The 53,479-nt window shown below is 38.2% G+C and carries 46 protein-coding genes, 1 tRNA gene and 1 pseudogene; 23 read left to right on the top strand and 25 right to left on the bottom strand.

Translation table 11 applies throughout. From position 1 onward, the window contains the following. The coding region (locus FFO06_RS22015; protein WP_268904606.1) for a beta strand repeat-containing protein at positions 1-4,608 on the top strand (4,608 nt) is incomplete at its 5' end. A 775-nt stretch (positions 4,609-5,383) separates the two neighbouring features. Further along, positions 5,384-6,226, top strand: a complete 843-nt coding sequence (locus FFO06_RS13955) for a Cof-type HAD-IIB family hydrolase (RefSeq protein WP_137908570.1) — start codon at positions 5,384-5,386, stop codon at positions 6,224-6,226. Positions 6,227-6,369: 143 nt separating this feature from the next. Here FFO06_RS13955 and FFO06_RS13950 read toward each other — a convergent pair whose 3' ends face one another. Next, on the bottom strand, positions 6,370-7,245 hold the full coding sequence (locus tag FFO06_RS13950; protein WP_137908569.1) for a DALR anticodon-binding domain-containing protein: 876 nt from the start codon (positions 7,243-7,245) through the stop codon (positions 6,370-6,372). Between the two features lie 312 nt (positions 7,246-7,557). Here FFO06_RS13950 and FFO06_RS13945 point away from each other — a divergent pair, with 312 nt between their 5' ends. After that, on the top strand, positions 7,558-8,286 hold the full coding sequence (locus FFO06_RS13945) for a Crp/Fnr family transcriptional regulator (RefSeq protein WP_028082691.1): 729 nt from the start codon (positions 7,558-7,560) through the stop codon (positions 8,284-8,286). A gap of 254 nt (positions 8,287-8,540) precedes the next feature. Here the strand turns inward: FFO06_RS13945 and FFO06_RS13940 are convergent, their stop codons facing one another. The 4 genes from FFO06_RS13940 to FFO06_RS13925 all read right to left on the bottom strand — a co-directional run bounded on the left by FFO06_RS13940 (position 8,541) and on the right by FFO06_RS13925 (position 13,726). Then, on the bottom strand, positions 8,541-9,962 hold the full coding sequence (locus tag FFO06_RS13940) for an ABC transporter substrate-binding protein (RefSeq protein WP_137908568.1): 1,422 nt from the start codon (positions 9,960-9,962) through the stop codon (positions 8,541-8,543). A 181-nt stretch (positions 9,963-10,143) separates the two neighbouring features. Further along, positions 10,144-11,151, bottom strand: coding sequence for a PstS family phosphate ABC transporter substrate-binding protein (locus FFO06_RS13935; RefSeq protein ID WP_137908567.1), 1,008 nt, complete (start codon positions 11,149-11,151; stop codon positions 10,144-10,146). A 33-nt stretch (positions 11,152-11,184) separates the two neighbouring features. Continuing rightward, a complete protein-coding gene (locus FFO06_RS13930; RefSeq protein ID WP_137908566.1) occupies positions 11,185-12,564 on the bottom strand; it encodes a serine/threonine-protein kinase in 1,380 nt (459 codons plus the stop codon). 148 nt (positions 12,565-12,712) lie between these two features. After that, complete coding sequence (locus tag FFO06_RS13925) at positions 12,713-13,726, bottom strand: LysR family transcriptional regulator (RefSeq protein WP_137908565.1); 1,014 nt, start codon at positions 13,724-13,726, stop codon at positions 12,713-12,715. Positions 13,727-13,968: 242 nt separating this feature from the next. Between FFO06_RS13925 and FFO06_RS13920 the strand changes: the two genes are divergently transcribed. From FFO06_RS13920 to FFO06_RS13890, 6 genes are all read left to right on the top strand, one after another. Beyond that, a complete protein-coding gene (locus tag FFO06_RS13920; protein ID WP_190371573.1) occupies positions 13,969-14,685 on the top strand; it encodes an NnrU family protein in 717 nt (238 codons plus the stop codon). Positions 14,686-15,134: 449 nt separating this feature from the next. After that, entirely contained in the window at positions 15,135-15,542 is a 408-nt protein-coding gene (locus FFO06_RS13915; RefSeq protein ID WP_137908563.1) for a thioredoxin family protein, read from the top strand. 282 nt (positions 15,543-15,824) lie between these two features. Further along, positions 15,825-17,906, top strand: a complete 2,082-nt coding sequence (locus tag FFO06_RS13910; RefSeq protein WP_137908562.1) for an NAD(P)H-quinone oxidoreductase subunit 5 — start codon at positions 15,825-15,827, stop codon at positions 17,904-17,906. Between the two features lie 578 nt (positions 17,907-18,484). Then, a complete protein-coding gene (locus FFO06_RS13900; protein ID WP_137908561.1) occupies positions 18,485-18,745 on the top strand; it encodes a ribbon-helix-helix domain-containing protein in 261 nt (86 codons plus the stop codon). Positions 18,746-18,747: 2 nt separating this feature from the next. Further along, positions 18,748-19,038 carry a type II toxin-antitoxin system RelE/ParE family toxin gene (locus tag FFO06_RS13895; protein WP_137908560.1) on the top strand — a complete coding sequence of 97 codons (291 nt, stop codon included), beginning with the start codon at positions 18,748-18,750 and terminating at the stop codon, positions 19,036-19,038. Between the two features lie 337 nt (positions 19,039-19,375). After that, the gene (locus FFO06_RS13890; protein WP_236097148.1) at positions 19,376-20,281 is read left to right on the top strand and encodes a coiled-coil domain-containing protein; all 906 of its coding nucleotides are present in this window, start codon (positions 19,376-19,378) and stop codon (positions 20,279-20,281) included. Here FFO06_RS13890 and FFO06_RS13885 read toward each other — a convergent pair. The 7 genes and pseudogenes from FFO06_RS13885 to FFO06_RS13855 form a co-directional block, all read right to left on the bottom strand. Next, a pseudogene (locus FFO06_RS13885) lies at positions 20,276-20,471 on the bottom strand (element excision factor XisI family protein); the annotation flags it as partial. The gene FFO06_RS13890 and the pseudogene FFO06_RS13885 sit on opposite strands and share 6 nt — an antisense overlap. 308 nt (positions 20,472-20,779) lie before the next feature. Then, entirely contained in the window at positions 20,780-21,043 is a 264-nt protein-coding gene (locus FFO06_RS13880; protein WP_137908558.1) for a type II toxin-antitoxin system RelE family toxin, read from the bottom strand. Positions 21,044-21,114: 71 nt separating this feature from the next. Then, on the bottom strand, positions 21,115-21,345 hold the full coding sequence (locus FFO06_RS13875; RefSeq protein ID WP_137908557.1) for a hypothetical protein: 231 nt from the start codon (positions 21,343-21,345) through the stop codon (positions 21,115-21,117). Between the two features lie 144 nt (positions 21,346-21,489). Next, positions 21,490-21,603 carry an element excision factor XisI family protein gene (locus tag FFO06_RS22595; protein ID WP_162501199.1) on the bottom strand — a complete coding sequence of 38 codons (114 nt, stop codon included), beginning with the start codon at positions 21,601-21,603 and terminating at the stop codon, positions 21,490-21,492. 240 nt (positions 21,604-21,843) lie between these two features. Beyond that, a complete protein-coding gene (locus FFO06_RS13865; protein ID WP_137908556.1) occupies positions 21,844-22,422 on the bottom strand; it encodes a hypothetical protein in 579 nt (192 codons plus the stop codon). Positions 22,423-22,556: 134 nt separating this feature from the next. After that, complete coding sequence (locus FFO06_RS13860; protein WP_201275461.1) at positions 22,557-24,128, bottom strand: family 10 glycosylhydrolase; 1,572 nt, start codon at positions 24,126-24,128, stop codon at positions 22,557-22,559. Between the two features lie 95 nt (positions 24,129-24,223). Further along, positions 24,224-24,421, bottom strand: coding sequence for a hypothetical protein (locus tag FFO06_RS13855; RefSeq protein WP_137908555.1), 198 nt, complete (start codon positions 24,419-24,421; stop codon positions 24,224-24,226). Between the two features lie 186 nt (positions 24,422-24,607). On the opposite strand from FFO06_RS13855, the gene htpG reads away from it, so the two are divergent. Next, complete coding sequence (gene htpG, locus FFO06_RS13850; RefSeq protein ID WP_137908554.1) at positions 24,608-26,563, top strand: molecular chaperone HtpG; 1,956 nt, start codon at positions 24,608-24,610, stop codon at positions 26,561-26,563. A 240-nt stretch (positions 26,564-26,803) separates the two neighbouring features. On the opposite strand, the gene FFO06_RS13845 is transcribed toward htpG, so the two are convergent. The 5 genes from FFO06_RS13845 to FFO06_RS13825 form a co-directional block, all read right to left on the bottom strand. Then, positions 26,804-27,451, bottom strand: coding sequence for a hypothetical protein (locus tag FFO06_RS13845; RefSeq protein ID WP_190371572.1), 648 nt, complete (start codon positions 27,449-27,451; stop codon positions 26,804-26,806). Between the two features lie 196 nt (positions 27,452-27,647). Beyond that, the gene (locus tag FFO06_RS13840; RefSeq protein ID WP_137908552.1) at positions 27,648-29,051 is read right to left on the bottom strand and encodes an HlyD family secretion protein; all 1,404 of its coding nucleotides are present in this window, start codon (positions 29,049-29,051) and stop codon (positions 27,648-27,650) included. Positions 29,052-29,140: 89 nt separating this feature from the next. Continuing rightward, complete coding sequence (locus FFO06_RS13835) at positions 29,141-31,291, bottom strand: peptidase domain-containing ABC transporter (protein WP_137908551.1); 2,151 nt, start codon at positions 31,289-31,291, stop codon at positions 29,141-29,143. 127 nt (positions 31,292-31,418) lie between these two features. Next, a complete protein-coding gene (locus FFO06_RS13830; RefSeq protein ID WP_236097147.1) occupies positions 31,419-31,859 on the bottom strand; it encodes a hypothetical protein in 441 nt (146 codons plus the stop codon). Positions 31,860-31,979: 120 nt separating this feature from the next. After that, complete coding sequence (locus FFO06_RS13825; RefSeq protein ID WP_137908549.1) at positions 31,980-32,234, bottom strand: CTB family bacteriocin; 255 nt, start codon at positions 32,232-32,234, stop codon at positions 31,980-31,982. A 417-nt stretch (positions 32,235-32,651) separates the two neighbouring features. On the opposite strand from FFO06_RS13825, the gene FFO06_RS13820 reads away from it, so the two are divergent. From FFO06_RS13820 to dprA, 6 genes are all read left to right on the top strand, one after another. Next, complete coding sequence (locus FFO06_RS13820; RefSeq protein WP_190371547.1) at positions 32,652-32,966, top strand: hypothetical protein; 315 nt, start codon at positions 32,652-32,654, stop codon at positions 32,964-32,966. After that, the gene (locus FFO06_RS13815; RefSeq protein ID WP_137908548.1) at positions 32,966-34,171 is read left to right on the top strand and encodes an ATP phosphoribosyltransferase regulatory subunit; all 1,206 of its coding nucleotides are present in this window, start codon (positions 32,966-32,968) and stop codon (positions 34,169-34,171) included. Before FFO06_RS13820 ends, FFO06_RS13815 begins: the two co-directional genes overlap by 1 nt. Before the next feature lie 39 nt (positions 34,172-34,210). Continuing rightward, positions 34,211-34,438, top strand: coding sequence for a ferredoxin family protein (locus tag FFO06_RS13810; RefSeq protein WP_137908547.1), 228 nt, complete (start codon positions 34,211-34,213; stop codon positions 34,436-34,438). Positions 34,439-34,536: 98 nt separating this feature from the next. Beyond that, positions 34,537-35,265 carry an ABC transporter ATP-binding protein gene (locus FFO06_RS13805; protein WP_137908546.1) on the top strand — a complete coding sequence of 243 codons (729 nt, stop codon included), beginning with the start codon at positions 34,537-34,539 and terminating at the stop codon, positions 35,263-35,265. An 85-nt stretch (positions 35,266-35,350) separates the two neighbouring features. Next, positions 35,351-36,010, top strand: coding sequence for a DUF2301 domain-containing membrane protein (locus FFO06_RS13800; RefSeq protein ID WP_137908545.1), 660 nt, complete (start codon positions 35,351-35,353; stop codon positions 36,008-36,010). A gap of 283 nt (positions 36,011-36,293) precedes the next feature. Continuing rightward, complete coding sequence (gene dprA / locus FFO06_RS13795; protein ID WP_137908544.1) at positions 36,294-37,418, top strand: DNA-processing protein DprA; 1,125 nt, start codon at positions 36,294-36,296, stop codon at positions 37,416-37,418. Between the two features lie 269 nt (positions 37,419-37,687). Here dprA and FFO06_RS13785 read toward each other — a convergent pair whose 3' ends face one another. The 3 genes from FFO06_RS13785 to FFO06_RS13775 all read right to left on the bottom strand — a co-directional run bounded on the left by FFO06_RS13785 (position 37,688) and on the right by FFO06_RS13775 (position 41,062). Continuing rightward, positions 37,688-39,217 carry a serine hydrolase gene (locus tag FFO06_RS13785; protein WP_137908542.1) on the bottom strand — a complete coding sequence of 510 codons (1,530 nt, stop codon included), beginning with the start codon at positions 39,215-39,217 and terminating at the stop codon, positions 37,688-37,690. Positions 39,218-39,398: 181 nt separating this feature from the next. Next, the gene (locus tag FFO06_RS13780) at positions 39,399-40,151 is read right to left on the bottom strand and encodes an RNA methyltransferase (RefSeq protein ID WP_137908541.1); all 753 of its coding nucleotides are present in this window, start codon (positions 40,149-40,151) and stop codon (positions 39,399-39,401) included. Further along, positions 40,151-41,062, bottom strand: a complete 912-nt coding sequence (locus FFO06_RS13775; RefSeq protein WP_137908540.1) for a tRNA (5-methylaminomethyl-2-thiouridine)(34)-methyltransferase MnmD — start codon at positions 41,060-41,062, stop codon at positions 40,151-40,153. Before FFO06_RS13775 ends, FFO06_RS13780 begins: the two co-directional genes overlap by 1 nt. Before the next feature lie 53 nt (positions 41,063-41,115). On the opposite strand from FFO06_RS13775, the gene FFO06_RS13770 reads away from it, so the two are divergent. Both FFO06_RS13770 and gor read left to right on the top strand, forming a co-directional pair. Beyond that, positions 41,116-41,931, top strand: a complete 816-nt coding sequence (locus FFO06_RS13770) for a sulfurtransferase (protein ID WP_137908539.1) — start codon at positions 41,116-41,118, stop codon at positions 41,929-41,931. Between the two features lie 170 nt (positions 41,932-42,101). Then, positions 42,102-43,478, top strand: coding sequence for a glutathione-disulfide reductase (gor, locus tag FFO06_RS13765; protein ID WP_137908538.1), 1,377 nt, complete (start codon positions 42,102-42,104; stop codon positions 43,476-43,478). A 175-nt stretch (positions 43,479-43,653) separates the two neighbouring features. On the opposite strand, the gene FFO06_RS13760 is transcribed toward gor, so the two are convergent. The 3 genes from FFO06_RS13760 to FFO06_RS13750 all read right to left on the bottom strand — a co-directional run bounded on the left by FFO06_RS13760 (position 43,654) and on the right by FFO06_RS13750 (position 46,741). Continuing rightward, positions 43,654-44,280 (bottom strand): sterol desaturase family protein, encoded by a 627-nt coding sequence (locus FFO06_RS13760; RefSeq protein WP_199290868.1) that lies wholly within the window; start codon positions 44,278-44,280, stop codon positions 43,654-43,656. A 390-nt stretch (positions 44,281-44,670) separates the two neighbouring features. After that, a complete protein-coding gene (locus FFO06_RS13755) occupies positions 44,671-45,606 on the bottom strand; it encodes a hypothetical protein (protein ID WP_137908536.1) in 936 nt (311 codons plus the stop codon). Positions 45,607-45,949: 343 nt separating this feature from the next. Continuing rightward, on the bottom strand, positions 45,950-46,741 hold the full coding sequence (locus tag FFO06_RS13750) for a THxN family PEP-CTERM protein (protein ID WP_137908535.1): 792 nt from the start codon (positions 46,739-46,741) through the stop codon (positions 45,950-45,952). A gap of 239 nt (positions 46,742-46,980) precedes the next feature. Here FFO06_RS13750 and FFO06_RS13745 point away from each other — a divergent pair, with 239 nt between their 5' ends. From FFO06_RS13745 to FFO06_RS13735, 3 genes are read left to right on the top strand one after another with little or no spacing between them, the layout of a single operon-like run. Next, positions 46,981-47,190: a hypothetical protein gene (locus FFO06_RS13745; protein WP_137908534.1), complete on the top strand. Its 210-nt coding sequence runs from the start codon at positions 46,981-46,983 to the stop codon at positions 47,188-47,190. Positions 47,191-47,192: 2 nt separating this feature from the next. Continuing rightward, a complete protein-coding gene (locus FFO06_RS13740; protein WP_137908533.1) occupies positions 47,193-47,825 on the top strand; it encodes a YqiA/YcfP family alpha/beta fold hydrolase in 633 nt (210 codons plus the stop codon). 37 nt (positions 47,826-47,862) lie between these two features. Further along, positions 47,863-49,005: a histidinol-phosphate transaminase gene (locus FFO06_RS13735; protein WP_137908532.1), complete on the top strand. Its 1,143-nt coding sequence runs from the start codon at positions 47,863-47,865 to the stop codon at positions 49,003-49,005. Here the strand turns inward: FFO06_RS13735 and FFO06_RS13730 are convergent. Beyond that, positions 48,997-49,602: a GNAT family N-acetyltransferase gene (locus FFO06_RS13730; RefSeq protein WP_228036606.1), complete on the bottom strand. Its 606-nt coding sequence runs from the start codon at positions 49,600-49,602 to the stop codon at positions 48,997-48,999. The two genes, FFO06_RS13735 and FFO06_RS13730, sit on opposite strands and share 9 nt — an antisense overlap. 90 nt (positions 49,603-49,692) lie before the next feature. On the opposite strand from FFO06_RS13730, the gene FFO06_RS13725 reads away from it, so the two are divergent. Continuing rightward, positions 49,693-50,940 carry a hypothetical protein gene (locus FFO06_RS13725; protein WP_137908531.1) on the top strand — a complete coding sequence of 416 codons (1,248 nt, stop codon included), beginning with the start codon at positions 49,693-49,695 and terminating at the stop codon, positions 50,938-50,940. A 50-nt stretch (positions 50,941-50,990) separates the two neighbouring features. Continuing rightward, a tRNA-Gly gene (locus FFO06_RS13720) sits at positions 50,991-51,061 on the top strand. 395 nt (positions 51,062-51,456) lie between these two features. Here the strand turns inward: FFO06_RS13720 and ribBA are convergent. Beyond that, positions 51,457-53,130, bottom strand: coding sequence for a bifunctional 3,4-dihydroxy-2-butanone-4-phosphate synthase/GTP cyclohydrolase II (gene ribBA, locus FFO06_RS13715; protein ID WP_137908530.1), 1,674 nt, complete (start codon positions 53,128-53,130; stop codon positions 51,457-51,459). Positions 53,131-53,479 lie beyond the last annotated feature (349 nt).

The following is a 53,479-nucleotide window of genomic DNA, read 5'->3' as shown; positions in this document are numbered from 1 at the left end:
CGTTTTGATATCATTGGCACACAATATGATGACGTTTTTGAGGGACGTTCAGGTAATGATACCTTCAATGGTGGTGCGGGTAATGATATTCTCAATGGTGGTGCTGGTAATGACACCCTCAATGGTGGTGCGGGTAATGATACCCTCAATGGTGGTGCGGGTAATGATATTCTCAATGGTGGCGCTGGTGATGATATTCTTAACCCTGGTTATAGCCAGTACTCCACTGATACAGTTGATGGAGGCTCTGGTAATGACCTGCTCCAAGTAGATTACAGTAACAAGACTAGTGCTAGTGTAGGTATTCATTTAGGATTTCAAAACAATAATGTCATCTACCATCGTGCTGGAACTAATGGTGATAATTATGAGTTAGTTAAGTTTTCCGACATTGAACGTTTTGATATCATTGGCACACAATATGATGACGTTTTTGAGGGACGTTCAGGTAATGATACCTTCAATGGTGGTGCGGGTAATGATATTCTCAATGGTGGTGCTGGTAATGACACCCTCAATGGTGAAGATGGTAATGATCTGCTATATGGCGATGTCGCATCTTACGGCGCATCTACCTTATTTAACTACAACGGCAACACATATCTGTTAACCACTGCTGGAACATGGCAACAAACTCAAGCTCAGGCACAGAGTTTAGGCGGAAATCTTGTCACTGTCAATAATCAAGCCGAGCAGGATTGGTTAGTCAGTACCTTTGGTGGTAGTGAATTACTGTGGATTGGGTTTACAGATGAGGTGACAGAAGGCCAGTTCAGGTGGGCCAGCGGTGAAACCTCTACTTATACTAACTGGTCTCCTGGTGAACCAAATGATGCCAATGGGGTAGAAGATTATGCGGGGATGAATTGGAATTCATCTGGTAAATGGAATGATTTTGGTAGTGCCGCAATTCTAAGAGGCATTGTTGAAATCGTAAATGCTAATGACATCCTCAATGGTGGTGCGGGTAATGATACCCTCAATGGTGGTGCGGGTAATGATATTCTCAATGGTAGTGCGGGTAATGATATTTACGTTGTAGATAGCACCATTGACATCATTACCGAAAATGCCAATGAAGGTACAGATACTATTCAATCTAGTGTCACCTTGACTCTTGCTACCAACGTTGAAAACCTGACTCTGACAGGAACAGCAGCAATTAACGGTACTGGTAACGAACTCAATAACATCATCACTGGTAATGCTGGTAATAACACCCTTGATGGTGGTTCTGGCAATGATATTCTCAATGGTGGTGCTGGTAACGACACTCTTAATGGTGGTAGTAGGGATTCTTTACTGTCTTTAGATGGTGTCAATGACTATGTGAATCTCAACAATCCATCTCACCTGAATTTCACAGGAGAGATTACCATAGAAGCTTGGGTGAAAGTAAAAGCTACAGATGGACTGCGGGATATTGTCGCTCACGATGATAGTGTTAATCCTTTGAGTGCAGTATTTCTGAGGCTATGGAATGGTCAATATCAAATTGGCTCCTGGAATGGTACAGATTACATGGCTACCTTTGCCATACCCAGCGCAGATATTGGCAATTGGGTTCATTTGGCTGGAGTATATGATAGTCAGGCTCAGGCATGGAACCTCTACCGCAACGGTGTACTCGTTAATTCTACTGCCTCCAGCGTAGGAGCATTGCAGGTTAATGAGAATTGGACAATTGGTGCGAAGGGAAATGGAGCAGCACGATTCTTCAACGGCGACATTGACGAAGTTCGTATTTGGAATAAAGCCAGGACTCAGCAAGAAATTCAGGCAAACCTGAACCAAACTCTGACTGGAAATGAAGCTAACTTAGCTGGTTACTGGAATTTTGACAACGTTGCTGGCTCGACAATTACCGACTTAGCCAAAGGCAATAATGGTACTTTGACTAATGGAGCATCTATTATTGTAGCCAGTGACATCCTCATAGGCGGTACAGGGGATGATACTTACATCGTAGATAGCACCACTGACACCATTACCGAAAATGTGGGAGAGGGAACAGACATCATTCAATCTAGTGTCACCTTGACTCTTGCTACCAACGTTGAAAACCTGACTCTGACAGGAACAGCAGTAATTAACGGTATTGGTAACGAACTCAATAACGTCATCACTGGTAACAGTGCTAATAATACCCTCAATGGCGGTGCTGGTAATGATACCTTCAATGGTGGTGCGGGTAATGATATTCTCAATGGTGGTGCTGGTAATGACACCCTCAATGGTGAAGATGGTAATGATCTGCTATATGGCGATGTCGCATCTTACGGCGCATCTACCTTATTTAACTACAACGGCAACACATATCTGTTAACCACTGCTGGAACATGGCAACAAACTCAAGCTCAGGCACAGAGTTTAGGCGGAAATCTTGTCACTGTCAATAATCAAGCCGAGCAGGATTGGTTAGTCAGTACCTTTGGTGGTAGTGAATTACTGTGGATTGGGTTTACAGATGAGGTGACAGAAGGCCAGTTCAGGTGGGCAAGCGGTGAAACCTCTACTTATACTAACTGGTCTCCTGGTGAACCAAATGATGCCAATGGGGTAGAAGATTATGTGCATATGTACAGTAATGGTAAATGGAATGATTCTGGTAGTGCCGCAATTCTAAGAGGCATTGTTGAAATCGTAAATGCTAATGACATCCTCAATGGTGGTGCGGGTAATGATACCCTTGATGGTGGTGCTGGTACAGATACCCTAATTGGTGGTTTGGGTGATGATATTTACGTTGTAGATAGCACCACTGACATCATTACCGAAAATGCCAATGAAGGTACAGATACTATACAATCTAGTGTCACCTTAACCCTTGCTACCAACGTCGAAAATCTGACCCTAACGGGAACAGCAGCCATTAACGGTACAGGTAACGCAGGTAATAACGTCATCACTGGTAACGGTGCTAATAACACCCTTGATGGTGGTGCTGGTATAGATACCTTAATTGGTGGTTTAGGGGATGATATTTACGTTGTTGATAGCGCCACTGACACCATTACCGAAAATGTCAACGAGGGTATAGATACTATTCAATCCAGTGTCACCTTAACTCTTGCTACCAACGTCGAAAATCTGACCCTAACGGGAACAGCAGCCATTAACGGTACAGGTAACGCAGGTAATAACGTCATCACTGGTAACGGTGCTAATAACATTCTTAATGGTGGTGCTGGTACAGATACTCTAATTGGTGGTTTAGGGGATGATATTTACGTTGTTGATAGCGCCACTGACACCATTACCGAAAATGTCAACGAGGGTATAGATACTATTCAATCCAGTGTCACCTTAACTCTTGCTACCAACGTGGAAAACCTGACCCTGACAGGAACAGCAGCAAACGGTACAGGTAATGAACTCAATAACGTCATTACAGGTAATGCTGGTAATAACATCCTTGATGGTGGTGCGGGTAATGACACCCTTGATGGTGGTGCGGGTACAGATATCCTAATTGGTGGTTTAGGTAATGATATCTACATTGTAGATAGCACTACTGACATCATTACGGAACTTGCTAATGGAGGTACAGACACCATTCAATCTAGTGTTACTTACACTATTGCGGCTCTTGCTAACGTTGAAAACCTAACACTGACAGGAGCAGCAGCAATTAACGGTACAGGGAACGCTAGTAATAACGTCATTACAGGTAATGCTGGTAATAACATCCTTGATGGTGGTGCGGGTACAGATATTTTAATTGGTGGTTTAGGCAATGATATTTACGTTGTAGATAGCGCCACTGACACCATTACAGAAGGTGCCAACGCAGGTAAAGACACCATTCAATCTAGTGTTACTTACACTATTGCGGCTGCTAACGTTGAAAACCTGACTCTGACAGGAGCAGCAGCCATTAACGGTATAGGTAACGCTGCTAATAACGTCATCACAGGTAACACTGGTAATAACATCCTTAATGGTGGTGCTGGTACAGATATTTTAATTGGTGGTTTAGGCAACGATATTTACGTCGTAGATAGCACTACTGACATCATTACGGAACTTGCTAATGGAGGTACAGACACCATTCAATCTAGTGTTACTTACACTATTTTGGCTGCTAACGTTGAAAACCTGACATTAACAGGAGCAGGTGCGATTAACGGTACTGGTAACGCTGCTAATAATGTCATCACTGGTAACGGTGCTAATAACACCCTTGACGGTGGTGCGGGTAATGACATCCTCACCGGAGGGCTGGGAAAAGATACTCTAACTGGAAGGCTGGGAGTAGACCGTTTTGACTACCGCACTTTAGCTAATTCCGCCTTGGGTATCTTTGATGTCATTACCGACTTCAATGCTACTACTGGCAATGATTTATTCGTCGTTACCACTGCCCGCAGCGGGTTCAATAATGTTACCACACCTGTGGCAACACTTGATGCAACCGGAATTGCAGCTAGGTTAACTAATACTGTGTTTGCAGCTAACTTTGCTGCTCAATTCACCTTTGGTAGTCGTACTTTTGTCGCTATTAATGACGCTACCGCAGGATTCAGTGCCACTACGGATGCCATTATTGAGGTGACAGGTTTAACTGGTACTTTAGGACCCAGTAACTTTATTACTACCTTAGCGTAGCTTCTGGTATCATGTAGATGAAGGACGTTGTAGAGATGTTTCATGAAACGTCTCTACATCATCAAATTATCCTGTGATTGATGCGATATGATCAAGATTCAATTATCAATAACGGCACATTAGACAATTTAAACGATTTGATAATATGGTGCGTTACTAGTCGCTAACACACCCTACGTATCTAATTATAAATGGATAATATGGTGCGTTACTAGTCGCTAACACACCCTACGTATCTAATTATAGAGTTTAATAATATGGTGCGTTACGCTTACGAAAAACTCTTTACATACCATAAGTTACTCTATTTGTCAATAGTATATTTGTTCTAATGGTCAAAGTACATTATTTGCTGAATAATTTTTCCCCAATTTACTCTTTTAAACCACTGCTAATTTGTAAAGTTTTGTATTTTTTTCAAAATTGATCTCTGAAACGACCATAAATAAAGACTTTTACAGATCATCTTTTCAGCAGGGTGCAAAATTGACAATATTAGCCCAATTGTGAAATTCTCAATAATTCTAGCAAATCGCCGAAAGTATTGCAAGCTCGTTGCTAAATAAAAATAATTCTCAATTAATTGTTAAGAAAATCTAAAGTTGAATTTTCCTAAGTTATGAATATTAAAAGTATTATTGGATTTATATAAGTTTTAATTATGCTGTTAAATTTTGTGATAACTTCCGTACCATTGAGCAATTATGGGTAAAATACGACGGGGTACAGTTTGGTTTTCTGTTTTCATTGAAATTATTGCTAAAGACTTAAATTTATGTACAAAGCATCTGCTGGAGTAAATGATATTAAACTATTAGTTCTAGACATAGATGGGACAATTACCGGACATTCTAATACTCTCAGCGTTACCGTCAAAGAAGTTATTGCTGCGGTACAAGCTAAAGGAATTAAGGTCGCTATCGCTACTGGCAGGATGTATTGTTCAGCTTTGCGATTTCATCAGGAAATTGGCTCTACACTGCCATTAATAGCCTATCAAGGTGCTTGGATTCAAGATCCGGGTAATGACAAAATTCACCGTCATTTACCTGTATCTAGGGAAATTACCCAACAACTACTAGAATACTTTGAACAGCCGGATTTGCGATCGCTCCTTTCGGTCCATTTTTACATTAATGACCAACTTTATGTGCGAGAAATCACCAAAGAAACAGATAATTATCAACAGCGTTGTGGTGTAAATGCTATTTCCGTCGGTGATTTACGTCAATTATTAGATCATGAACCCACTAAGATACTAGCTTTGTCTGAGGACGCAAATTTAACTCAGCAACTTTTAGCTGATTTACGCCTTAGATACAAACCGACAGATTTGTATATGACAACATCCGTCCCCACTTTTCTAGAAGCTGCGAATACTCATGTTAATAAAGGTAATGCTGTCCGTTATCTAGCGGAAGAAATGCTAGGTTTAGAAAGTCATCATGTCATGACTATCGGTGATAATTTCAATGATGTAGAAATGCTCAGTTATGCCGGTATTAGTGTGGCCATGGGTAACGCACCGCCAGAAGTGCAAGCGATCGCTAATTGGGTAGCACCTAGTATAGAATTAGACGGTGCAGCAGTAGCAATAGAAAAATTCTTGCTTTCTTAGAAAGGATAAACACAAAAAAGACACCGACGACTGGCCGTGTTTCGTCTCGGTGTCCTTTTTGGTTCGCTCCTCACACGATTAACATTGTAGTTAAAGATATGTATTTTGTCAATAGATTTTCGAGAAGTTTTTGTAAATATAAATTAGAGTTCTATCGGTGCAACTACCCCCAACTTGTCTTCTAACACGGATCTAAAAACCAACTGAGTTGCTACCAATAGTCCTAACCTAGCTTGGGCTAATTCTGGAGTCTGAATTTTTACTTCTCCCCAAATACGACAACTACCCCAGAACTTCTCAAAAGCTTGACTCAATTTCCCAGCGGCTGTTTCCCAGTTCAGAGAACTACTATGACTACAAACTAAATCATCTACTAATTTTACTAATTGGTGCATCAGTAACATCTCATCAACGTGATTAAGCAGAAGTTTTTGATCACCATTAAGTAAAGGTATCGGTTTCACAGAAAAATAACTTTTAGTACCTATTCTATCAAGTGCAATTAATCCATCTTTCTCTGCTAATCGTAATAAAGAACAACAGCGGGAATGGGCGTATTGAATTTTAAAAATTGTTAATGAATGTAATGAAATTTGTGATTGATGATTAGTGACTGGTAATTGGTAATTCAGAAAATTATTTATCAAGTCTTCATTTTCTGGAAAAACTATCAAATTTTGTAACCAAGCTGCTAAGGTAGAGTCAATGAGTTCTAAATAAATCCAACCAGGAGGAATTACCTTAACGCTAAATAAACTATCACTATTTCTGGATAAATGCCCAGCCATAGCCTGAGCAATTTCCATCGCGGGTAAATTCTGAGATTTTGATATCCCCATGGCCACGCCAGAGATATATAGAATTTTTTGATTATATCCTCCTTGATAGAGAGGAACTTTTCTACTTTCTATGCCTGTAATTCCCCTATCATTGGTAAAAACACTGAAGCAAGAGGCCAGATAACCGCTTATTAGCTGCTTAATAGCTTGATTTTTACTAAAAAGTAGTTGAGGATACACGTATTCCTTGTAAAAAATTTATGAGGTGCATCATTTTATCCTGTTCCATCTACCTTCAGATAGAAGTTTACTCTATGTACATAAAAATAAGAGTAGGATAAAATTTGATGAATTAATGTATAAAAGATGGGTAAAGTTTAGTACCCTCGTTGTACAGTAGGAAGTATAAGAAAAAATAGAGAGCTAAATTGCTTTCTATCTTATTGGAAGACTAGCGCTATTAAGCGTTAACTCTACCCCGTTCACACAAAGACACTCCTTGCACTGTTCTGATCACGTCTTTGTTTTTTAGCCAAACGCTCTGTGTTACTTATGCAATCTCAATCTTCCTTTTCCGAAGCTTCACGTCCCTTCTTAACTTGGCAACGTATTCTTGACTGGGCCCAAGAACACTACCGCTGCCGCACCTTCAGTAAAGATGAGCGCATTCCAGCCAGACCTGGTTTGCTCTATTTAGTGCAAAGGGGTGCTATCCGCATGGTAGGAACTGCCCAAGTGGGTGCTACCGCTAGTCAGTTAACATCCAGAAGAATTAACAGAACTCCAGAAGAAGCCTTCTTGGGCTTTGTAGGGGCAGGACAACCCTTTGAAATTGTTGCCCAGTCCCCATTTACACTCCAGTCCTTTGCCCACGTTGACCAAACTGCGGTACTGTGGATGTACTGGCATGATCTAGACAACTGGCCTCACTTCCGTCGTGAAGTTATGGATGCTTTTAGATATCAGCATCAGCGCAAGTTACTCTGGTTAAGTGCTTTAGGACAAAGACGTACAATTGACCGTCTCTTAGGATTTCTCACCTTACTGATTGAGGAATATGGCGAGCCTTCCATGAGCGAAACTGATCCTGATGTAATTCGTGGTTATTGCTTACCCTTCCCCCTCACTCATGCCCAAATTGGCAGCGCCATTGGTTCAACCCGTGTAACTGTCACTCGTTTAATGGGTAAATTACGTCAACGCGGCTTAATTCTGGCCCAAGGGGATAATTTAATTTGCCTACCCGCAGATGCTATCAATAGACCAGCTAATAATGGGTAGTTCAAATCTCGAAAGAGCAGCTTGATCAATGTTACCTGAGAGCTTGCCACTCTCGGACACACCAATAGCAGGTATCAGTGGATTTTGATAAACCAACTTTGGGTAATTAGTTCCTGAGCCTGCTCCTCATTTTCACCGCAGATTGGTAACATTGATCAGTTAAAAATTGGCCAAGTATTGAGTTTAAATAACAAAAATATTCCTATAGAGTTGAAATGCTCAATAGCTGATAATGGGTTTTTCCCCCAGTGTTTCTATTTTTCCAGCACCGGCTCAAAGTCGTACCCAGTCCGAGAGCGATTACCACGGACAATTTTCACTAGTTGGACTGGGGTATTTCGATCTCCCGACGGTAAAAAACGAATGGAACCGGCAGCACCACTGGTGGAAAAGTCTGATGAAAGTAGTGTTTTTTGAATTGCAGAACGACTGGGATTAGTTGCTAACGCAGCGATAAAGGCTTTTGTAGCATCATAAGCGGTTGCTGTACGCCAATTTACATCACTACCCCATAACTTTCTAGATTGGGCTGGAAATGGGGAATTAGGATTGCCATGAATATGCCAAGGAACGGCCACTACCATGGCTAATGCTTGCTCTGTGGCAATTTCTAAAGTTTTGAGGCTATAAACATCATCACCACCGAGTAAAATCAGACGTTTTCGATTTACTTGCACTACTTGTAATGCTTTATCTAGGGTTTCACCATTAGGAGCTAACATTAAAACTTCCGCACCTTGTTTAAATGCTTTCTCGATGCTAGATGAAGGGCTAAAATCAGCTTTAGATAAATCAAACTCACCTGATATTTCTCCACCCTCCAAAGAAACAGAGGAAACAAACTCAGATTTTAATGACTGACTGTAGTTGCTTTGAGCATTATAAAAAACTGCTGCATTTTTTTTCCCCAAAGTTTTCACCATATAATTAGCTAAAGCTCTGGCCGCGACAAAATCACTAGTTAATGTGCGAAAAACGTAGGGACTAAAATTGGAAATTTTTACAGAACTACTAGTAGGGGAAATAGCTACTAGTTTTCCATCATCATAAACCTTCCCGGCGGCCAATGTTGCGTCACTGCTATAATGTCCAATTACTCCTAGAACTTCGGGGTTTTCTACCAAAGCTGCGGCTACCTGTTGACATATTTTCTGATCATCGTCATCATTAGCTATACCTACTTTTAACGGTACTCCCTTTACTCCCCCAGCAGTATTAATTTCATTTTGAGCTTGTGCAACACCACGCAATATTTCTAATGCCGTATTCGGGTCATTACCAATAGGTGTAGAGACAACAAGGGTATAGCTTTTACCAGAACCAATGCGGGCATTATGCAGATAAATCAGTGCCTCTGGGTCATTGGGTTTGATTTTTAGAGATGATGTTAAATTAGTGATTGCTTGCTGATAATTTTTATCAAAAATAGCCTTAGCAGCATCTTTTTTGTCTGGTAAAATATCATCAGAAATTAAAATTTTTTCTCCAAAACTAATTCGTTGTGCAATTGATTGATTTCGGTCTTTCCATTGATGAGAATTCAGCTTATTTTCACTATTTATTGCTAAATTATCAGAGGATTTCGGATTAGTAACAATAATGAAAAAACACCAATAACCAAACCCCAAAAGTAGGGGTATGAAAATAATAGGGAGTATTTTGCCTTTCCATTTCATAAGTTTTTTCTGATGGTGGTCAACTGGACTGCATTTAAACTGCATTTAATTTGGATAATTATAGCGGGCAAGATTTGGATAATTATAGCGGGCAAGATTTGGATAATTATAGCGGGCAAGATTTGGATAATTATAGCGGGCAAGATGCCCGCACCACAAGATTTAGGGTCGGGTATAAAGCTCATTTGATTCTCACAAACCCAGCTTTTTCAATCAGTTCTTGACCTTGAGATGTTAATAACCAATTTGCATAAGCTTCTCCAGCTTGTTGATCTGATTGACCATTTTGTTTGATTATTACAAATAAGTTGCGGGTGATTGGGTAATTTCCATTGCGAAAATTCTCATTGTTCAACTGGTTACGCTGATTTGGACATTGAGACTGAGCTATTTCTGGTTGTTGATAAGGTGTGACAAATTGCCCGTTTGTTCGTCCAATTGGTAGGGATTTAATGGTACATTGCGGGACGATTTCAGGAGCGGAACCGTAATAAATTCCCCCCGGAGTATTGGCTATTTTTCTCAGGGCTTCTGTGGTTGTAGGAATGTAATTAACATTGTTACCAAATTTATCTTTATTAAGAACATATTCAATAAAAAAATCCACTGTACCACCAGCTTCTTGACTGCGGGATAAGGGAATAATAGGTAAATTTGCACCACCTAATTTTTGCCAGTTAGTAACTTTACCAGTGTAAATATCTTTAATCTGGGCAGTGGTTAATCCGGGGATATTTAAGTTATGATTAACTGCGATCGCAATAGCATCAATTGCTACGATAATTTCTTTTAACCTGAATCCTTTTTGTTGCGCTTGGCTGGTTTCTTCTAATTTAATGGAGCGGGAAGATTGAATAAAAGCTAGTTGATTATCTATCAACATTTGAATCCCAGTTCCCGAACCTGGGTCTTTAAAAAGTGGTTGTATGTAACGTAAAACAAACTGAGGACAAATTTTTTGTAGTACAGAATCTACGTCTTTACGAAGAGTAGCCCAGGTGGTACTACCACCATAACTAAAAATCCCTTGGGGAAGATTAGAGACGTTGCAACTAGTTACTGAACTGGGAGAAGTAGATGTTATCTCGGAACTAATTATAAAAATGATAAACGATGAACCAACCAACATTAAACTAATGGTAGCAATCAAATATAGAAGCAGGGGAAGAGTTTCTTTTTTGGGAGACATAAGTTTGTGGTTTTGGGGTTAAGGATATTTTTTCTAAAGCAGGGAAGATAATAGTTTATAAATGAGCTTAAATAAGGTTGTTGATATCATTGAAATTAACGCCGCAGCCACAGCTAAAATAATTATTTGCTCAATGCCAATATCACCTCGTAAATAAGGGATAAAAAATATAATTGTCAAACTGATTGCGGGGATAATTAGCAAATCAAATTTTTCCAGCCAGCGTCTAGTTTGAGCGAAAATTAAACCACTCAAAATCACAATAGAAATTAGAAAAGTGATGATAATATTTTTGGATAAACTGAAAAAAGCGATCGCAATTAATGCCCCTTCAAACCCACTAAAAGCGGCTCCAGATAATAATTCCCAAATAGTAAAAGTTGGTTGATTTGATACTTGAGGCTGAATTGGTTGTGGGTGAGGTGGTTGAGTTGGGAATTGTGATGATGTTGTTGGTGCAACCGAAGGAGGAAAAAGAGCCTCTAGCACCGCCTGTGCTGACTGAAAACGCTCACTAGCAGCAGGTAGGAGCATTTTATCTAAAATATCTGCCAGTCGCGGTTTCAGGGTGATTTGCGCCCGCCATTGCCATTGATTTGTATAAGCGTTAAATAGCTTACTCCTTTCTTGACCTGTCAGTAACGTTAATAGAGTAACAGCTAAGGCATACAAATCCGTAGATGGAAATACTTGACTACTGTTCATTTGTTCTGGAGGTGCAAATCCTAAAGAATAAATGCCCGTAGAACTAGGGGACGCATTAGCAATTAATTTAACTGCACCGAAATCTAGCAAAAAGAGCTTACCATCACGACAACGCATAATATTGGAAGGTTTAATATCTCTATGGATAATATTTCTGTCATGAATAAACTGGAGAACTGGGAGAATTTCTTTGAGTATTTCCATAACTTTTTGTTCAGAAAAATTACCCTGTTGAATTAATTCTTCCTCTAAAGTTTGTCCATGAATATATTGCTGAACTAAATAAAAAAACTGCTGCGGTTTATTTATTTGTAAGCTTTGTAAACTAGGAACTGTAATCGTAAAAAAAGCAAATAAATTAGGTATTTGCGGATGTTCATTACCTATTGCTTCTAAAACTTCTGCTTCTTGTGCAAAGAGAATTTTGGCTTTTTCTAAGGCTTCTTCTGTTAAATTAATGCTGGGCTGAAATTGTTTAATCACACATTGACGCAAACTGGGAGTATCGCGGTCAATTGCTAAAAAAGCCGCACCAAAACCCCCCTGACCCAAAAGTTTAATTGGCAAATATCGGTCACGTAAAATCAGCGGCATACCGCAGGTAATACAATATTTCTGTTGTACTGTTTTTAAGGTGTGAATATCATCTAAATCAGTAAAGTGATTTTCGGGACGTTGACAGTGGGGACGAGTGCAGTGGACTTGCATATTATCTTTAGTCAGTGGTGATTAAGCTGTTACGCATTTAAACTGGATAATTACTGTAATTTAGGTATTTATGCAGTATCAAATTAATAAATTAAGTCCGATTTAGTCCAGTAGTCATTAGCAATTAATCTAATGATACTGGAATCTTTTAACTGCCATCAGTAGGGTTTGGTGCCGCTAGGTCTAATGTATTTACGACTAGATCCATTTGTGTTAACTTTAACATATCCTGAATCCAAACTGGGTTAGCAAATTCAGGTAATATCTCCTGACTAAAAGCCTCTGCTGCTTTGGATCTATAACGGCTAGGGTTAAATATTAACCAAAGTGTACGCTTGACTACAACGTCCTGGATTGGTGCATGATGGAGAACACCCATTTGTAATTCTTTAGCAATGGCAGAAGTAGAGACAAAGGCAGCACCTAAGCCAGACTGGACGGCATTTTTAATCGCTTCTATGGAATTAAGTTCCATTTCCAACTTAAACCGCCTGGTGTCAATATTACAACGTGCCAGCACCTGGTCAATAACTTTGCGGATGGTTGATTGGGAGTCGAGAGCAATGAATTGTAGTTTATATAGGTCTTCTTTTTGGATTGTTTCTAATTTAGCAAAGGGATGGGACGTGGGTAAAATGAGTGCCAATTCATCCTCAGCATAAGGAATAGTTTTTAAAGACTCCCCCAATTCAGCGGGAATTTCCCCACCAATGATCGCCAGATCAATCTGGCCATTGGCAACACTCCAAGCGGTGCGTCTGGTAGAATGGACGTGCAATTGCACAGCCACATCTGGATACTTTTGTCGGAATAAGCCGATCATTTTCGGTAAAAGATAAGTACCAGTGGTTTGGGACGCGCCGACAATTAATGTACCACCTTGAAGATTTTGCAAGTCCTCAATAGCGCGGCAGGTTTCCTGACATAAACTGAGGATTTTTTCCCCATAACTCAGGAGTAGATGTCCCGCCTCTGTTAATTGAGCGCGACGGCCTCCCCTGTCAAATATGGGAACATCCAATTGCCTTTCCAGGTTTTGAACTTGCAAACTGACAGCCGGTTGGGAGACATAAAGACTATCAGCAGCCCGTTTAAAACTCCCTTCTTGGGCGATAGCTTTGAGAATACGTAACTGATCTAATGTAAAAGGAAGGTCAGACATAAGGCTTAACCCAGAAATTTGGATGTATGAGTAGCTGGAAAAATAAATCGGGGTGAGTAGCTTTGCGACTAGTCATAATTTAGGCAATAGTTAAATTTAAAGAACTAACTAAAACACTTACCACAACATATTGACAGAAATCCTGTCGTGTATAATCTGTTAAAATTCAAGATGTTTACCCAATGTTTACCCATAAATAGTAACTTCTTTCGTTTTTGAGAATCTTAAATTGAGTTTTATCTATCATGCCCAATTCTTGGTTTACTCCCAGTCATTTTGTCATACTGGGGTTACAATTAGTTTTTGCAATTGCCCATAGTGGAGGTGCTGCTATGCGTCCTTGGGCTGAAAAATACATTGGACCGCGGCTTTATCGCATTTTATTCGCATTAATCAGCTTACCCTTAGCCGTGCTATTAATTGTTTACTTTTTTAATCATCGTTATGATGGATGGCAACTTTGGCAGGTGCAAGGTATTCCGGGGGTAGGAACATTAGTTTGGATATTATCTGCTGTATCTTTTTTGTTTTTATATCCGGCTACCTTCAATTTACTAGAAATTGCCGCTATTCAAAAGCCCCAAGTTCATCTTTATGAAACCGGGATTATCCGTATTACCCGTCACCCGCAAATGGTGGGACAGGTAATTTGGTGTGTAGCCCATACTCTCTGGTTAGGTACTAGCTTCACTCTTGTTACTTCAATAGGTCTGATACTACATCACCTTTTTGGAGTATGGCATGGAGATCGGCGTTTAAGTCAACGCTATGGAGAAGCTTTTGCACTTCTCAAGCAGCGGACTTCTATTATTCCCTTTCAAGCAATTATTGATGGCCGTCAATCTTTAAACTGGCAGGAATTTCTGCGTCCTGCTTATTTAGGAGTTGCCATTTTTACTGGTTTATTATGGTGGTCTCACCCCTTGTTATTCGTGGCAACAAGTAGGATAATGTGGTAGTTTCGTCTGATCCCCAAGATTAACAAAAAATATAAATTTAATAAAATTTTGTGATCATCACTTGCTACCAAAACAATGTAGGATAAATTTCAGCATCTATCATGAGACTGTTTTTCACTAAGGTGGAAAAAAGGATTTGTTCCTCAGTCTCAGGCAGAATTTATCCCCGTAAACAATAAGTAGCTTTCTACCTTGGTAAAAACGGGAAATAAACAGCAATGTATGAACTACAGCAATATACGCTATCAGCATTGTCAAAGTCTTATAAGGCAGTAGTAGTCAATAGCAATCAGGATTTGAACATTGAGAACAGCCAGCGCGACATTCACGGTGGTTTATTTGTTCACAGAAAAATCTAAAAATCAGATGTTCTTTTAATGACTTACCAATTGCTGCTACTGACCATTGTTTTTGTTTTCATATAAAAACCTTATATTCCAAGAGGCATCATGGTGTTTTCGGTCAGTGAACGGACATTTAATCAAGAAGTTTTGGCATCTCCAGTTCCCGTTTTAGTTTATTTTGAAGCGCCCTGGTGCGCTCTATGTCGCGTTATTCACCCGCTTTTATTGCAATTTCAAACCCAATGTGGTGATGAAATTAAGTTGGCCGGAGTCAACGCTGATCAAAATTTCAAGTTGTCTAATACCTATCGCCTCAAATCCCTACCGACTTTACTGCTAATTGAAAAAGGAATAGTCAAGCAACGCTTAGAAGGTTTTTGTGGTAGAGACGATTTACGTCAAGCCTTAGAAGCAATTCAACTTACTTACAAAATCACTAATAAAACTGACACTGGCATAAAAACAGCCGAATTAAAATACAACGATGTACAATTAAGTGCAATTAAAAAGTAAGTGACAAAAGACAAAAAGCAGAAGTTTTTAGAAATTTTATAGCCCCAAGGCTGACTGTTAGGCTATTTTAGAGGCGTAAGCATTACAGTAGGCTCAGTAAGCTATTTTAATTGATTTGGTGCTTGGTGAGTCCCAAATCTAAAACCATGCTTAACACCCCACTCAAAGGGTATCAGGTGGGGTATTTTATCCTCAAGGGTCTATGTCACAATTACTAACAGTTCTGATTCTTCAGTTAACTCACCCTTTGTTTGTACAGAATTCTAAAAGTAGGCGTTAGTGATGGAATTAATCTATCAGTATGCCTGGCTGATTCCAGTATTACCTCTCTTGGGAGCAATGCTAGTCGGTCTAGGGCTAATCTCGATCAATCAGGTGACAAACCGCCTGCGACAATTAAATGCTGTAGTCATTATCTCCCTTATGGGAGCTTCTATGGTTCTGTCGTCGGCCTTGCTGTGGAGTCAAATTCAAGGCCATGCACCTTACCTCCGCACCCTGGAATGGGCAGCAGCAGGAAATTTTCACCTGACTATGGGCTACACTATTGACCACCTTACAGCCTTAATGCTGGTAATTGTCACCACAGTAGCAGTTTTGGTGATGATTTACACCGATGGCTACATGGCTCATGACCCCGGTTATGTGCGGTTTTATGCCTATCTCAGCTTATTTGGCTCTTCCATGTTAGGTTTGGTGGTCAGCCCCAACCTGGTACAAGTTTACATTTTCTGGGAATTGGTGGGGATGTGTTCCTACCTCCTAGTGGGCTTTTGGTATGACCGCAAAGCCGCAGCAGAGGCCTGCCAAAAAGCATTTGTTACAAACCGGGTCGGTGACTTCGGCTTATTATTAGGCATTTTGGGGCTGTTCTGGGCGACAGGAAGCTTTGATTTTATGGTCATGGGCGATCGCCTATCAAACCTAGTAGAAACTGGCTCTATTAGCAATTTCCTCGCCATTGTGTTGGCGATTTTAGTCTTCCTTGGACCTGTTGCTAAATCGGCCCAATTCCCACTCCATGTCTGGCTACCAGACGCAATGGAAGGTCCTACTCCCATTTCTGCCCTCATCCATGCAGCGACAATGGTAGCAGCGGGTGTATTCCTCATTGCCCGGATGTATCCAGTATTTGAAAATGTGCCAGCAGCAATGAACGTAATTGCTTTTACTGGCGCATTGACGGCGTTTTTAGGGGCAACTATCGCCATTACCCAAAATGACATTAAAAAGGGTTTGGCTTATTCCACCATTTCCCAACTCGGTTACATGGTGATGGCCATGGGTGTGGGTGCTTATAGCGCCGGTTTATTCCACCTGATGACTCACGCTTATTTTAAAGCGATGCTATTCTTGGGTTCTGGTTCGGTAATTCATGGTATGGAAGCAGTTGTTGGTCATGACCCCGTACTAGCGCAAGATATGCGCTTAATGGGCGGACTGCGGAAATATATGCCCGTGACCGGTTTCACATTTTTGATTGGCTGCCTGGCCATTGCAGGGATTCCTCCCTTTGCCGGTTTTTGGTCAAAAGATGAAATTTTGGGCGCGGCCTTTGCTGCTAACCCCTTCCTGTGGTTTATTGGTTGGGTGACAGCAGGAATTACAGCTTTTTATATGTTTAGAATGTATTTCTCAACATTTGAAGGTAAATTCCGGGGTAATGATGAGAAAATCAAGGTAAAACTCAAAAATGCTGCTGCTTTGGCACAAAAATCAGGTACAGCAGAATTAGCTCCTAATTTCGGTCCTGGGGCGATGAAAAAGGGAGAATTAGATAGTCATTCCCATGAATCCCACGGACACAGCCATTCTCCCCATGAGTCTCCTTGGACTATGAGTTTACCTTTGGTGGTTTTGGCTATTCCTTCTATGTTAATTGGTTTGGTGGGTACTCCCTATGCCAATTATTTTGAGCAGTTTATCTTTCCCCCTAGCGAAACTTTAGCCGAAGTTCTGGAAAAGGCTGCGGAATTTGACCCCCATGAATTTTATGTGATGGCTGGTAGTTCTGTGGCGGTTTCTGTGATTGGGATTACTTTAGCAGTGCTGATGTATTTGGCTCGCAAAATTGATCCTAGTGCGATCGCTTCTAAAATTCAACCACTCTATGATTTATCCTTGAATAAATGGTACTTTGATGATATTTATCATCGTGTTTTTGTTCTCGGTTTGCGTCGTGTGGCTAGACAAGTGATGGAAGTTGATTTCCGCGTTGTTGACGGTGCTGTTAATCTCACGGGTTTCTTTACTCTTGTCAGTGGTGAAGGTTTGAAATACTTGGAAAATGGTCGGGTTCAATTCTATGCCTTGATCGTTTTTGGGGCTGTTTTGGGCTTGGTGATTGTTTTTGGTGTTACCTGATTTTAATGGGGGCGGTTTGTCCGCCCCTGGATTGTTTTTAACGAACCACTCCAGGCGCAGAGGACACGGAGTTAATGACACCCTACTGTCTGAATCAGGATATCCAGGATTTAAGGATGTACAGAATGAAGAAAAAAACTAATCTTTAAAATCTGGAATATTTCCAGATAAATATTCATATAAAATCCTATTAATCCTCTAATCCTGGGCATCCTGATTCAGACAAAAAATATTTATAATCTAAACAAACCAATTCTCAATCTGAATCTCTTGAAAATCAATAAAATCTGAAATATTATTCATTACCAAAAGTATGCACATCTGAAATTATAAGGAGAATTAATAGCTATGCAAGAGTTAACGATTGAGGAATTATTAAATATTGCTCAAAGTCAAATTCCACCAAAGTCAGCAAGAATTACATTTTCAACTATTAGAAAAAAATCAAAATAATCAATTAAGTGAATCTGATAGGTTATTGTTGAAATCTCTACGAGTGAGTGCTGATTATTTAATGTTGAAAGTGGAAAGGTTTTTCTCTTCCAGATTTTGAGCAATTAGTATAAAAAGGTAAAATTATGAATATCCAAATTAAACCGGAATTAGAGCAAATTATTCAAGCGCAAATTGCCACAGGTAGATATACAAATCCTGAAGATGTAATTAGTAAGGCGTTAAAATTGCTTTTGGAGTGGGATAAGGGTTATCAGAATTGGGTGGAAGAAACACGGGAAAAGGTGGATGTTGCTATTGAACAATTAGATAGAGGTGAAGGTATTAATGGGGAAGTTGTGATTTCACAATTGCGGGATAAGTTGCGTCAAGCGAGAGAGAGATAAGGATGAAAATACTTATGATTTCTCCAGAAGCTAGTCGTGATTTATCAGAAATTATTGATTATTTTGTTACTAGAAATATTGATGCTGGAGAGCGTTTTGTTGATGAGTTTGAAAAGAGGTGTCAGTATTTAGCTAATTTCCCTAATATGGGGCGTAGCTATGAAAATATTAGGTTTGATTTGCGGGGTGTTCCTTTAGATGGTTACGTGATTCTTTATCGAGTTATTAATGGTGGAATTGAAATTGTCCGTGTAGTTAGTGGTTATCGAGATTTGGAGTCTTTGTTTCAATGAATAATTGAGAAGCCCTGGCAATTAGAAAGATGCTTCCAGCACGCTACGCGAACGCGGCTATACAAACTAAGTCCACCTGAGTGGACTAAAAGCAAGATTTTTGAACTCGGCGGGTTTTGTCTGTGCAGACGCGAATTATATTCGCCGGGTTATGAATATTTTTTGTTTCGCGCAAAGACGCAAACTAAAAATTGAGTAAACAAGCTTAAATAAGCTATGTCAGTCCTACTGATAGCGAATAGTTTATGATTCTTCATGAACTTCAATAATGGTTACTTATTTTTACACATCTTTACAAAGTTAACTTTACCTAATTAGTGATTAAAGAGGTATTTGTATGATATACGGCAGTTTCCGGTATTATGAAGTACAGATATTAATGATAAAACTTTTGTGGTGCGGGCATCTTGCCCGCATAATGTGTACCTCACTCAAAACTACTTGCTGTATCATTAGCATTTTAATAGCGATAATCTTAATTATAAGATTATTATTTAGAAATAATAAAAACCAGTTACTACAGTCTAAATCAGATCATAATATTGAGTTAGAGCCGATTCAACATGAATCAAATAATCTGCAATCTTTAATAATTCAGAAAAATGCTTATATTCAAACTTTAGAAATAGAAAAAGCTGGAAATTTACAAAATATCTCGTTATTAGAAGCCAATATTATTACCCAGCAATCTAATTGTGAATTACTTACACAAGAAAAAATTAATTTGAATAATCGCGTTCAACAATTAGAAGGGCAAATTCAATCTCTCACTGAGAAAATAAGAGATTTAGAATTGCAACGGAATACATTTGAAGTTAGTAATAATCATAGTTATCTAGAAAATATACAATTCCAGATTGCTCAAAAAGATAATGATATCCAAAAGTTAGAAATTGAAAATAATCAAAATATTCAAAGAATTAAACAGCTAGAAATAAATCTTAATGATAAAGAATCACGATTAAATGAGATAAGTAACAACAATAATATTTATCCGAATGAATTGCAAAAGCAGATTGCTCAAAAAGATGCCTATATTAAGAATTTAGAATTAGAAAAGAGGGATTTAGAGAAGGATTTAGAGAGGTATGTAGAATATTTAAACATATCTGGGTTAGAAGATATAGAAGATATAGAAACATATCCACTTTTTATAGAATATGAATATGACTATCAATACTTAAGAAGTCCTTGTATGGATAGATGCCAAGATTATATAGACTATTTACAACAATATCTATAATATTTTCAAAAGTATGATGATAGATACAAAATCAGTAAACTGTCTCATATAAGGTGGCTTAAAACCTAAAACAATATCCGTTTGGTACTCCCAATTCTACCAACTCACTAGCTACCCCTTCCTCAGTAAAATCTCTCTGAATCCAAATTTTTCCATCTCTAATATCTACATGAATAATTGTCCCATAAACGTAACTCACATTAATTCATGAGATTAAATTTAATTAATTTTAGTGCGTTACGCTTTGCTAACACACGCTACTGTCTACTGTCTGATAGCGTAGCGTGGCGTAGCCATATCAAGATGAAGAAAAAACTCATCGTCAAAACCTGGAATATTCCCAGATAAATATTCATAAAAAATCCTGTAAATCCTCTAATCCTGGGTATCCTGATTCAGACAATTAAGCATTTTTAGGATGAAGAAAAAACTCATCTTTAAAACCTGAAATATCCCTAGATAATTATTCACAGAAAATCCTGAGTATCCTGATTCTGATTATGAAAAGAAATTTTCATAATCGTCATGACTACCAATCCAAAACCATGTAACTGTATCACCATCCAAAACCCCAATTGCTCGATAATTGAGATTTATCCTGACAGACCAAATATTTTCCTGGTTATTTATACATTTGAAATGCAAAGACGGATAAAAAGGATTTTCTCTCCATAACCGATAAGCTTTTCTCGCACTCTGTCTAACTTGCTTGTCAAGAGACTGATATTCATCCCAAAAAGAAGGAAGGGTTGCTGACTTCATAGGTGTTGATAACCTCTAATGGTATATACACCAAATCTAGTCTTTTCTGAAGCCAGATATAAATCCTGAATTTATAACTTGTCATAGTCCATTGGTTTTGCAAGTCCTTCCGCAATCTCTCTTTTAGCACGTTGAGCAGATGCAATCAATTTTTCTTGAGTTTTCTTAAATGAATTATCCCATTTAAGTTCATCTTGCAAATCTGCCAAATATTCTCTCAGATGTTCTGCAATTCTGTCTTGTACATCTTCAGATAAAGATTCCATCATTTTAACTACGGTGGTAATTGCTGGAGATGACATAATCTAATTTCCTTTTAAACCTTACCAGTCTATTTTACTAAATATAAACTTAACTGCATCCCTCAACATATTCCACTATGCGGGGAAACATCCTGAAAATGCTTATCAGAGTGGAGAATGAAGGTGATTATTGATACTAATATTTTAGTTTCTGCTGTTCTCAAGGGGAGAGAACCAAGGGATTGTACAATCTCTCTGAATCCAAATTTTTTCATCTCTAATATCTACATGAATAATTGTCCCATAAACGTAACTCACATTAATTCATGAGATTAAATTTAATAAATTTTGGTGCGTTACGCTTTGCTAACACACGCTACTGTCTACTGTCTGATAGCGTAGCGTGGCGTAGCCATATCAAGATGAAGAAAAAACTCATCTTTAAAACCTGAAATATTCTCAGATAAATATTCATAAAAAATCCTGTAAATCTTCTTAATTACAGTGGTAATTGCTGGAGATGACATAATAGAATTGTCTATTTTACTAAAAATCAACTTAACTGCATCCCTCTACATATTCCACTTCTGGTAGTTTACCCGCTCTATACCTAGTTACACGCTGACCATCAGTTTCAAAAACAATGCGATAGTTTTGTTCGGCTTTATTTTTGGGAATAAAAGTTAAATAATATCCCTTTGTATATTTATGGGGTGTAACTTTAATTTGTCCAGGGTAAAGTGATTTAATTCGCGCTTCTGTATCACCAATTTTTGCACCAGAAACAGTAGTTATTTTGGGATTATTTACATCTACTCTGGCAATAACATCGCTGGTAACATATTGGAGACGACTCTTAACATCATCTTTTGTCACCATAAATGACACACCTTTGAGTTCTCCTTCCGTTTGTAGATAGTAACAACTATCACTTCCAGCATAGCTAACAGATAAACGAGTATTAGCCGCAGCAGCAGCTTCAGGAAGATTCATCCCTATTTTTACTGGACCCATACTATTGACAGTTACTTTGGCTTGACTGGTGAGTTTTGTCTGTGCAATGACTGTTCCGAGTGTGACAGAAAAAAATGTGATAGTCACAGGCGCAAAAGTTAGTAATGTAGTTTTGTGATTCATCTGTTTGTTGATAGTATTTACCCAGTTTGACGCACCCTAGATATTTCTAGATATTTAATATGACATTTGCTTAAGTCCTCTATCTAGATCCCGCAGATAACAAAATTCTCCTAGAATACAATATCTAGGGAAATTTAGCGAAAATTACAAGATTTCCGTTCACTATCATGTTCAGGATATTGCCAAGAATAAGCAAAATGGCTCACACTCTTAATTTGAGGAGATAATTGGTATAGTGCTTGCATTTGCGCTTCCAAGGATGGACGATTATTAATTGATTCCCCCCAGTGACCAGCTAAAGCGGGAATAACTTTTGTACCTGGTTTACTCAGTGCTAAAACCTGTTTTACTTGCGCTACAATACAACTAGCATCACCGCAAGTTGCGTAGGACATGGGATGCCATTCTAAGATGCTAGGGAATTTATCCCAAGGTTGCAACCGGGAATCATACCCTTGTCCTAAAGCTTGATTTCCTTCGGGAAAAAAGACTACTCCGGCGGGTATACCTTGTTGTTTGGCGGGATAACTTGCTAAAGCGACAAAATCTAAGATCCCTTGCATAGCATGAGCAACGGTGAGTAACCACAAATCTAATTGCAAAATGCGCTGTTTTTCCCCTGAAGAAGTCAGAGATTTTTGTTTTTTCGCAGGAATACGCCCTTCCCACATTGGTTCATCTTCTTGCGGGTAGCGTTGATCAACTTCCGCTATATCGCCGCTGCTAATATATCCCTTAGTGAGAAACCGGCGAATTAATTCCCGCCCTTTGGAATTTTGGGCGCGGCGAAATAAAAATTCTTGGGTGGCGGGGGTAAATAGCCATAAGTCCTGAACTTTGGTAACAATGGAATCCGCACCAGACTGGCGGGGATAGCGTACATAGTCTAAGAGAATACCATCAGGACGACGGCGGATCACCTGCTGCACCATTCGGTAATAATCGCTTCTAGCCTGGGGATTGTAGGGATCAATAAAGACTTGAGATCCGTCCTCTACTACGGATAAACTGGTTTGATTTTTGCCATTACGGGCGATCGCATTTTGTCTATCTGGACGTTGAGCATAGGTATAACCAAAGTTATTGGTAAACATCCAAGCATATACTTTTAACCCCCTTTGTTGCGCTTTTTTGATGGCTACGGCTAATAAATCTACTTTTTCTGCACCACGAATCCGAACTACTGCTGGCCAAACTGTCGGGTTTGTTGCTGCTGGTAATAGTACCTGTCCATCATAAAATACTTCTAAATAAACTTGGTTGTAGCCTTGGTTAACAATTCGATCCATAATTTGATCAATTGCTCCTGGTTGGATATCACAAGGATATAAACGTAACCAAATAGCTTGAGTCTCTGGCCAAGTTCGACTGCGGCATTCTTGTAATTCTTCTGTATGCTGTTTTAGTAGTTTTTGATAGTCCCTTTTCGCCTCTTTATTGTTTGCAAGAGCTAATAAACGTAATTTATCTTTTTGTTGGGCTGCTTTTGATGATACCCGACAATCTTCTCTCTTTTGAGCAATGGGTAGGGCTGTCCTATCCCTCCGGGGAGGCTCGTCCCTTTGGCTTATTCTCTGGTGGGGAAGAGAAGCGTTGGCTGCTTGGGCTTCTAAGTTAAGAATCAATAAGCTATGACTAATAATTACAGTCAATAAACTTTGCCAAGATATAATTGATCTTAAAAATTTCCAGTTGCAATTAGACATATCATTTAAAACTCGTATTCGTCAACAAACTTGGTGACAATCAACCCAGCTTGTTTATGATAAAAAGCGGAGGTTTGTAGTATTCCCAATTGAGTTTATACCACAAAAATCAGAGAGTGAAAAAATAATTGCTCTTGTCCCAATTCGGAACAAATTTGGCTTGTTGGTTCCCATCTACTAATAATGTCACGAACCTTTTGCATTAAAACATCACTAAAATTTTCACCCAGTTTCTGTAACGCTCCCGTGAGAAATATAGTAGTCATAGCAGTAGTTAAGGTTATAGGGTTCATAAAATCTTGACTAAAAATATTTGAATATACTTATTATCGGCATAATTATCGAAGATCTTCAATAATCATGATCATGGTAGTGTAATCCGAATTATAAATAAGAGGTATTCCTTACCCCAAAAAAGATAAAATCACCGAAAATTGATTTTCAGAATCTATATCTGCAAGTAAAACCGACGAATAACTATGCTAGAACAAGGTAACATCAGTATTCATACTGAGAATATTTTCCCAATTATCAAGAAGTCTCTCTACTCAGACCATCAAATCTTCTTGCGGGAACTGGTATCTAACGGGGTAGACGCTATCCAAAAGTTAAATATGGTGTCCCGCGCTGGTGAATATAATGGTGAAATTGGTGAACCAGAAATTACCATTAGCATTGATAAAGACAACAAAACTCTCTCCATTACTGATAATGGGATTGGAATGACAGCAGAGGAAGTAAAAAAATATATTAACCAAGTCGCTTTCTCTAGTGCTGAGGAATTTATTCACAAGTATGAAGGAAAAGCAGACCAACCGATTATCGGTCATTTCGGTTTGGGTTTCTACTCTTCTTTTATGGTTGCCAAACAAGTACAAATTGATACTCTTTCATACAAAGAAGGCGCACAAGCAGTTCGTTGGACTTGTGATGGTTCTCCTAAGTTTATTTTAGATGAGTCCCAACGTACCAGTCACGGAACTACAATTATTCTCACCTTGGAAGGGGAAGAAGAGGAATTTTTAGAACCAGCACGAATTAGGAATCTTGTCAAGACCTATTGTGATTTTATGCCGGTTCCCATTAAAATGGATGGGGAAACTTTAAATAAACAAAAAGCTGCATGGCGTGATTCTCCTAGTAGTCTTACTAAAGAAGACTATTTAGAATTTTACCGCTATTTGTATCCTTTTCAGGAAGAACCCTTGCTATGGGTACATTTAAATACAGATTATCCCTTTGTAATTAATGGTATTCTCTACTTTCCGAAAATGCGCCCTGATGTAGATGTTACCAAGGGACAAATTAAGTTATTCTGTAATCAGGTGTTTGTCAGTGATAATTGTGAGGAAATTATTCCCCAATTTTTAATGCCAATGCGAGGTGTAATTGATAGCACTGATATTCCTTTAAATGTTTCTCGAAGTGCATTACAAGGCGATCGCACTATTAAGAGAATAGGAGATTATATTGCCAAAAAAGTTGGCGATAGACTAAAGGAATTATACCGCGATGACAGGGAACAATACATAAAAATCTGGAAAGATTTGGGAACATTTGTCAAGTTCGGTGTTCTCAATGATGATAAATTCAAAAAACAGGTAGAAGATATCATTGTTTTCCGCACTACGGCTAAATTAGAAGCCGCAGCAGCGGTTGAAGTTCAAACCGCTGAAGATGATGCTTGGCAAGATGCCACCTCAGCTAATAGTATTAATTTACCATATATAACCCTGAAAGAATACTTGGAACGGAATAAAGAACGTCATGAAAATAAAGTATTTTACAGCACAGATGAAGCAAGTCAATATACTTATATTGAACTGCACAAAAATCAGGGTTTAGAAGTCCTATTTATGGACTCCTTTATTGATACCCACTTTATTAACTTCCTCGAACAAGAATATCGGGATGTTAAATTTACACGGGTGGACTCGGATTTAGATAATACCCTTCTAGAGGACAAAACTGGTGAAATTGTTGATCCCACCACCAACAAGACGAAAGGAGAAGTGATTAAAGAACTATTTGAGAAGGCACTGAATAAGCCAAAATTGAACATCCGCACTGAGTCACTGAAATCCGATGACCCCCAAGGAACACCACCAGCAATGGTATTATTACCGGAATTTCTGCGTCGGATGCGGGAAATGACCGCTATGATGCAGCAGCAAACCACTGAATTTCCCGAAGAACATATTTTGCTAGTAAATACTGCCCACCCGTTAATTCAAAACTTGATTAATCTTAATGAGGGTACTATTATTCATGGTGATGGTGTATCCCATACGAGTCAATTAGTGACCATAATTTGTCAGCACGTTTATGATTTAGCATTAATGTCTCAAAAAGGTTTTAATGCAGAGGGGATGAAATCCTTTGTAGAACGTTCTAATGATGTGCTAACTAAGTTAACGGAACAAGCAAGTAAATAGAAAATAACAATCAAGTGTAGGGAGACGTTGTTTACAGCGTCTCTTCCGAAGAGGGGATACTTTTTTATTTAATTGGTTTATTTAATTGGTTTATTTAATTGGTTTATTTAATTGGTGCAACTAAAGCGTCCAGATGTTTAGATGTATTTGGTCTGATTTAAATGACCACTTGGCTTCCTTCACTAGTGATCTGTTTTGCCAGTTGCGTAAGTCCTGTGACAATTATTCACGCCAAATTAGTTACCAATAAAAGTGCCAAGTTGACATCAGATGCTTGTGAAAAAATGAGCATTTACCTGATATTAATAATTTAAAGATATCGTAAAGATATTCTAATTCTGGTAAATGGGAATAAAAAATCAAAGTAGACAGATCAGGATAGGAAATTTTTACAGCCAATAGTGCTATACTTCCTATTTCTTTGAGAGTTACATGAATATAAATGGGGAGTAAAATTCCTGTTTCTGGTAAAGTTATTCTGAGTAATTCTTCTAAAACCCTTAAAATTATCCAACTAGATTCAGGTTCTTCAATTCTCCAGTAAATTGGCATATTAACCTGAAAATCTAGATGGGGATAGGAGTTAATCCAAGGTTCTAGTAAACACTCAATACATAAAGGTAAGCTATCTTGAATAGATATCGGACATAAGCGATCGCTCAATTGTACTAAAGAATGATGAAGGTTATCAATTTTTTTGATATGTGCTTGAATTTCTGTCACTGATAAACTTAGTTTATCCATAACTAATAAATCTAAATTACGTCGGATTGTAAAAGATTCTTGTAATAAATCATCACGGACTTTTTCAGATTCTAGAAATAGTTTGAGAAATTCCCTATAAAACCACCACTGTAATGCTTGCTTAATTCTTGGCTCAGATGTCATAAACTTGATCATGATTATGACTTAGTTAAATTAGAAATTACCCTGTTTGTAAAGGGGGGGAGATTATTCACTCTTAGGAAAAGGAAAAGTTAGGGTGAGATATTTGTGGTACTTCATAAACCTAAAATTTGCTGTATGTTTTTTATAACCCTTGTAGAGAGGTTTGATGGAATGTCGCTACTTTTTGGTTAGCTAATCACAAATCAGCAATCAATCTGGCTTTTCTTAACATAAATTGTAATACTGTTTCTTCCCTAGAAATAATATCGGCCGTACCATTCATTCCCGACTGAAGAAAACACTGACGATCATTATTTCCAAATGAACTTTTTTCGGGTTGAATTGTAGCTTCAAAGTAGTTAGCACCAGGAGAAATTGCAGTATTTGTATCTTTGCTTAGAGGTGTAATTGCATCAGGAGAAATCGTTTTAACAACGCCCTTAGCAGTTCCATAATCAGGATATGGACAAGCATCAACACGAAGTTGTGCTTTTTGACCAACAGCAATTTTATTAATTTCTGAGCTAGGAATCAGAGCTTTAATTACTAAAGAATTACGATCATCAGGTACAATCTCAGTAATAGATTCACCAGCGCGAACAACTTGTCCAGAATTTCGTAAATTTAGTTTCAAAATAATCCCATCGTTAGTAGCAACAATAGTGCTATTTTTTCGCTGATTTTCTAGCTGTTGAAGTTCTTTTTGTAATTGTTTTATTTGAGTTTGTATTTCAACCAAACGCTGAATTAAGCCTACCCTTTCTTTATTTAGAGCAGCTATATTTGCTTCACCTTTAGCAGTTTCTTGAGCAATACGTTCTTGTGCCATATTCATCATTGCCGTAGTTGGATTAATTGCAGCTTTATTTAATTTAACTTTTATATTAGCGATATCAACAGCTTTTTTTGCAGTTTCCAGTGTTAAGGTTGTTTGTTGAACAACTAGCTGTTTTTGCTCAAATTCTCGGTTACCAATTACCCCCATTTCTGCCAACTGTTGATAGCGATCACGATCCACCTTTGCAAATTCTAAGTCAGCTTCAGCCTTTTGTAAATCTACTAATTGTTTTTGAATATTTAGCTGGGCTGTTATTAATTCACCTTCAGTATTAACCTTTCGCTCTTCATATTCCCTTTGATTTTTTAATAAATCCTCCTGAGCAGCAATAACAACCCTTTGTATGACTTTTTTTTCAGCCATGATTTGATTATTTAAAGTCCGGTTTTGAGCATAAATTTGTAAAATTTGTAATTTATTCTGGTTGATATTTTCTTCTAATTGACTTTTTTTAATTAGCAATTGTTCAGTATCTAAAATGGCGATTACATCTCCTTGTTTAACAATTTGATTTTCTTTGACTAAGATAGTTTTAATAGTCCCTTCTACCTTTGATTGCACTACACGAGTTTCACCTATGGGACGAACAATAGCATTAGCTTTGACAGTAACATTATATTTCACCCATGAAGATAAATAAATACCAGTAATAACAGTCCCAATCAGAAATAAACCTGCTAGGGATGTCCAACTACTTATAGGTGGAAGTGAATTATCATTTCCAATTACAGAATTAAATTCTTGATTATCAGTGTAAAGCATAGTTATCTAAATAATGAATGATATATAGGATTCCTATCAGAAGTACCAGATGGTTTTCCCCCCTTTATAAGAGGTAAATACAAGGGAAATTAAGGAATTAGAAAATCTAAATGATCTCCTGGTTTATTGCGTAAATCCTCTAAAGAACCTTCTAATTTCAACCTACCTTGATCTATCAAAACAATCCAGTCAGCCCGATTAATTACTTTAGGTCTGTGAGTAATTAAAATAGTTGTTTTCCCTCGACGATGTTTAAATAATTGGTCTAAAACTTGGGCTTCACTAACTGGATCAAGTCCCCCAGTAGATTCATCTAAAATCAAAATTGGTGGGTCTGTAACAATGGCTCTAGCTATGGCTAATCTTTGTCTTTGTCCACCAGAAATATTAGCACCAAATTCTCCTAAAATAGTTTGATATGTCTCCGGTAACTTATTGATAAATTCATCAGCACCAGAAATTTTACAGGCTTGAACAATCTGTTCAAAGCTAACATGAGGCGCTCCTAATCGAAAATTATCAATAATAGAACGACTCCAAAAATGAGCATCCTGGGGAACAAGAACCACTTGTTGACGCAGACATTCTAAAGAAAGGTCTTGAAGGTTATAAATTCCAATTTGGATATTACCAGATTGCAGAGGATATAATCCAGCTATTAATTTAGCTAAGGTACTTTTACCGCATCCAGATTTACCAATTAAAGCCACAACTTGACCACCAGGAATTGTTAAAGAAAAACCTTCTAAAAAGTCAATTCTTCCTGCATAGTGAAACTTCAAATTTTTACAATAAATATCAACATTTTCGGGAATTTTTACAACAGGTTTTTTGCCATAATCTTCATTTTCTGGAGTAGCATCAATAACTTCTGTTAAACGTTGGGTTGCAGTTTTCGCACGAGTAAATTCTTCAACAAAGCCGATAACTGTACCAATTAAACCCAAAAAATTCCCATTCATAGAGTTAAATGCTAGTAATTTACCAATACTGAGATTTTCAGCGGGATTAATTACTAAATAGCCACCGAACCAAAGTAAAATAACACCACCAATAGCAGAGATAAAACCAGAAAAAGTATTATTAATGATGCCAATTTGGATAGTGCGAAACATGAGATTAGCTAGACGAATAAAACGGCTTTCTAATTCATCTAAAAATTGGGGTGCTGAGGTAGTTGTTTTGAGAGTTAATGCTCCTTTAAAAGTTTCGACTAAAACCCCTTGAGTTTCCGCTTCTTGAACTAAAAGTTCACGAGTCTTTTGTTGTAAAGTTGGCTGAAAAATAATAGTTGATAATGTCATTAATACGGAGATTAATAACGCTATTCCGGTTAATTTCCAGCTATAAAAAATCATGATACTTAGAGAAATCAAGGCAATAAAAAATCGGCTGGGTAAGGTAACAACCAATTGAGCCACTAATTGATTAATTTGTTCAATATCTTGCAATCTACTAACTATTTCACCACTGCGTCGAGCTTCGTAATAACTTAAAGGTAAACGCAAAATTTGTCTACCAAAATCTAAAACTAGCCCTAATTGTAAGCGTTGAGCAAAGTTAGCAATTAAGTTAGATTGGACAAAGGAAAGGCTATTAGAAACAAAATTCATAACTACTACGGAAATCGCTACAGTAGTTAGTAATTTTGTGTCACCTCTAACTAACACATCATCAGTAAGAATTTGTAATAAAAAAGGAGAAGCTAAAGATAACAAACCCAAGATCAAATTTAAAGGTATAACTTGGACTAAAATGGCCCGATAAATCCAAACTCGTCGAAAGAAACGCCAAAAGCCACCAGTTTTATCACTTTCTTGTTCAAAAAAGCGAATAGGATCTGGTTCTAGCAAGAGAATTAACCAATCTTTCCAACCATCAATTAAATCTTTTTTAGAAAGATAACGAACCCCAACTCCGGGATCTGCAATGACAAAATTTTTGCCTTTTTTACCGTATAAAACAACCCAATGATTTCCTTTCCAGTGAATAATTGCTGGTAAGGGAGCTTCATTCATTCGATTAATTATTTCCGATGATGTTTTGACTGGATTAACTTTAAAACCCAGGCTTTCTGCACCTCGTCTTAACCCTAATAAAGTAGTTCCAAATTGTCCAGTTCCAACAACTTCCCGAATGCGGCTGAGGGTAAAATTACGACCATAATATTTGGATATTGTAGCTAAACAAGCTGCTGCACAATCTTCTTCACTATGTTGTTTAACAAATTGGAGTTTCATAAATAAATAACCATAGAAAAGAATCAAAATATATTATTTTTATTTCTATTGAATTGGTAGTAAACACTGGTAAATATAATCCGAATAGTAGAATATAAAATTATCTGATCCTGGTTTTATTTTTGTGCTAGAAAAGATTAAATATACTCGCTAAAAAGCTATTACCTTTTCTGCTTCTATTGCGACGACGGCCACCACCTCTACCAAATAATGAAGATAAAATAAAGGTTGTTTGAGAAAATTGATATTCAGTTTCATTTCTCACATATCCGCTAGAGTTTCCTTGAGAAACATTCATTTCACTCATTCCCCTAGTAGATATATTTATATTTTGGTAAAATATATCAAACCTTTCCAAGGGTGAAGATGATGACCCACCCCCGGATATAGACTCTTGTTCTTTTTCTGATAAATTTATGAACAGGTCGGAGTTTTCTATTTCTATATGATCAGACATGGTAAAACCTCTTGCTTCTAAAAAATAAGATTTATGTATCATTTTTTGTGATACATAAATCTTTCTCCAATTTGTTACGAGAAGTGCCATGAGTAAAATCTCAACGATCATTAAATACTATTAAATGATCCTAGATTTTTATTCTCTTTTACCACTTCTTTGCAGCAGGTAGAAAAGATCAGAACTCAAGTATATTTCTGACTACCTGCTTAATTTGTTTCGTTAACTTACTTACATTACTTGGTTGAACAATTGTGCTGGTAAGATAACTGTTGGAAAATCAGCTAGTCCAATTTGACGACCAGCAGAATTGATTTTTTCAACAGCTTGTTGACTTCCAGTTTGGCTACCATTCAAGTTTGAAATACTATATCCTGTTTGTACATTTCTGAGAGCGCTTATGAAAGTTTCATTAAGTAAAGCACTACCACCACCAGCTACGATTTCTTGTTGTTCAACAGATACTGCGGTAAATAAAGTAGACATGACTGAATTCTCCTTGATTTGAATTATCGCTGGGGGTTGTTTACTGCTCGGTTGCCGTTTTCCCCCTCGCTTGTTCATAGAATATCGAGGAGTGATTAGATAATTCATTCTCATTTTCTGCAAACTTAATTACCAAATTTAGAACTAAATATTGCCGAAAAATACACGCCAATTTGACTCAATTATGTTCACTAAATAAAAAATTTCTGCTATGATTTCCTATCAACATGGCGTTATCCACTTAAACAAAGTAAATCATAGCCCCCTCCTCGCTTGGGGGGAGGGGTTAGGGGTGGGGTTGATTAAATATATATACTTAGTCAAAAATTATCCTCAACTCCCACTTGACCATTAACAGAAGAATCCTTAACAGAAAAATACCTGCGTCGCGCTGAAAATTTACTAGAAACAAACTAATTGTCCCAAGCCGCAGTAAAATTACAGGATGCCTTAAAATTAGAGCAGCGAAATAGTCATTGCCATGGCTTGATAGCAATGGTATATTTAAAGCAAAATCAACTGAAAATGGCAAAAATTCACTGTGATAACGCTCTGAAGTTCAATCCCAAGGATAATATCGCTTGGAAATGGAAACCCAAAGTAGATCAGGCTTTAGGAAAGATAAATAGTGATTCTCCAGTGAATTACTCTTCCAAAAATGAAGAGAAGCAACCAGATAAGTCTGGAAATGGCGGTTTGTTTGGCGGTTTGTTTGGTGGGAAGAAAAAATAATGGTGTATCAACCAGCAGCGGGAGCCAGGGATCTATTACCTTTAGATGTAGCGCAAAAACGCTGGATTGAAGATAGATTAGAACAAGTATTTCAGCGTTGGGGATATCACAGGATTATCACCTCAACCCTGGAAAGAATGGATACCTTAATGGCCGGTGAAGCAATTCAGCGTCAGATGGTGATTCAACTCCAAAATGGTCAAAATGAAGAATTGGGATTGCGTCCAGAATTGACGGCTTCTATCGCCCGGACAGTGGTAACTCGCATGACAAATGCGACCTACCCCCAGCGACTCTATTACAATGCTAATGTGTTTCGTCGTAATTGGGAAGGCCGCCATAATCGTCAGCAAGAGTATTATCAAGCTGGGGTGGAGTTACTGGGAGCGGGAGGATTATTAGCTAATGCGGAAGTATTGCTATTAGTAGCAGATTGTTTCACAGCATTGGATTTACAAGGGTGGCGGTTAATTCTGGGGGAAGCGGGAATTACTCGCTCCCTGTTTAATGCTTTTCCCCCGGAAATTAGAAATCAAGTCCGTACTGCGATCGCTCATTTGGATTATGTAACTCTTGATACCTTGCCTTTGAGCGAAGAACTACACCAGCGGGCTAAAATCATGTTAGATTTGCGGGGTGATAGTCAAGAGGTTTTAGAAAAAGTCAGTAGTCTAGATCTAGAACCAGACCAGGACGAAGCAATAAATAATCTCAAGTCTCTGGTAGAATTACTAGAGGGTAAATTCCCATTAATCCTTGATTTGAGCCTAATTCAAACCATTGACTACTACACAGGCATTGTATTTGAAGTAGTGAGTGATACAAAATCTCAAGCACAGGTTTTAGGAAGAGGTGGTCGTTATGACCAATTACTAGGTTTATATCATCCCCAAGGTGAAAGTATTCCCGGTATCGGCTTTGAACTGAGTATTGATGATTTATACCAAATTCTCTCATTTAATCAGCAATTACCCCAAAATATCCCCGCTAGTCATTGGTTAGTAGTTCCAGAAACTCCCGGCGCTGAAGCTGCGGCTTTTGATTATGCGGAAAAATTGCGTAATAATACTGAGTTGCCGAGAGTAGAAATAGACTTAGGTGGGAGAGATGTAAGCGCGATTCGTCAATATGCAAGCGATCGCTCCATTACCAAAATTGCTTGGATTAAAGCTGATGGTTCTCATACCATTGAAGCAGGATCCTAAGTCAAGAATAACGGACAAAAAAGAGGAGGAATCGGAAAAATGCCACATAGTATTGTTACAGACGTTTGTGAAGGTGTTGCTGACTGCGTAGAAGCTTGTCCAGTAGCTTGTATTCATGAAGGTCCAGGGAAAAACGTCAAAGGCACAGATTGGTACTGGATTGATTTTGCTACTTGTATTGATTGTGGCATCTGTCTCCAAGTTTGTCCGGTAGAAAATGCGATTTTGGCAGAAGAAAGACCAGAATTGCAAAAAACCCCAAAATAGTCATGGGTCAGTGGTCAGTGGTCAGTGGTAAAAGAAAAACAACTGATAACCGACAACTGACAACTAACAAATAACAACCGACAAATAACAACGAACAAATGACGAATAACTATTTATTAAAAGTAGAAAATGTCCATGCAGGATATATTAAAGATGTAGACATTTTACAAGGTATCAACTTCCACGTTACCAATGGGGAATTAGTAACAGTAATTGGTCCCAATGGAGCAGGTAAATCAACATTAATAAAAACTATTTTTGGACTATTAACACCCCATACCGGAAAAATTACCTTTAAAAATCAGAATTTGGTAGGTTTAAAATCTAATCAAATTGTAGAAAAAGGTATGTCCTATGTTCCGCAAATTGCGAATGTTTTTCCATCATTAACCGTAGATGAAAATTTAGAAATGGGGGCTTTTGTCAGGAATACGCCATTAAAACCCCTTAAAGATAAAATATACAATATGTTTCCGAGATTGAGCGATCGCTTGCGTCAACGAGCGGGGACTCTTTCTGGAGGAGAAAGACAAATGTTAGCCATGGGGAAAGCATTAATGTTAGAACCTAGTTTACTACTCTTAGATGAACCCTCAGCCGCATTATCTCCCATTTTGGTAAATCAGGTATTTGAGCAAATTAAGGAAATTAACCGATCGGGAACTGCTATAGTTTTAGTAGAGCAAAATGCCCGTAAAGCCTTAGAAATGGCAGACCGAGGTTATGTGTTAGAATCAGGAAAAGACGCTATCTCAGGACCTGGTAGAGAATTATTACATGATCCAAAAGTGGGAGAATTATATTTAGGTGCTGGGAAGAGACATTAAATCAAATCAAATCAAATCAAAATCAGACCCCGACTTCTTAAAAAAGTCGGGAATATAAAACCAAACGACTAGACAATTAAAGAATATGACCACACAAACAATATTATCACCGGAAATATATCAAGGACAATTTGGGGAATTTATAATTACTCAGAGCGATCGCCAAAGTGTGATAATGTATCGTACAGGATTAATGATAGCAGCATTGTGTTTTGCCCTGGGTAGTAGTTTAGTTTTAATTTCTCCCCAACCCGCTGTAATTCAAGCCATTACACCTATTTACACCTGTTTTAGTCTGGCACTTGGTATTAGTTTATTAACCATTCATATTTATATGAAATTTTTGCACCAAATTTTGCAAATTTTCTGGATAATTGGTAGCATTTCCGCCTTAATTTTCGCCCATAGTGATAGTCAAGCCTTTGCAATTACCGTTTATAATCAACCATTGACCATATTAGGTATTGGTTTCACCTTTGCAGCTTTAACAGGAATTTATTTTAAAGAAGGTTTTTGCTTTAATCGTTTAGAAACTAAAATCTTAACTCCCATAGTTCCCATATTATTATTAGGACATTTAACAAGAATTTTATCCACCCAAACCGAACAGATTTTATTAGCAACTTGGACAATTTGCTTTTTAATTTTTGCAGTGCGGAAAATCATTCAACCTATTCCTCCCGACATTGGAGATAAATCAGTATTTGATTATTTAAAAAAGCAACATTTAAAGACTTCCCAATAAAAAAACAGTCAACCACCCACAAAAAATATCTTAGAGGATGTTTGAAAACTTTTTAGCGAATATAATACACTACTACACAAACCAGATCCACCTTGCACAGACTAACAGAAAATCAAGCCTTTCCAACCCACGCAGGTAGGTTTTATCTGTGTAGCCGCGATTTAGAATCACCCTAATTAGTATGAATTTAGACTTTTATTCCTCCGTGTCCTCTGTGCCTGGAGTGGTTCGTTTTCCTGGTTTAGATAATTTGTAGGACTTAGCAAAGGTTAAATATGCAAAAATGTCAAGTATAGAAGAACGTAAATACTGGTTAGCTTGGTCACAAATTCCTGGTATTGGTCCAATACTAATACAAAGATTACAACAGCACTTTAGTAATTTAGAAACAGCTTGGAAAGCCAGTCCTGGAGAATTGCGAAAAGTCGAAGGTTTTGGAATTCAGACCTTAGAAAAAGTTGTTCAACAAAGATTCCGTTTAAACCCCGAACAACTACTTACCCAACACCAACAAATAAACCCCCTGTTTTGGACACCAGCAGACCCAGAATATCCCCAACTATTGCGAGAAATTCCTACTCCACCCCCGCTGTTGTATTATCGAGGTGAAATTGATTTACAGGAAAATTTAGGACAAAAACCCCTGGTAGGAATTGTGGGAACTCGTCAACCCACAGAATACGGAATTAAATGGACTCGTCAAATTAGTACCGCATTAGCAAAAAATGGTTTTACCGTTGTTTCCGGTATGGCCGAAGGAATAGACACCGAAAGTCATTCAGCAGCATTGAAAGCGGGAGGAAGAACAATAGCAGTTATGGGAACAGGTGTAGATGTTATTTATCCCCATAAAAATCGAGATTTATATCAACAGATTTTGAAATCTGGGATAGTAATTAGTGAATATCCCGCAAAAACGCCACCGAACCGCACCCATTTTCCCCGTCGAAATCGAATTATTGCTGGTTTGAGTCGTGCGGTATTAGTTATGGAAGCGCCGCTAAAATCTGGTGCTTTAATTACAGCTACCTATGCTAATGAATTTAGTCGAGATGTTTATGCGTTACCGGGAAGAATTGATGAGCAACCATCACAGGGTTGTTTAAAATTAATTAGTCAAGGTGCGGGTTTAATTAATCATGAACTTAATGAGTTATTAATCATGTTGGGAGCAATTCCCCAAATAGATATAGAAATAGAAACACCTCTAGTTAAATCTCCTCCTATACCTAACTTAGCACCGGAATTACAACAGATAATAAATATTTTAGCCATTGATGCTTTATCTTTTGATTTTATCATTCAAAAAACAGGAATGAATGCTGCAATAGTATCCAGTTCTTTATTACAGTTAGAACTTATGGGTTTAGTTACCCAACTTCCGGGAATGCGATATCAAAAACTGTAAGGGAACAGGTTACAGGGAACAGGTGCTACGCCACGGTGACAGGTGCTACGCCACGGTGACAGGGAATAGGGAATAGGGAATAGGGAATAGGGAATAGGGAATAGGGAATAGGGAATAGGGAATAGGGAATAGGGAATAGGGAATAGGGAATAAATTACTGTGTACTTCATTAGACAGGTCTAATTAACAGTAACTCAAAAGCTAATGTTAGCATTAGTTAGCTTTTTTGGATCGCTATACCTCTAATCGCTATATCTTCTTCCTTTTGCTTATTGTTGTGGATAATATTGGGGAGTGATTATCGGGGCTTGATAAGTACCCATAGGTACATTATTAACCATTCCATTTGGTACGTTTGGATTGATCATCGGCGCTTGAATAAAAGGCTGAACAGGCTGAACAGGCTGAATCGGTACTTGATAATTAGGAATAGGTTGATTAGGTTGATTATTAGTAAAATTACTAGGTTGTACTGTAGCTTGGCTAAAGTATTGGTAAGCAGAACTGGAAATAGAACTAATTAATTTTTCAGCACGAGGATCATTATTTGGACGTTGTACCATAATAGCCGCAATATAACGCTTACCCGTCGGGACATCAATCAAACCCGCATCTGCTAACATTGTACCAATATCACCAGTTTTGTGGTACGCATTTGCGCCTTTTCCCAAACCAGCAGGTAAAAGATTATCTCTTTCCGTACGGCTCATAATATTAAGCATTGAATCACGCGATCGCATAGTCACCACATTACCTTGATTGACCATAGAGATTAAATTCCCCAATTCTCGCGCACTGGTGGTATTAGTCCCTTGTAAATCTGGGAGCGGACTACGAATCATCGTTGTTGTTAGTCCCCAACTGCGAAAACGCCCATTTAAAGCCTCCTGTCCCCCCAATTTAGCAACTAGCATATTTGTCGCGGTGTTATCGCTAATTGTAATCATTTTTGTCGCCAGATCAAGAGCCGTGTACTTGCCACCTGGAGCTTGATATTGCATATTTCCCGAACCACCGACAATCATCTCCTTTTCCAGAGTCAACATTTCATCTAAACGGATTTTACCCGCATCTACATCCTGGAAAAAAGCGATCAAAATCGGGATTTTAATCGTACTAGCGGCCGGAAAACTCGTATTACCATTAATATCTACATAAGCACCATTATCTAAGTCTAATAAAAATACACCCGGTGTTAAATCAGAATTAGCCGCAGCGAGGCTTTGCAGAGTATTTTTTAAAGGGGTAATTTCCTGGGACATATATAAACCCGTCCTAGCAGACTCAGGGGCTTTTTGAGTTGCTGGAGCTTGAGATAATACCGCCACTGAATTAATGCGACTAGCAGGGTCTAGGACTGACAACAAAGTACCAACAATCGCACCAATACCTACCCCGACGATCAAAAAGCGCAAGGCATATAACATGACTTTGGCCATGGGTTTTAACCTAGTCTTGCGTGATCCTTTTCTTTCTATTTTTGACTTTTCTATGGGTACAGTCCTTAACCTCACAGTCCCCCCTTGGGAAAATTGAGTATTTTTCTTAACTGTAGTTACGGTTTTAACCCCTGGATACACCATCACCTGTGATGCTGGTTTTCGCCCCCCAGCCGAAATCAGAGCCGGACTGATATTATTATTATCTAGACGTGTTACTTTTCCCGCTTCTCTTGGGCTAGAAACTGGCTGCTGACCGCTTTTTTTCTGTCCTGTCTTTGGGACTGCACGTTTACGCCGGCGACGCTGTACTGGCTGCCCCCGTGATATAGGTATCAGTTTGTTACTTGATTCTGACATAGGTACTCCTTGCCACCTTCGACCCAGATTATTATTATTAATTGATGCACCGTGATACTTAGTTTACCGTCTAGGACTAAGTAGCATTTTTGTATCTACTTTACACTATATTTATCTTTTTGGGTACTTTTTGGGTAATTACTGGGCTGATAATCACCCAGGTCGCGGATAAAGGTTTTCATTATTTTGACCTATTAATTGCCCATTCTACCTGTCGTAAAATCCCCCGCAACATCCCCACTTCCCCAGTTTGTAAGTAAGCGCGGTTATATAAATGGCGGAATTTTTCCATGCGACTAGCTGCGGTATGGGGGTAAAGATAACCTATAGCCAGCAGTAATGATTCCAATTCTTGATAATATGCCTCCATAGCATCTAGGGGAGCAATTTCTACAGTGCTTTTATTATCATCTATGAATAGACTACTAGATTGTGACAATTCGTAACAACAAATGGCAACCGCAGCCGCTAAATTCAAAGATGGATATTCTGGACTAGTGGGAATGAACACTAATTTATGGGCATAATTTAATTCTTCATTGGTTAACCCCCTATCTTCCCTCCCGAAAATCAAAGCTACGGGCTTTTCTAGTGTTTCTAATAACCAAGGTAAAGCCGTGCGCGGGTTTTCTACAGGTATTTCTCCACTGTAGTCCCGACCAATGGTAGCAATGGCACGAACACAGCCCTGCAATGCTTGTGGTAATGTGTCTACTATGACCGCAGATGCTAAAATATCTTGACCATGAACTGCCATTTTTGTAGCATCAAAACATGAGCGATCGCATTGAGGATTGACTAATATTAATTTAGATAAGCCAAAGTTTTTCATCACTCTGGCCACTGAACCTACATTCAACGGACCTGCTGGTTCTACCAATACTATTATCACATGACTGCAACTATTTTTTATACTAATATTTTCTGTGATCATTATTTATGATTTCCCGATTTTAACCATCTTTTGCGCCATTGTGAGGCTGATTCTAGAGAAGAAGCTTGTACTTCTTCTTGTCGTCTTTTTAGTATATCTTCCGCAGAATCCCTTAAAGTAGGATCTCGGTAAGGAATAGCAGCACGAGTTAGTAAATATTCTTCTTCCGCTGGGGAAAGAGCTAAAAAAGATGATTTACTTGATTTTTCCTCATGTTCATGATATCCTGCTATAGTCCCTGGGGTGCGTCTTCCTACTGGTGAAGTCGAACCTACAACCAAGCCAGCAGTTAAGAACGCAGTCCGTACAGCTCCCGCACAGGAATAAGTAGCAACTAATCCATTTTTATCTAAACACTCTGATACTTTTTTAATAAATTCCACAGTCCATAATTGCGGACATTGGGGGGGTGAAAAAGGGTCAAGAAAAATTGCGTCCGCTTGAAAACCAGATTCATATACTTGTGAAATCAAGCTTCTAGCATCACCAATGAGTAAGGTAGCTTGAAGATGATCTATTTTGATTTCATGCTCAAAAGCTATTTGACTGAAAACTTTGATATGTTTTATATATTTTTCGTCCCAACCATCAAATAACTGATTGGTAATTGCTGCTATGGGGACTGCGGGATTTATTTCTAAGCCTATCACTTCTACATGACAATGAGGATTTATTTCCCAAATTGTCTGTAAAGCCGCTGCTGTGTTATATCCTAAACCATAACAAATATCTAACAATCGCACAAATCCCGTCTTTGCTAATATTGGTAATTGAGTGGGAATCACAAACTTGAGCAAACTCTCCTGTTTTGCTCCATAGTGGCTGTGAAAGGCTTCGTTAAATTCTTTAGAAAAGAAGGTAAAAGAACCATCTTGTGTTTGTTGTGGTGTAAAATCTTCTAAGTTCGACATTTTATCAACAAAAAAATCAGTTGTCAATTACTCATTACCGATTATCTATGATCATGATAAATCAATTCACTGTTTCTCCACAATGGCTATTTGATCATCTTCACAATCCTGATGTTATAATTATTGATTGTCGGTTTTCTTTAACTGATTCACAATTAGGAAAACAGCAGTATCATACTAATCATATCCCCAATGCTCACTATTTAGATTTAAATCAAGATTTATCTAGTCCTGTAAAAGAACATGGAGGAAGACATCCTTTACCCAATACTACAGAACTAGCGGAAAAATTAGCAGCAATTGGTATAAATTCTCAAAAAACTTTAGTAATAGCTTATGATGATTCTCGTTTAGCTTTTGCTTCTCGTTTATGGTGGTTATTACAGTATTTAGGACATGAACAAGTAGCTGTTTTAGATGGTGGTTTTTCAGGGTGGAAAAATGCAGGTTATGAAGTGACAAATGTCATTCCTATTTCTGAAAAAGGAATATTTATTCCCAAAGTACAAAAAGATCAAGTCGTAGATTTTGCTTATGTTAAAAATTGCCAAAATAGTCCAAATGTAATTTTGGTAGATTCTAGAGAAAGAGAACGTTATCGTGGAGAAAAAGAACCAATTGATAAAATTGCTGGACATATTTCTGGTGCTGTTAATTATCCTTGGCAAGAAGTAACTGACCCTTCTGGTGTTATACTTCCTCAACTACAACAATCTCAACGCTGGGAAAATATAGATACAACTAAAGAAATTTTAGTTTATTGTGGTTCTGGTATTACAGCTTGTGTAAATCTACTTTCTTTAGCAATAGCTGGAATTTCTACCGCTAAACTTTACGCTGGTAGTTGGAGTGATTGGATTAGTTATTAGTTAATAGTCAGTAGTTTATGATCATTAATCAGTAATTATTAATAGTATTCAATTGTCAATTGTTTGCAGTACAGTGTCAATCGCTAACAATACATTGTTAATAAATTATGATACATTATTAATAATTTACGATACATTGTTAATTGTTTGGCTAAAAGAGGTAGAGAATTATGAGCTTTAATTATGATCTGTTTGTCATTGGTGCTGGTTCAGGTGGTTTAGCTGCTTCTAAACGCGCAGCTAGTTATGGTGCAAAAGTAGCAATTGCTGAATATGATCTAGTTGGTGGTACTTGTGTAATTCGCGGTTGTGTACCTAAAAAACTTATGGTGTATGGTTCTCATTTTCCTGCTCAATTTCAAGAAGCAGCAGGTTATGGTTGGACAGTAGGAGATGTAAAATTTGATTGGGAACATTTTATTACATCTATAGATAATGAAGTTAACAGACTTTCAAAACTACACATCAGTTTTTTAGAAAAAGCTGGTGTAAAATTAATTTCTGGTCGTGCTACCTTTATAGATCCGCATACAGTTGAAGTTAATGGTAAAAAATATACAGCAGATAAAATTCTAATTGCTGTAGGTGGTCGTCCTATAAAACCAGAAATACCAGGTATAGAACACGCTATTACCTCTAATGAGATTTTTCACTTGAAAACTCAACCGAAACATATCGCTATTATTGGTGCTGGTTACATTGGGAGTGAATTTGCTTGTATTATGCGCGGTTTAGGTTCAGAAGTTACACAAATTATTCGTAAGGAACAAATTTTAAATGGTTTTGACCAAGATATCCGCACCAGTATTCAAGAAGGAATGACAAATCATGGTATTCGCATTATTCAAAATACCGAAGTCACAGCCATAGAAAAAGTAACAGAAGGGTTAAAATTAACCTTATCTGGAGAAAATCAAGAACCAATTATTGCTGATGTATTTTTAGTAGCAACCGGTCGTAGTCCCAATATTGAAGGACTAGGTTTAGAAAATGCTCAACTTGACTGTGTTCCCAGTTCAGAAGCAGAACCAGGATACAGTATTTCCAATGCTATATCCGTAAATGAGTATAGTCAAACTTGTCAAACTCATATCTTCGCTGTCGGTGATGTTACGGATAGATTAAATTTAACTCCGGTTGCTATTGGTGAAGGACGCGCTTTTGCTGATAGTGAATTTGGTGATAACCGTCGGGAATTTAGTCATGAAACCGTGGCCACAGCGGTATTTACCACTCCAGAAGCCGCTACGGTGGGTTTAACAGAGTCTCAAGCTAGGGTAAAGTATGGTGATGATATTAAAATCTATCGTACCAATTTCCGCCCAATGTATTACACTTTAGCGGGTAAGCAAGAAAAAACCATGATGAAATTAATTGTGGATAATCAAACTGATAAGATTTTAGGCGCTCACATAGTGGGAGACAATGCAGCAGAGATTATTCAAGGTGTAGCTATAGCTGTTAAAATGGGTGCAACTAAGGCTGATTTTGATGCTACCGTCGGTATTCACCCCTCCGCAGCAGAGGAATTTGTCACTATGAGATAGTATTTGTAGTCTATTTTGTAGGGTGCGTTAGCGACAGCGTAACGCACCGTTCAATCAAGTAATACAATCGCTTCATATTAACCTCAGGCTTGCTTACAAGCGATTATTAACTTCAACATATTATCAAAATTAAATTAAATAAATTGAGCTAGTCCTAAGCTACTTGAAGGATGCCTTAGTTCTTATTGTTAAATATTGTTAAAGGTTGCAAAATTTGTTCCTTAAAACTGGGTGCAACGGGCATATCAATACCATATTGACTTGGTAATCGATTCTTTGGTAGGTAAAATGTACCGAAAATTATATCCATTACTGGTAAAATGGCGGCGTAGTTTTTGTCTATATATTTCGGATCATCATTAGTGTGATGCCAATGGTGAAAAGCAGGAGTTGATACCCACTTCTCTAGAAAACCGAAACGCCAGCAGACATTAGCATGAATGAAAAAGCTCCAGATTGTACCAACAAAGACATAAAGCATCGGCACCAAATCGGCTGTCTTACTAGTTATCTGTGCGAAACCGAGAACATACACTAGAAGTAAACTAAATAATCTGGTAAAGAATATATCCAGGGGATGGGCGCGGGTATTAACAAGCCAGTCCATCTCCTTCGCACTATGATGAATACAATGGAAACGCCACAGAAAGGGAATTTCATGAGACCAACGATGAATCCAGTAAGCTGCGAACTCTCCCACGATTATTGCCATTACAAAACGCAATAAAAAGGGCAGACTTCCCACCCATCCATACAGCCCAATCGGTTCAAGATGATGAACTACCCAGGCAACGATTTGCATAGGGAAGATAAGCATTGCCGGGGGGAGAAGACTATTTAGGAAGTAATGGCCTACATCTATCAAAAATTCTTTACGGAATACCTTTTGTCGGTTTTGGGGGGTAAGTCTTTCCAGTGGGATGAAAATGATGGACAGTAATACCAACCATACACACAATCGGAAAATATTTAACGTGATCATTGTTGCATTTCTCAAATTTTTTTGATTTTTTTGACTTTAATGATATCTATATCTAAATAATAGACATCTCCAGAAAAGAGGCATCGCCCTTGACTGTACAAGGGTTTTATATTCTTTTGCCAAGATGTCTAATATCTAAATCAGCAATGAAACCCAAATCAAAAGCGCGGTTCTACCACAGAAGCAGAGGAATACCGCGCAAATCCAAAACTATTCAAACTTTACTAATTTCTTTTGAGCAAGTTTTTGTTTAGCCCGCAGACCAAAACCAAAGGCAATCATACTACCAACAATGGGCAGAGCATCGGTTTCAAAAGGAACAGGCGTTGGCGGCGGCGTTCCGTCGTCGAGTGAAACTCCTGACAATAGGGCTACCGGAGGCTGACCTCCTGGAGTACCAAAAGCTAAGAAGGAAAGTGTTTGAGTTGAAGCAGTAGCAGTAAACTTCATATTTTGTAACTGCCAAGGAGTAACAGGAGCTTGACTAGCGAGTGCCATGTTTGTTGACTGCTGAGTTACGTCACCAAAAGTCACATTCCAGTATCTGTTGGTCTCACCAGAATAAGTTCCTCTTTCTGAACAGCTTGTTGACCGATTTGATTGGGTACCGAAGTTACAGTCAAACTGTCCCGCCGCTTGGGAAAATTTCAGGGTGTATTCTTTACCGACAGTAAGACCGCTTACCAGTTGGCTGATACTTGCACTATATAGGGGATCACCATCTGAGGCTATATACCACCCAGTTTGGTCAATGCTGTTAACCGTTTGTCCTGAAGAGGCAAAAAGAGTCCAACTTTTTCTTTGATTGTCTCCCTTGTTATTCATCCCCACACCACCTTCTGCTGAGAAGGTGTTACCATCTGAAACAACGTACATTAAAGTATTGACATAACCAGAAACATTATTCGGGTTATCCGTTACAGTCCAACCGTCAAAAGTGATACCAGAAGGTAGAGTACCAGATGTGCCCGTTCCCGCATTTATGCCCGATGATCTATATGATTGAATATTGTTGGGAACAAACCCGCCATTCTGCACTAGATTAATAGCTTGTGCGGGAAGACTAACGGCAGAAAGGACTATTGAGGAAAGGCCTATAATGGCTGAGTTGCGTAAGGCTGTTAATTGCTTGATTTTTGGCATCATGATATGTATGATGATATAAAGTAAATTGGAGAAAACACCACACGTATAGTATCACTAAATTACCAGCGCTGTCAAGTAATTATTCTTAGCTTTTCTTTGATAATTAATGCTGACCTGGTTGCAAATTCCACAGTTTGAGGGTTTTGTCCCAGGAAGCCAAAATGGCTTTTTTCCCGTAATAATATCTAAATAATAGACATCTCCAGAAAAGAGGCATCGCCCTTGACTGTACAAGGGTTTTATATTCTTTTGCCAAGATGTCTAATATCTAAATCAGCAATGAAACCCAAATCAAAAGCGCGGTTCTACCACAGAAGCAGAGGAATACCGCGCAAATCCAAAACTATTCAAACTTTACTAATTTCTTTTGAGCAAGTTTTTGTTTAGCCCGCAGACCAAAACCAAAAGCGATCATACTACCAACAATGGGCAGAGCATCGGTTTCAAAAGGAACAGGGGTTGCAGGCGTTAGTGGTGTAATTTTACCCAAGAGATAGGCATTATTTTCTTGACGTTCGATCGTCGTAAATTGTGCAATCGGCGAGAAATTGGTTGGATTACTACTAAATCCTGAGATTTTCAACTCATACTGATTCCCATTCAGGATAAAAATCTGCTGTTGGGAATTATCAAAGGTAATGACATCATCGCAAGGAACACTGCTAATTTGTTTAGTGGGATCGCACGCATCAACGTTGCCCTCCTGATTCACTGTTTCATCAATATTGAAAGCATAGTTAAACTGAGGATTAATCGTTTCTCCCGCATTAGAAAGATTTAAGGAGATCCCCAAATTAGCCCCACTTGCCGCAGTGCCACCGGCGACTACGAAATTATAATGAGTTAATGTCCCCAAAACAAAATTCGTATTAACGGGGAATGAGACAGACGGAGGCGCGGAACCCACAAAACCCAACCCACTTTGTCCACTTCCTGACACAGGATCCCCCCAACGAACTTGGTCAGTCTCCAAACCGTTAACAAAGGCTCCGCCATTAACACTTGTCCAGGAACCTGTTAAGCTATTTAATTGAATCGCCTGGGCAGGAAGACTAACGGCAGAAAGGACAATCGAGGAAAGGCCTAGAATGGCTGAGTTGCGTAAGGCTGTTAATTGCTTGATTTTTGGCATCATGATATGTATGATGATATAAAGTAAATTGGAGAAAACACCACACGGATAGTATCACTAAATTACCAGCACGGTCAAGCACTTTTTGTAAAAAAAAGTAAATTGGATAAATTAGAGAAAACAGCACAGGGATAGCATCACCATAGTATCACCAAATTACCAGCACGGTTAAGCACTTACTATCTTATTCATCCGAAAACCTCAATTTTTAGTGTAGTTACTTTTATTTTGCGGTTTCCTCTGTGGATTTGATTATACAGCAGTCAGTTGGGAACGAAAAAAGAATAAAGGCTTTATCTGGTATTCTTTTTAGAGTGATTGACCAAGCCCTAATTAATCTTACTATATTATTGCTATATTATGGTATTCTAAAAATAGATGTAGAGGCGATCGCTATTCCCCGTGTTTCTACTGTGATAGATCATGTAATTAATACCATAAAAACTCCCTAATTATGAATTATCTCTATCTTCACGGTTTCGCTTCTGGTCCTAAATCCAAAAAAGCCCAAGATATTCAACAAAGATTATCAAAACTCCAAATATTAATGTCTATTCCTGACTTAAATACAGGTGGATTTTCTGATTTAACCATAACTCGACAAATTCAACAAATTACTGCTAATCTTCCTCCAGATTCTCAACCTGTCACCCTCATTGGTTCTAGTTTAGGAGGTTTGATATCTGCTTACATAGCACAAGAATATTTACAAGTAAAACGACTAATTTTATTAGCACCAGCCTTCGGTTTTTTATCCCATTGGTTACCAAAATTAGGAACAGGATTAAAATTATGGGAATTAACAAAATATATGATGATTTACCATTATGGCTATCAACAATTACTCCCTCTACATTATAACTTTGTTAACGATGCTCACCAATATTCAGAAGATTTATTACAACGTCCCCTCCCGACCTTGATTTTACATGGTAAATATGATAAAGTAATCCCTGTCCAGGCTAGTCGCTCTTTTTCTAATTCCCGTAGTTGGGTAGAATTAAAAGAGTTCAATAGTGATCACGCTTTAGGGAATGTTAGTCAAGAAATCTGGCAAGAAATTTCTCTATTTTGTCAACTATTATGAACAATAAAAGTTAATTAAGACCTTTTTACTATTACCAATGCAAAATCTCAAATTTATTCGCTCTGATTTATCCCAACTTAACGCTTACAAACCTCACCACGGAAGTGATAGCACTGAACCAGTTAATATCCAATTTGATAGATTAGATACTAATGAAAGTCCCTTAGATCTACCACCAGAAATCAAAGAGAAATTAGCTTTTATTTATCAACAAATTATCGAAACTAATCGTTATCCAGATGGTGGTCATGAATCTCTGAAAAATGCTATATCTGAATATGTTAATGAATCAGCAAATCTGTCAAATTCAACTTTCACTGCTGCTAATATCTCCGTTGGTAACGGTTCTGATGAATTAATTAGATCCCTATTGATTGCGACTTGTTTAGGAGGAGAAGGTTCTATCTTAGTCGCTAATCCCACTTTCTCAATGTATGCAATTTTAGCCCAAACTTTGGGAATTTCTGTGGTGACAATTGGGAGAAATCAACACAATTTTGAAACTGATTTAGAAGCCGCAAAATCTGCAATTATACAAACCCAAAATCCCCCCATTCGCGTCGTTTTTGTTGTCCACCCCAATTCCCCTACAGCTAATTGCTTAACAGCAGCAGAAATAACATGGTTGAAAAGTTTACCAGAAGAGATTTTAGTAGTCATTGACGAAGCTTACTTTGAATTTAGCCAAACTACTCTAGCAGCAGAATTATTACAACATCCTCACTGGATAATATTACGTACTTTTTCTAAAGCGTTCCGTCTTGCAGCCATGCGTGTAGGGTATTGTATCGCACATCCACAAGCGATCGCTATTTTAGAAAAAGTCCGTCTTCCCTACAATATTCCCAGTTTTTCCATTGCTTCCGCTCTCATGGCTTTGGAAAATCGGCAACTTTTATTACAATCAATTCCCCAAACCCTGAATGAAAGAACCAAAGTAATTACAGCTTTATCAGTACACTCAATCTTAGAAATTACACCCAGCAGAGCTAACTTTATTTACTTGCGTGTTAAACCTGGCTATCAGGACGCAGAAAATCACGTTTTAACGAATCTCAACCAAAAGCTTAGAAGTCAAGGTACATTAATCAGACTTCTACCCAACGGGTTAAGAATTACCATTGGTACACCAGCGGAGAACAATCGCACAATAGAACGGATACAAGCAGCTTTATCGTAGATGTATATGTTTATGTAGCAATATCTCCCGTGAGCGATTAAGTAAAAGCGCGTTCCAAAGAGATTCGACTTTATACACCCGATATGCTAACTTACAATAAAGCTGACGAGCTTGATGATTATTTTCCAAGACATGGAGATATAGGTCTTGAAATCCCCATTCTTGGGAAATTTGCTCACAGTGAATTAGTAAGCTAGAAGCCACACCCAATCTCCGGTAATTGGGGTGAACTGCTAAATTAGATAAGTAAGGAAAACATTTGCTGATACCAGCCCAAGAATTACTGGTTCTCACACCCATTTCTATAGTTCCCATGATTTCAGGATCTTTAGTGGTAGTATCAACAGCAACCAAACAAACATGATGGTGTGTGGGAAACTGGAGACGATACCTTAAATCCTCGTAAACGCCCAAACGAAATAAAGGGAAAGCCCAACCCCATAAACCCTTTTGGGAGTGAAAGCTTTCAGCAACAATTTGGGCGATACTCATCAAATCATCAGATGTAGCTACACGAACTTGAGGTAGTCCGACAGATAGATTACCAGTTTTTGAGCTTAATTGGGGGTGGGGAGGGTGAAAAAACCAGGATTTCAAGGCTAGTTAAGGATTAATTTGATTTATACTTTAAACTGTTGCCAGCTATACTCAAATGCTATTTTAATTATATCTAACTTTTAAATTAAAATGATACCAACGGTTATAGATAACTATTCAAATAAATCTGAAAATTTTAGACGACGTACTGATCCAGCTTGGTTGTGGATTGTTGTATCTACTGCTTCTGTGTCTCTTCACTTGTTCGTATTTTGGTTAATACGTTCTACTGATGAGTTTCCAGCTTGGTTTCCCCAGTCTCATCAAAGTTCTGTTCCTATTGACTTCCTGGAGATTTCTTCGGAACAAAAACCTATAATTAAACCAAAATCAACTACTCCAAAGGTTAAACAACAGTCTTCTTTTTCACTTTCACCACAATCATTACCTATTACACACAACAATCAGGATCATAGTGAGATAAGTTCTAGTATTAATTTACCACAAAAGCATAAAAATCAAAAACCGGAAGTCCTAAAACCGGAAGTCCTAAAACCGGAAGTCCTAAAACCGGAAGTCCTAAAACCGGAAGTCCTAAAACCGGAAGTCCTAAAACCGGAAGTCCTAAAACCGGAAGTCCTAAAACCGGAAGTGCTAAAACCAGAAGTGCTAAAACCAGAAGTGCTAAAACCAGAAGTGCTAAAACCAGAAGTGCTAAAACCAGAAGTGCTAAAACCGGAAGTGCTAAAACCAGAAGTGCTAAAACCAGAAGTGCTAAAACCACTAATTAGACAACAATCATATCCTACCAATGTAACACCAGAAACAACACCAATAATTCCAGAACGGGAACTGCCTTGGAATCGTCGTCAAGAAGTTATACTAGGTAAAGAAACCGCTCTCCCCTCAGACATTCCCGCTGATTCCCCAACTCCCGCAGTAGAACCTCCTTTAAATCCTAACTCAGAACCCTCCCCAACAGTAAATCAGGGAGGAGCGATCGCTACTATTAATCCTGTACAGAAAGAAGAAGTGAATGAATTAATACAACAAGGACAAATCCGAGCAGATGGTTTACCAGATGTTCTTGCTGAATACAAAGGAAGTACAGAAAAGGAATTAGAGCTTATTTCACTTCCTGGCGACGAAATCATTAAATCAGCAAATATACTGGCTAGTTTAATAATTGATAGTAATGGATCCTTTCAACAAGCAGAAATTATCACCATTGAGCCGGAGGTACTTTCCGGGGAAAGAAGCATTTACGAGCAAGCAATTAATCGGATATTTGCACAAGAGAGGTTTCTTGCTGCTTATAATCAAGATGGATCAAAACCAGACCTGAGCAATTTATATATTCGTCTCCAACTGAAAATTGAGCCAATAAATTCCCAATAAATGCTTGCAGTTTTAGAAAATTCATGTTATAGTGATTAAGTTAGAAATTTGCGGGTGTAGTTTAGTGGTAAAACTTTAGCCTTCCAAGCTAATAATGCGGGTTCGATTCCCGCCACCCGCTTTATTTACTTATTTACTGTATTCCTTACTGTATTTTATGATTAATATGTCAAAATACTTGATAAATTACTAAAATCCTGAATAAGCTCATGCTTGAGTTAAATAAATATAGTACGATTTTTAGTACGATTTTTTAGGAAACTCTCACAAAACTAATTTTGATCTAATTATAAACCAATATACCAAAGCAATAAAACATTAACTCCTAACATCTTAAAAGCATTGCCAAAAAAAGGTAATAAAACTATTGACATCTCATTTAAAACATGATATACTGAAATTGATAAGGAAGAACTATTTTATTTTAAAAATATGGACAAGAGTTCCTTTGTCCCTCCCCAAAAGGAGAGGGTGAGGAAGGGAAAGGTTTTTCCGACTCTGGAACTTGAGGATATTTTACTTAATAAAACTGTAGATGTGTTGAGTCTGCAAGTGATCTTTCAAAGATGACGGTAATACACCACCTGAGAAAGTTTGTCTGTCTAACTGTACTTGTAAATTACTCAGCGGATCACTACCAGTAGAAATCAGAAATTCCATCTTGAGAATATAGGGTAAAGTAGCGATTTCATCTAAAATCAAGCAAATTGCTTGCAGGTAAGGATGACACTTTTGTTGATACCAATTGGCTTCAGCAATATTAGCTTGATCGAAACCCAAATGCACTGTTAAAGAAGGTTGATCAAACAAAGCGATTCCCAGCGGACGGGCTTCTTCCTGTAATAATAAATGTTGAAGGGTTGATAAATACCGTAACTTTTCCAAACGTTCATAGCGTTTAGTGATTGATTCCGGTTCATCTTGCCAATGTATCGCTACTGTGACAAGATAAGTTTGCAACAACATATGACCCAATTTCTCAGCTTTGGTAGCTAAGTAATAGGTATTGTAATCATTGGACTCAATTAACAACGGAAGACGGTCTACAACTTCTAAACCATAGCCCTTGAGTCCAGCAATTTTTCGCGGGTTGTTGGTAATAAGACGTATTTTTTTAATTCCCAAATCCATGAGAATTTGCGCCCCCATGCCATAATCACGCAAATCAGCGGGGAATCCCAATCGCTCATTTGCTTCTACTGTATCCAATCCCATATCCTGTAAAGAGTAGGCTTTTAATTTGTTAATTAAGCCTATTCCCCGTCCCTCTTGACGCAGGTAAACAACGACACCTTGACCAGCGTTTTCAATCATTTTTAATGCTGCTTGTAACTGCATCCGACAGTCGCAGCGCAAAGAACCCAAAGCATCACCGGTTAAACATTCCGAGTGCATTCGCACCATGACAGGTTGATCTTGGAAATTTGCTGGATCTCCCTTGACAATGGCGACGTGATCTGTATTATCTACTGTATGACGGTAGCCGTAAATATCAAATTGACCGAACTCGCTGGGTAGTTTGGTAACAATTTCTCGATATATGAGGCGATCATTTTGCAGACGATAACTAATTAAATCAGCAATACTGATAATTTTCAGGTGGTGATTTTGGGCATATTGCACTAACTGGTTTAAACGTGCCATCGAACCATCAGGATTTTGAATTTCACAAATGACTCCCGCTGGGTACAGTCCCGCTAGTCTGGCTAGGTCTACAGCGGCTTCTGTATGTCCGGCTCGTTTCAGTACCCCCCCTGGTCTAGCCCGCAGGGGGAAAATATGACCAGGACGGCGTAACTCCTCCGGTTTTGTGGCTGGGTTGAGGGTAACTTGGATAGTCCGGGCCCGGTCTTCGGCGGAAATACCTGTGGTTACGCCTAAATGGGGAGCAGCATCAATACTAACGGTAAAAGCGGTTTGGTTAGTATCCGTTAATTTACTAACCATTAATGGTAAGTCTAATTCATCCAAGCGATCGCCTGTCATTGCTAGACAAATCAACCCTCTGGCTTCCACAGCCATAAAGTTAATCATATCAGGCGTAGCAAATTGGGCGGCGCAAATTAAATCTCCTTCATTTTCTCGATTTTCGTCATCTACGACAACGACGACACGACCCGCTTTAAAATCAGATAAAGCGGACTCAATAGAATCGAATTTAAAGGTTTGAGTGGTCTGAGGCTGTGACACAGGAAATTTCCAGCTACCAAGGTAAATTTTTCTAACAATTTCTGATTCTATATTGTAGCTTATTTCTCAGAATTAGAGCTTTTGTGGGATTAGCAAACTGTTACTTGACAATTAAATAGTTCATCATCATATTTATCGTTATCAATCATCTACACACTATGAGTGTGATTAGTGATCAAAGATATTTGTGATTATAAGTACCCTAAAAGATACTCTTTGCTATATAACCCACATTCCGCACCCTGAACTGTCACAGATCAAAAAAGCAGAGATAGTAGTACATAATAACTAACGATCAATTAAAGAGAAATAAGCTTAATGAGAATACATATCATTAAAAGGGGGGTGG

Source organism: Dolichospermum planctonicum (genome assembly GCF_005402965.1).
Taxonomy (GTDB): domain Bacteria; phylum Cyanobacteriota; class Cyanobacteriia; order Cyanobacteriales; family Nostocaceae; genus Dolichospermum; species Dolichospermum planctonicum.
Note: the sequence above shows the minus strand (reverse complement) of the source record. Positions and strands in the feature narration are given on the sequence as shown.

What these genes read in the sequence shown, in the direction of transcription:
- FFO06_RS13935 (WP_137908567.1), bottom strand. Translation starts at nt 11,151, where the DNA reads ATGTCTCCCAAAAAAGAAACTCTTCCCCTGCTTCTATATTTGATTGCT.
- FFO06_RS13800 (WP_137908545.1), top strand. Translation starts at nt 35,351, where the DNA reads ATGACCACACAAACAATATTATCACCGGAAATATATCAAGGACAATTT.
- FFO06_RS13835 (WP_137908551.1), bottom strand. Translation starts at nt 31,291, where the DNA reads ATGAAACTCCAATTTGTTAAACAACATAGTGAAGAAGATTGTGCAGCA.
- FFO06_RS13755 (WP_137908536.1), bottom strand. Translation starts at nt 45,606, where the DNA reads ATGATGCCAAAAATCAAGCAATTAACAGCCTTACGCAACTCAGCCATT.
- FFO06_RS13840 (WP_137908552.1), bottom strand. Translation starts at nt 29,051, where the DNA reads ATGCTTTACACTGATAATCAAGAATTTAATTCTGTAATTGGAAATGAT.
- FFO06_RS13750 (WP_137908535.1), bottom strand. Translation starts at nt 46,741, where the DNA reads ATGATGCCAAAAATCAAGCAATTAACAGCCTTACGCAACTCAGCCATT.
- FFO06_RS13725 (WP_137908531.1), top strand. Translation starts at nt 49,693, where the DNA reads ATGATACCAACGGTTATAGATAACTATTCAAATAAATCTGAAAATTTT.
- FFO06_RS13895 (WP_137908560.1), top strand. Translation starts at nt 18,748, where the DNA reads ATGAAAATACTTATGATTTCTCCAGAAGCTAGTCGTGATTTATCAGAA.
- FFO06_RS13810 (WP_137908547.1), top strand. Translation starts at nt 34,211, where the DNA reads ATGCCACATAGTATTGTTACAGACGTTTGTGAAGGTGTTGCTGACTGC.
- FFO06_RS13860 (WP_201275461.1), bottom strand. Translation starts at nt 24,128, where the DNA reads ATGTCTAATTGCAACTGGAAATTTTTAAGATCAATTATATCTTGGCAA.
- FFO06_RS13830 (WP_236097147.1), bottom strand. Translation starts at nt 31,859, where the DNA reads ATGATCGTTGAGATTTTACTCATGGCACTTCTCGTAACAAATTGGAGA.
- FFO06_RS13930 (WP_137908566.1), bottom strand. Translation starts at nt 12,564, where the DNA reads ATGCAAGTCCACTGCACTCGTCCCCACTGTCAACGTCCCGAAAATCAC.
- FFO06_RS13910 (WP_137908562.1), top strand. Translation starts at nt 15,825, where the DNA reads ATGGAATTAATCTATCAGTATGCCTGGCTGATTCCAGTATTACCTCTC.
- FFO06_RS13880 (WP_137908558.1), bottom strand. Translation starts at nt 21,043, where the DNA reads ATGAAGTCAGCAACCCTTCCTTCTTTTTGGGATGAATATCAGTCTCTT.
- FFO06_RS13740 (WP_137908533.1), top strand. Translation starts at nt 47,193, where the DNA reads ATGAATTATCTCTATCTTCACGGTTTCGCTTCTGGTCCTAAATCCAAA.
- FFO06_RS13845 (WP_190371572.1), bottom strand. Translation starts at nt 27,451, where the DNA reads ATGACATCTGAGCCAAGAATTAAGCAAGCATTACAGTGGTGGTTTTAT.
- FFO06_RS13815 (WP_137908548.1), top strand. Translation starts at nt 32,966, where the DNA reads ATGGTGTATCAACCAGCAGCGGGAGCCAGGGATCTATTACCTTTAGAT.
- FFO06_RS13890 (WP_236097148.1), top strand. Translation starts at nt 19,376, where the DNA reads ATGATATACGGCAGTTTCCGGTATTATGAAGTACAGATATTAATGATA.
- FFO06_RS13775 (WP_137908540.1), bottom strand. Translation starts at nt 41,062, where the DNA reads ATGTCGAACTTAGAAGATTTTACACCACAACAAACACAAGATGGTTCT.
- FFO06_RS13735 (WP_137908532.1), top strand. Translation starts at nt 47,863, where the DNA reads ATGCAAAATCTCAAATTTATTCGCTCTGATTTATCCCAACTTAACGCT.
- FFO06_RS13865 (WP_137908556.1), bottom strand. Translation starts at nt 22,422, where the DNA reads ATGAATCACAAAACTACATTACTAACTTTTGCGCCTGTGACTATCACA.
- FFO06_RS13770 (WP_137908539.1), top strand. Translation starts at nt 41,116, where the DNA reads ATGATAAATCAATTCACTGTTTCTCCACAATGGCTATTTGATCATCTT.
- htpG (WP_137908554.1), top strand. Translation starts at nt 24,608, where the DNA reads ATGCTAGAACAAGGTAACATCAGTATTCATACTGAGAATATTTTCCCA.
- FFO06_RS13875 (WP_137908557.1), bottom strand. Translation starts at nt 21,345, where the DNA reads ATGTCATCTCCAGCAATTACCACCGTAGTTAAAATGATGGAATCTTTA.
- FFO06_RS13955 (WP_137908570.1), top strand. Translation starts at nt 5,384, where the DNA reads ATGTACAAAGCATCTGCTGGAGTAAATGATATTAAACTATTAGTTCTA.
- FFO06_RS13940 (WP_137908568.1), bottom strand. Translation starts at nt 9,962, where the DNA reads ATGAAATGGAAAGGCAAAATACTCCCTATTATTTTCATACCCCTACTT.
- FFO06_RS13945 (WP_028082691.1), top strand. Translation starts at nt 7,558, where the DNA reads ATGCAATCTCAATCTTCCTTTTCCGAAGCTTCACGTCCCTTCTTAACT.
- FFO06_RS13825 (WP_137908549.1), bottom strand. Translation starts at nt 32,234, where the DNA reads ATGTCTACTTTATTTACCGCAGTATCTGTTGAACAACAAGAAATCGTA.
- dprA (WP_137908544.1), top strand. Translation starts at nt 36,294, where the DNA reads ATGTCAAGTATAGAAGAACGTAAATACTGGTTAGCTTGGTCACAAATT.
- FFO06_RS13925 (WP_137908565.1), bottom strand. Translation starts at nt 13,726, where the DNA reads ATGTCTGACCTTCCTTTTACATTAGATCAGTTACGTATTCTCAAAGCT.
- FFO06_RS13760 (WP_199290868.1), bottom strand. Translation starts at nt 44,280, where the DNA reads ATGCAAATCGTTGCCTGGGTAGTTCATCATCTTGAACCGATTGGGCTG.
- FFO06_RS13915 (WP_137908563.1), top strand. Translation starts at nt 15,135, where the DNA reads ATGGTGTTTTCGGTCAGTGAACGGACATTTAATCAAGAAGTTTTGGCA.
- FFO06_RS13855 (WP_137908555.1), bottom strand. Translation starts at nt 24,421, where the DNA reads ATGAACCCTATAACCTTAACTACTGCTATGACTACTATATTTCTCACG.
- FFO06_RS13780 (WP_137908541.1), bottom strand. Translation starts at nt 40,151, where the DNA reads ATGATCACAGAAAATATTAGTATAAAAAATAGTTGCAGTCATGTGATA.
- FFO06_RS13900 (WP_137908561.1), top strand. Translation starts at nt 18,485, where the DNA reads ATGAATATCCAAATTAAACCGGAATTAGAGCAAATTATTCAAGCGCAA.
- FFO06_RS13785 (WP_137908542.1), bottom strand. Translation starts at nt 39,217, where the DNA reads ATGTCAGAATCAAGTAACAAACTGATACCTATATCACGGGGGCAGCCA.
- gor (WP_137908538.1), top strand. Translation starts at nt 42,102, where the DNA reads ATGAGCTTTAATTATGATCTGTTTGTCATTGGTGCTGGTTCAGGTGGT.
- FFO06_RS13805 (WP_137908546.1), top strand. Translation starts at nt 34,537, where the DNA reads ATGACGAATAACTATTTATTAAAAGTAGAAAATGTCCATGCAGGATAT.